We start from the raw sequence: 56,196 nt of genomic DNA on the forward strand, positions 1-56,196 counted from the left end.
TCACATTCGCAAGCTCGACGCCTGTGCCATCGCCCTTCACGCGGATCTTCACGTTGTAATCAACCACCCGCTTTACGGGGACGAGAATTTTCATGGGGTCCTTCCTTCAACTCTTTCGCCAAGAAAATGCGCGTTTCGGCGCTGCTCCGATTGTCGAATGGCGACATGGATACGCGTTTTTCCTCCAAACACAACGCTTCCACGACGCAGACAGGCAAATTGAGCTCGTCAATATATGACGTTTACGTTCACGTCAATATTGCGGTTATTCCCTGTTCCAGGGAAGGCGCGGGCGTAACTGCTGGCCGGGCGCCACGGCCATTGCCGGGTTAGCTGTTCGCCGGTCTCTGACGGCCCGCGGTGTAACGACTTCCCGATCGAACAGAGGGACGCCGCGGCGGCGCATGAGAAGGACCAACAGGCCGCCGGCGAGGATGCCGCCCACATGGGCACCCCAGGAGATGCTGCCATCGGGTTCCAAGACCAGCATCACGAATTGCTGGCCGATCCAGAGAAGGAGCGGGACGAAGGCGGGCAACGGCAATGGCACGCGCATCAGCACGAGTACCCAGACCTTTACGCGAGGATGCAAGACGACGTAGGCCGTAACTACGCCCGAGATCGCACCGGAGGCGCCCACAAGCGGTGCTTCCGATGTCGTCCCCACGAGGCCATGAACGAGAGCGCCGGCCGCCGCGCAGAGCAGATAGAAGACAAGAAAGCGTAGGTGACCCATCGCGTCTTCGACATTGTCGCCGAAGACCCAAAGGAAGAGCATGTTGGGAGCCAGGTGCCAGAAACCCGAATGCACGAAGGAGTAGGTGATGTAGGTCAGCGGTTCCGGGATGAAGGCCAGCGCCGGCTCCAACCTTGCGTGGTGAAAGGCAACCGCGGGAATGTAACCCAGGCCCACAATCGTCGCCTGCGACACGGATTGGCTGGCGACAACCCCAGTGAATAGCCAAACCACGAGGTCCACCGCAATCAGCCCCATGGTGACCCATTGGACCTTGATATGCTTCAGCGTATTGGCATCGTGCAACGGTATGAACATGAAGCCTGCCCCCGGCGTTCGCGTCATGTGGTCGAGGGCGAGGTTACCTGTTTTTTCCCGGAACCCAAAGCACATCCGCATTGCCACGGTCATTGGCGTGACGGGCGGCGACGAAGAGGAAGTCCGAAACCCGATTGACATATTTCAATGCGGCGTCGCTGACGACCTCGCCATCCGTGCGGGCAAGTTCGACCATCAGCCGCTCCGCGCGACGTGCGATCGTGCGGGCGAGATGAAGATGAGCGGCAGCCGAGTGCCCGCCCGGCAACACGAAGGATTTCAAGGGCTGCAGGTCGGCGTTCAATTCGTCGATGTCGCTCTCGATGCGCGCGACCTGGCTATCGACAATGCGCAGCGGCTCGTGTGCGGGCGGCTTGCCATCATCTGGCGTCGCAAGGTCGGCGCCAAGGTCGAAGAGGTCGTTCTGGATCAGCGTCAGCATCCTCTCCAGGACGGGCATGCCCTGCATGTGGAGCCGCGCCACGCCGATGGCGGAGTTGGCCTCGTCGATGGTGCCGTAGGCCTCGACGCGCAGATCGTATTTCAGACGGCGCGGCCCGGAAACGAGTGCGGTGGTGCCGTCGTCGCCGGTCTTCGTGTAGATCTTGTTGAGTCTGACCATGCCTACCCCTCCCTTTCCTGACTTAGCTAGGGCGGCCGCCACCGGTCAGCCAGAGCGTCAGCATGATCAGGAGCACGGCGATCGCCTGCAGTAGCACGCGCAACTGCATCAGCTTGTTGGAGAGGTTCGGATTGCCGCCCTTCATCATGTTGAAAAGGCCGCGAATCAGCACCAGGGCGACGATGCCCATGACGATGATCGCGAGAATGTAGGTGACCGTGGACATGCTGGCTTTGGCTTTCCTGATTAGTCCACCCAGCGCATCAGGCGGTAGAACAGGTCTGCAGGCAGCAGCCTCTTCAGCACCATACCCTGCTTGGCCGGCGTGGTTACGGGGTAATGTGGTTTCGGATTGTTCGAGTTCAATGCGTGCTTCAGCACGGCATAGACTGCGTCCGGACCGAGCTTATGTCGATTGGGAGGGCCCGATCCGTCAAGCCGTGCAAGCTGACGGCGGTAATCTGCCGCATGCACCGAGTTTTTCACGTCGATGTGCTCATTGATCTTTGCGAGCGCGTTTGCCGTGAAACGGGAGGCGATCGGGCCCGGCTCGATCAGGCTTACGTGAATGCCACTGCCTTGCAACTCCATGCGAAGGCTGATGCTCAGACCTTCGAGAGCGAATTTGGAGGCGGTATAGGCGCCGCGGAAACGATACGGCACGACGCCGAGGATCGACGAGCACTGAACGATCCGGCCCTGGCCGCGCTTGCGCATCAGCGGCACGATCTGACGCGTCAACTCATGCCAGCCGAAGACGTTCGTTTCGAATTGAGCGCGCAGGGCGTCCGTCGGAAGGTCCTCGACGGCGCCGGGCTGTCCGTAGGCACCGTTGTTGAACAGCGCGTCGATGCGTCCGCCGGTCAGCGCCGTCACATCGCGCACGAAATCCGAAATCGTGTCGATGCGCGTATAGTCCATGCGGAAGGCCTCGATGCCGTGGGCTTCCAGCGGCGCCAGATCATCGCATTTGCGCACCGTGGCAAAGACCCGCCAGCCATCGGCCTTCAGCGCCCGGGCGCAGTATGCGCCGATCCCGGAAGAGCATCCGGTCACGATGATGGTGCGCTGGTCCGACATGGAATGATTCCTGTACAAAATGGGAGTGGTTTCCCATATTCGAACGGGCGACACAACGACCAAAGCCGGGACACCGAATGCCGAAGATAATGCGCATCTTCTATGATGTGGTCTACGATGCTATCTGCCACCTTATTGAAGACGACGGCTTCGCGATGGCGAGCCATGTCGCATTGTCTACGCTTCTGGCTGTCTTTCCGTTTCTCATTTTCGGCACGACGCTCGCGACCTTTCTGGGCGCTGACCAATTCTCAGACCGGGCGATACATCTGATCTTCGATACCTGGCCGGAGGCGATCGCCAAGCCGTTGGTCGACCAGGTAATCCAGGTCCTAACCGTGCCGCGCGGCGGCCTGCTGACTGTGTCCGTCTTGGCGGCGGCTTACTTCGCCTCGAACGGGGTCGAGGCGCTGCGGATATCGCTCAACCGCGCCTACCGTGTTCAGGAAACGCGGCCATGGTACATCACCCGCCTTGCAAGTCTTGGCTATGTCATCATCGCCGTAATCATCTTTGCGGCTGTCAGCATCCTGCTTGTGGCCGTGCCGCTTGCCCTCGATTATGCGCGCCAGTGGTTCCCTCTCTTTGCCGATACGCTCGAAGTCGTCTTCAGCTGGCGCGTCTACGGAACGCTGTTCATGCTGACCGTCGGCCTCTTCGTCGTTCACCTGTGGCTGCCGGCCGGGCGACGCCGTGTGTTCGATGTCGTGCCGGGCGTGCTGGTGACGCTGTTGCTTTGGTTGGCGGGAGCCCTGATTTTCGCCTATTACCTGGCGACGTTCGCCAACTACACCGCGACCTATGCGGGTCTGGCATCGGTGATGATCGTTCTGATCTTTCTTTATATGGTCGGTGTCATCTTCATTATCGGCGCCGAGCTCAATGCCGCCCTCCTGAAGTTTCGCGTGCGTGCGATCTTCAAGAACAACTTCCTCGGCGGGAGGCAGAATAAGACGTCAAAGCCCCACAAGGCGGCGGATGTCGGTCGGTGAAAGACCGCGCCCGCGGAGTTCGGCGAGCCCTGTGTCGCTTTCGCTCTTGGAAAGCTTGCGGCCGCCCTCATCGGTGATCAGGCGATGGTGGTGATAGACCGGCGCCGGCAAGCCGAGCAGGGTCTGCAGCAGTCGATGCACCGAAGTCGAATGAAAGAGATCGAGCCCGCGAACCACATGGGTAACGTCCTGCAGGGCGTCGTCAAGGACGACCGAGAGATGATAGCTCGACGGCGCATCCGACCGCGACAGGATGACATCTCCCCAGGCGCCGGGATTTGCGGCGATCAGGCCACGGTCGGCGTCTCCGGTTTCCTCCCAGGAAAGGGCCTCGCCCAATGCCTCCAAAGTCTTGCCCATGTCGAGCCGCCAGGCGTGCTTGAGGCCCGATGCGAGCAGTTGCCGCCGGTCGACATCGGACCGCTCGCGATCGTCAGGCGGATAGAGCGGCGAGCCGTCTGGGTCTCGCGGCCAGAGCTTACCATCTGCTTCGGCGGCTGCGACCAACGTCCTGGTCTCGCCCCGGGTCATGAATGCGGGGTAGGCGAGGCCGAGGTCGATCAACCGTTCAAGGGCTGATTGATATTCTGCGAAATGCTCCGACTGCCGCCGCACCGGTCGTTCCCAGTCTATGCCGAGCCATTCGAGGTCGGCATAGATGCCCGCCTCCAATTCGGGTGTACAGCGCGTCAGATCGATGTCTTCTATGCGTAACAGGAAGCGTCCTCCGGCCGATATCGCCATGTCTCGGTTCAGAAAGGCAGAGAGTGCGTGACCAAGATGAAGCGGGCCATTTGGGCTCGGCGCAAAACGAAAAACAGGCTTTTGACGAGGATTCGCGGTCATGCTTTCTTCTGCCATGGATTCGATAGGATCGCGAGGAAGCGTGTTGATCATTCGCAGCGATGATGATGTGAGGGAGGGGCTGGAGAACCTGCTTCGTCTTGATCCGCGGCTTGCAGCCGTTGCGGCCGAGGCCGGGCCCCTCCCTTTGCGGTTGCGCGAACCGGGTTTCGAGGGTCTCGCGCACGTCATCGTCTCGCAAATGGTGTCGCGAGCCAGCGCCGAAGCGATCTGGAGACGGATGCGACCGGTCGAAGGCGTGCTGACGACGGACAACTACGTGCTTCTCCATCCCGACGCGTGGCGCGAGTTCGGCCTCTCGCGCGCCAAGGCGGAAACGCTATCGCGCGTTGCCGACGCGGTCGCCTCCGGGCGCCTCGATCTCCTCGCGCTCTCCGCCTTGCCTCCTGACGAAGCGCTGGTTGAGCTTACGGCTCTCAGGGGAATCGGTCCCTGGACCGCCGAGGTTTACTTGATGTTCTGCGGCGGCCACGCGGACGTCTTTCCCTCCGGCGACGTTGCCCTGCAGAACGCGGTGGCTGCGGCATTCGGTCTCGGCGCTCGCCCGCCTGCCCGCGAGCTGGCGTCGTTGGCCCGTGCGTGGTCGCCATGGCGGTCGGTCGCAGCAAGGCTTTTCTGGGCCTATTATGCCATCAAGCTCGGCCGTGGCATGTTGCCGATCGACTGAGCGACAGCGCTTTGCATCGCGGCATTGATGCTTGAATTTATTAGACTTCACAATGCCGTCACAACCGGCCTAATATAAGAGGGCAGATGCCGAATCGATCAGGAGAGTCCCTTGACGATTGCAGTTTCCCCACAGGCCCTGCCGGCGCTCGTCCTGAACGCTGACTACAGGCCCCTGAGTTATTACCCCTTGTCGCTTTGGTCCTGGCAGGACGCGATCAAGGCGGTATTTCTCGACCGTGTGAATATCATTGCAGAATACGAACATTCGGTATCGTCGCCGAGCTTTTCGATGCGGCTTCCAAGCGTCGTCTGCCTCAAGACCTATGTCCAGCCTTCCCGCAATCCGGCCTTTACCCGCTTCAACGTGTTCCTGCGCGACAAGTTCGAATGCCAGTATTGCGGCGAGCATGACGACCTGACCTTCGACCATGTCATCCCGCGTGCCCATGGCGGGGAGACGACGTGGCAAAATGTCGTTGCGGCCTGCTCCCCCTGCAATCTCAGAAAAGGCAGCAAGCTGCCGAAACAGGCTGGCATGTTCCCGAATCAGAAGCCTTACCAGCCGACGGTACAGGATCTGCACAACAACGGCCGGCTCTTCCCGCCAAACTACCTGCATGACAGCTGGCTCGACTATCTCTACTGGGACAGCGAACTGCAGCCCTGATCAGTCTCCCATCCGTCAGGCTCAGGCCGTCTTTCGGACGCCAATAAAGGCGAAGGCCGCCAGGATGAGGCTCGCAATCACGTTCCAGCCTGCGAAGGACAGGCCAAGGACGCGTAGCGCGGCGTCGGTGCACGACGGACCCTTGATGCTGTTCAATTCACCCAACAGGTCGCCGGCGTTCTGTGTCATGCTGCCCGCCGTCGTGGAGCAGGTTGCCGGCCCTTGCCAGAACTGCCACTCGACACCGGCGTGATAGACGCCCATGCCGGCGCCGACGATCATCAGGATGCCGGCGGCGAGCAGAAATGCGCGGCCGATCCAGCTGGGAAGACCGACTGCGGAAGCAATCGCGCCAAGGATCGCGATCGGAATGCCGTAGTAATAGGGCTGCCGCTGCAGCAGGCAAAGGGCACAGGGAATGTAGCCGCCAAGATACTGAAAGCCGAGCGCGGTGCCGACAACCACCGCCATGCCGAGTGCGAGCACCATCGAGTAGCCGACGACCGGGCGAGCAAGGGAATACGAGGCAGGCATGAACGGACTCCGCGCAAATGGCTCAGTGGGCAAGTAATTTATAGGCGATCCCGAGGGCAATGGCGACGGCGGCAGCAACGCCCGCAACCTGCCCGAGGCGCTTTTCGATGAAGTGGCGGATCGGCTCGCCGTAGCGGCGCAGCAGCCACGCGAGGAAGAAGAAGCGCGCGCCGCGTGCGACGATCGCCGAGATGATAAAGAAGCCGAGATTCATGTGAATGACGCCGGCGAGGATCGTCACGACTTTGATCGGCGGTAGATGGGCCAAGCCTGAGGTCACGAGCAGCAGCAGCAGGATTTCCCACTCGTCGTGGATATAGAGTCGCAGCTGCTCGAAGGCGTCGAGCTTTCCGTAAAATTCTAGAACCGGGCGGGCGATCGCGTCATAGGCGTAGTAGCCGAGCATCCAGCCGGCGATGCCGCCGAGGACGGAGGCGGCGGTCGCGACCAGCGCGTAGCGATAGGCGCGCTCCGGCTTAGCGAGCGCCATCGGCAGGTAAAGAACGTCGGCAGGAACCAGGAAGACAGAGCTTTCGACGAAGGCGATAACGGCGAGCCAGACTTCGGCCGATTTCCGAGCTGCGAGAGACATGGTCCAGTCGTAGAGTCTGCGGAGCATTCCAATCCTTTCGCTTCGAGCGCATGAGCTTTATGGGGCGTCGGTGCGGCTGTAAATGCTTGCTGTGTCGTTCGTAGGGTGACGTGCCAAAAAATCTTCGTGATCGCACTGAGCACGGAGCTCACGAGTCGACGCGGGAGGGCTGATCGTGCTTCTGCCGCATGACGTTCATTTCCGTTCGTTCGCGGGCCATTTCGCTGACGGCCTGGCGCAAAACGGGATGCTTTGCCGTGAACATGTTGAAATCGCGCCTTTCCAGCACAAAGAACTGGCAGAAATCCACGGCGACGACGTCTGCGGTGCGGCGACCGCCGCTGAGCAGCGCCATCTCGCCAAAGAACGCGCCAGGGTCCAGTCGGATCGGCTCACCCGGCAGTTGAACTTCCACCGCGCCCGACGACAGGAAGTACATACCATCGCCTCGGTCGCCCTTGCGCATCACGCGCTCGCCTGGCAAGGCCGATTTCGGCCGAAAGAGGAGCAGTAATTCCTCCTGCGAATCCTCGTCTACTTTGGCAAAGAGTGGAAAGGTTTCGATAAGCTCCTGCATCTCGAGCTGATGCTTGTGCTCGCGGGCTTCGTTGATCGCTCGGATCTTTTCAAGTTCGCGGCCGAGTGCCTCATGCCGACGGCGGCCGAAGTGATTGCTGAGCGCCGGCCATCTGGCGTGGATTTGGGTGTGCAGCGCTTCGGCGCCCACGCATACGAGCGGATTGAGCGTGATCGAAATGATGGCGGACGCGAGGATGATGTCCTGCCCGTCATTCGGCAGCAATCCGAGAGAAACGCCGAGGCTAGCAAGAATAAACGAGAATTCACCGATCTGCGCCAGTCCGCCTGATACGGTCAACGCCATTCCGATCGGATAGCGAAGCATGACCACGATGAGGAAGGAGATGACGGTCTTGCCGATGATGATCAGCGCCAGGGCGCTGATTACGGCCATCGGCTGGCGCACCAGGATCGAAGGATCAAACAGCATGCCGACCGATACGAAGAACAGCACCGAGAAGGCGTTCTGAAGCGGCAGCGAATCGGCAGCGGCGCGATGGCTGAGGTTGGATTCGCTCATGACCACGCCGGCGAAAAAAGCACCGAGCGCGAATGAGACGCCGAAGATTTGCGCGGAGCCGAATGCGATGCCCAGCGCTATGGCGAGGACCGTCAGCGTGAAGAGTTCGCGTGAACCGGTTCTGGCGACGAGCGTCAGGAGCCAAGGGACGATCTTCGGGCCGAGAAAGATCGCCATGACCGCAAAAGCGCCGACTTTCAACAGTGTCAGCGCAATCGTCAGCGGAAGAGGCAACCCCGCACTTTGTGCAAGGCTGCCGCTGTCGGCATGGCCACCGAGCAATTCGGCGACGGCGGGCAGAAGCACCAATGCCAGAACCGTGGCAAGGTCTTCGACGATCAGCCAACCAACGGCAACGCGGCCGCTGGCCGAATTGAGCAGATTGCGCTCCTCCAAGGCCTTCAGCAGCACAACCGTGCTTGCTACCGACAGGCTGAGGCCGAAGACGATCCCCGCGCCCAGGCCCCAACCCCACCATTTGACGAGGGCGACACCGAGCAGCGTAACGATAACGATGCGCGCGATTGCGCCCGGCACGGCGATGCCGCGTACCGCGAGGAGATCGGCGGTGGAAAAATGTAGGCCAACGCCGAACATCAGCAGGATGACGCCCATTTCTGCCAATTGACTGGCAAGCCCGGCGTCGGCGACGAAGCCGGGCGTCATCGGCCCCATGGCGATACCGGCCAACAAGTATCCGACAAGCGGCGGCAGACGCACTCGATCGGCGATATAGCCGAGTATCGCCGCACAGACGAAACTCACAGCAACTGTGGCAATAAGCGATACTTCCTGATGCACGCGTGCACTTTCCCTCTTGGCGGGCGCAGTTTGGCCGAAACGCCCGAGAAATTAAACAGTTGATTTGCCACGTCCGACCAATTGCTGGGTAGAGCGCAATTGAGGCAGCAATGCTGCGAGCGCTGGTGGCGCAGGCGTTGCAGTGAGGCAACACACTTTGTCGGAACGGCGCTGGCAAGTGCCTTAAATGGCGGGTGAACCGCTATACAGTGCATCAGAAGAATTGCATGTTCCTGTCAGTGAAGATCCGATCAAGCCGATCGTGGGGCCGAATTGACTGATACTGCTGATGGTTCATACGTTTCCGCGCCACGCGCTGCGCGGCTGGACGCGCTTTTGCCTGTCCTACTATTGGCGACGTACTTCACGGCAAGCTTTGCCCTTAGGCTCCTTCGCGGTGGCGATCTCGGGTCCGACGAGGCAGAACAGATCAGGCTCGCGCATGCCTTGCAACTGGGATACGGCGATCAGCCGCCGCTCTACAACTGGCTGTTTTACTGTTTTGGCAAGGTCTTCGGCGTGTCGGTCGACACACTCGCCTTCTTGAAAAATGCCACGCTGCTGGTGAGCTGCATCTTTCTCGGCTTGGCGGCCCGCAAAGTGGTGGGGGCGCGCGACACTGCTTGGATCTCCGTCCTCGGCCTGCTCAGCCTGCCCGCGATCTTTCTGCTCTCGCAGCGGGATTTGACTCATAGCGTTGGCGCCTTCGCTGCCGTTGCATTCTTCCTGTACGTGCTGGCGCTAATGGCGGAACGGCCGTCAACCGGCAACTATGCGCTTCTCGGCGCGGCTGCCGGTGTTGGATTGCTTGCGAAGTACAACTTTGCGATCATCCCCGTCGCGACCGTCGTCGCGCTCCTACTTGAACCCGGTATGCGGCGATTGGTCCTCAACTGGCGCCTGGCGGTGACCATCGCGATTGGTCTCGCCGTCGCCGGGCCGCATGTCTACTGGGTTATGACCCATCTCGATACGGCAACCGGCGACACGCTGACGAAGATGCGGGGAGTAGCAACCCACGAGGCTCCCGTCCAACTGGTGGCCGCGTGGCAGCTGCTGGCATCGATTGTCAAATGCTCTGCGTTGACGCTGGCTATCCTTGCCGTCGTCTATCGTGGTCATATCCGCACGATCTTAACCGCGAGCAGCGAATGGACGCGGGTGATCGGCCGTATGCTTCTCATCTGCATGTTTCTGGTCTTCGTGATCATGCTTGCCGTCGACGCGACGATGATGCGTCCGAAGTGGATCACAATCTTCTTCGTGGCTTTCCCGCTCTATCTGGCATTTAAGGTCGATGCGGCAGGCATTCAGGTTCCTGGTGCAACCCGGAAGCTTGTGGCGCTTGTGGGGGCTGTGATTTTTATCTCCCTCGGCGTCGTTTTCGCTGAGAGTTTCCACTGAAGCCTGCCACGCCTGCGGCCGAAAAGCACGGGAGCGGATCGCACGATGACACTTTCGTGGATTGTCGGTGGTGCCCCATGCCGGGGTCGAACCAGCACTTCTTTCGAAACTCGATTTTGAGTCGAGCGCGTCTACCAATTCCGCCAATGGGGCAACGGATACCGACGAGGCGGCTGTCTAGCATGCGTTCGCCCGCGCGCGCAAGACGGCGGGCGAAGTTCTCGGCTTGATTTATTGGAGTTCCCGGCCTGCCACCTGCGGCCGGAAACAGCATCAATGCGCGCCAGCGGCGGCGGGCTGGTGGAGACCGGACTTCTTCAACGTGATCGCAAGGATCGAGGCGAGCAGGCAGAAGGCGCCGGCGATGAAGAAGGCGGGCAGATAGCTCTGCAGTTCGGTGCGCGACCAGCCGGCGCCGTAGGCGGCGGTTGCCGCTCCCAGCTGATGTCCGGCGAAGACCCAGCCAAAGACGAGTCCAGCCTTTTCGCGGCCGAAGCGGTCGGCGGCGATCTTGACCGTGGGTGGGACGGTGGCGATCCAGTCGAGGCCGTAAAAGACAGCAAAAATCGACAGGCCGTAGAAGCTGAAATCGCTGAAGGGCAGGAAGAGCAGCGAGAGGCCCCGCAGACCGTAGTACCAGAAGAGCAGCCAGCGATTGTCGAAGCGGTCGGAGAGCCAGCCGGAGCCGATGGTGCCGAAGAAATCGAAGATGCCCATGACGGCGAGGACGCTCGCGGCAGCGACCGGCACGATGCCGAAGTCACCGCAGAGCGTGACGAAATGCGTCTGGATCAGGCCGTTGGTGCTGAGGCCGCAGATGAAGAAGGTGGCAAACAGAATCCAGAAGGTCGACGTGCCGGAGATTTCCTTGAGAACCGTGATCGGAGTTGCCAGCATCGCCAGCAGGCCGGACTGCGTCGGCGGCGGCTGGGTGACGTGTTCTTCACCGAAGGCGGGCAGGTTGAGGTCGGAGGGGCGGTCGCGCATGAAGGCCAGCACGATGAGGGCGGCGAACATGATCATGCCGCAGACCAGAAAGACCGTTGCGCGCCAGCCGTAGCGCTCCGTCAGCTCGGCCATCAGCGGCAGGAAGACCAGCTGCCCGGTCGCCGAGCTTGCCGACAGCATGCCGACCACGAGGCCGCGATGCTTGGTGAACCAGCGGGCAGATACGGTTGCTGCGAGCACCATTGCGGTCAGTCCCGTGCCGAAGCCAACGACGACGCCCCAGAGCAGAAGCAGCTGCCAGAGCTCAGTCATGAAGAGCGAGCCGACGAAGCCACCGCCGATCAGGGCCATGGCGAAGACGATGACCTTACGGACGCCGAAGTAGTTCATGAAGGCGGCGGAGAACGGTCCCATGAGCCCGAACAGGATCAGGCGGACGGCGAGTGCGGAGGATATCTGCGAGGTCTCCCAGCCGAACTCGTCCTGAAGCGGCTTGATGAGGACGCCGGGGGCGCCCATCGCGCCGGCGGTCACCAGCATGGTGAGGAAGGTTGCCGCGACAACCACCCATCCATAGTGGATGTTGCGTCGCGCCAGCGATGAGGCAAGTGCAGTCGATACCATGTGGCCGTCCCGTCTTGAGGTTGTCGGAGACTATCGGAAGCTTTTAGATGATGGTCATCATAATTGTTGCGTATTGATGATGGACGTCATATAAATTGTCAAGCTGCCAATTGCGGAGAAGCGAATGCGGGTCAGCCGAGAGAAATTTGCCGAAAATCGCGAGAAGATCCTGCAGGTCGCAGGCGTGCTGTTTCGCGAAAAGGGCTTCGACGGCATCGGCGTTGCCGACATCATGAAGGCCGCCGGAATGACGCATGGCGGATTCTACGGTCATTTCGAATCCAAGGAAGAGCTGGCGCTGGAAGTCAGCCGCGCGCTGATCGAGAAGGTGAAGATCCGCTGGAATGAGATCATCGCTTCGGCGCCGGGGCGGCCGCTCGATGCGCTGCTCAATCACTATTTGTCGCGTTGCAGCGTCGACGATCCGGGCGGCAGCTGCGTCTTCGCCTCGCTTGCCCAGGAGGTTAGCCGCAGCCGCGGGGCGGTGCGCGAAACCTTTAACGATGGGCTTTCAATGCTCGTCGACGTTCTGTCCGAGATCGTTCCCGGCGAGACCTCGGAGGAGCGACGCGAGAGGGGGTTTACAACGCTTTCCGCGATGATGGGGGCGGTAATTCTGGCGCGCGCCGTCGAGAGCCGCGAACTCTCCGATAGTTTTCTTTATACGACGCGCGACGCACTTTCCCTAGCAAGCAGGACCGACGGTTAGCCTCGGCGCGCGATCAGACCGCCGATTTCCACCACCTCCGCGAACGTGCCCTCGGGCGAAAGTTTGAGAAGGGTGGCGCGAAGTTCGGTCTCGAAGGCTGCAGTCCTTTCGCCGAGCGCCTGTGGCGACGTCACCGAGGTCGAGAAGGCCCGGCCGACGACATCGTCGAGGCTGAGCCTGCGTTCCCTGACAACGGAGATTCGTTCCAGATCGTTAAAGGTGGAACGGAGCAGGATGCTCTCATGCTCGATCCAATCCGGTCCCTTTCGCCGTTCGCGATCGGCATTGCGCTCCGGCGCGAAGGTTTTCGCCAGTTTATTTACGGACTGCCGCCAGTCCGGCGTTGAGGAGATGTGACGGCCGCCGAACAAGACGACACAGCCGTCGGCAAGGGTGATCGCGTCGAGAGCCTTTAGCGTCGCCGGGCGGTCCATCCAATGAAAGGAGCGTCCCATGACCGTCATCTTGAGAGGCGCGAAGCGCGAATCAAGATCGTAGGAAGAGCCCTTGACGAAGGTGACATCGACACCGGCGGCGGTTGCATCGGTGCGCGCCGCATCCAGCATTTCCGGTTCGGGATCGAGGCCGGTCACGGCGGCTTTGGCAAGTCGCGCGAAGGCGATGCCGAGTTGAGCGGGGCCGCAGCCGAGGTCAAGCACGCGCTCGCCGGCTGCGAGTCCGGCACGGGCCGCGACCCGATCGATGAGTTCATCCGGATAAGGAACGCGATAGCGCGTATAGTAGGCGGCCGTGGACTGAAAGCGGCGCGCCTCGAAGGGAATGGTCGTCATGGCAATATCCTTGAGCGGAACGGCCGGTCGCCGGCTCAATATAAGCGACCGGGCATTCTCCAAACGATCTCGTTATTTGAAGCCTTCGACCCTGTGAGGAACGTACGGTTCTTCCAGCGCCGCAATGTCCTCGGTCGTCAGCTTGACGGACAAGGCGGCAACCGCGTCGGCCAGATGATTGGCTTTCGACGCGCCGATGATCGGCGCCGTAACAGCACCTTTCTGCAGGATCCAGGCGGTAGCGATCCGGGCGCGGGAGACGCCATGTTTCTCGGCCAGCTTGCCGACGATGCCGATGATGGCGCGATCGGCCTCTTCCGCCTGCTTGTAGAGTGTCTTGCCGAATTCGTCGGTCTCGCTGCGGACCGTCTTCTCATCCCAGTCGCGCGTCAGCCGGCCGCGGGCGAGCGGGCTCCACGGGATCACCGCGATCTTCTGATCCTGGCAGAAGGGCAGCATTTCGCGTTCCTCCTCGCGGTAGAGCAGGTTCAGGTGGTCCTGCATGCTGACGAAGGACGCCCAGCCGTTGGCGCGCGACGTGTAAAGCATCTTGGCAAATTGCCAGGCATACATGGAGGAGGCGCCGATATAGCGTGCCTTGCCTGCCTTCACGACATCATGCAGGGCTTCCAGCGTTTCCTCGATCGGCGTCGTGTGATCGAAACGATGGATCTGATAGAGGTCGACATAGTCGGTGCCGAGGCGACGCAAGCTTTTGTCGATCTCGTCAAAGATGGCTTTCCGTGAGAGGCCGGCGCCGTTCGGGCCGGGTCGCATGCGATTGAAAACCTTGGTCGCGAGCACGATGTCGTCCCGCCTGGAGAAGTCCCTTATCGCCCTGCCGACGATCTCCTCCGAGGAGCCATCCGAATAGGTGTTGGCGGTGTCGAGAAAGTTGATGCCGAGGTCGAGCGCCTGCTTGATCAGTGCCCGGCTGTCTTCTTCACCGAGCGTCCAGCTGTGGTTGCCGCGGCCAGGCTCGCCGAAGGTCATGCAGCCCAGGCAGATTCTCGACACTTCCAGCCCAGTGCCGCCAAATTTGATGTAGTCCATGAGATTGCTCCAAACATCAGATCGCTACCCAGCGCGTCCTTTGATCTAGCGCGGCAAGCGCGAAAGTGTCGGCCACTCACACAAAAGTTTTGTGACCGATCCAAGGATGTCCGGCCGATCTCGCGCTTGCGTCGGCCGGGTTCTGGGTGTTAGCTGCTGCAGCATCTGACTGGATTTCTGCCGATGAGACTGCCGCAGCGCGATCGCTACGAAGACCTTTACCGCGATTTTGCGTGGGACATACCGCAGGATTTCAATATCGGCCGTGCGGTCAGCGACGACTGGGCCGCGCGGGCGCCGGATCGCGTCTGCCTCGAGCATTTCAGCCCTGGTGGCAGTCACCTTTCCATGACCTACCGGGAGTTGGCAGATCGATCATCATCGCTCGCCAATGCGCTTGTGTCACTGGGGTTGAAGAAGGGCGATCGGGTCGCGCTGCTGCTGCCGCAGTCTTTCGAGACGGTCGTCGCGCATGTCGCGATCTACAAGATGGGCGCGATCGCATTGCCGCTGGCTTTGCTCTTCGGCGTCGAAGCCTTGGAGTACCGGCTGCGGACGGCGGGTGTTTCCGCCGTCATCACCAATGCATTCGGACTTGAGCGCATCAGCCTGATCCGGGAACGACTGCCTGACTTGGCCGAGGTCATCAGTGTTGACGGCGATAAGCCCGGCGCACGATCCTTCGCGGCGCTGGTGGAAGGCCATCCGCTAGTCTTCGAGGTCGCGAAGACGGCGCCACATGATCCGGCATTGATGATCTTCACGTCGGGAACGACGGGTCCGCCGAAGGGAGCCCTTCACGGCCACCAGGTGCTTGCCGGGCATCTACCGGGGATGCAGTTTGCCCATGAGGGCTTCCCGCAGCCGGGCGACAAGGTCTGGACGCCGTCCGACTGGGCCTGGGCTGGCGGCTTGCTGAATGCGCTCCTGCCCAGCCTGCTGCTCGGCGTTCCCGTCGTCTCGTCGCCGGCGCAGAAGTTCGATGCGGACATGGCTTATCGCATCATGGCCGAGATGAGGGTGCGCAACGGCTTCATCCCGCCGACGGCACTCCGGCTACTGAAGTCGGTGCCCGATCCGCGCTCGAAGTATGACCTCGTGCTGCGTACGATTGGCTCGGCGGGCGAGTCGCTCGGCGCCGAAACGCTGGAATGGGCCAAACGCACGCTCGGGATCACCGTCAACGAGTTCTACGGCCAGACGGAGTGCAATTTCGTGCTCTCGTCGAATGCCGCAATCGGTGTCAGCCGTCCCGGTGCGATCGGTCGGTCGGTGCCGGGGCATTGCGTAGCGATTATCAGCGAGACAGGCGAAGTGCTGCCGGCTGGCGAAGCCGGGCAGATCGCGATCCGTCGGCCGGATCCGGTGATGTTCCTCGGCTATTGGAACGATGGCGCGGCGACCGAACGGAAGTTTGTCGGCGACTGGCTGCTGACGGGCGATATCGGGCGCCAAGATGCGGACGGCTATGTCACCTTCTTCGGGCGGGACGACGATGTCATCACGTCCTCAGGTTATCGCATCGGACCGGCGGAAATCGAGGATTGTCTTATCGGCCATCCGGCTGTGCAACTCGCTGCCGCCGTTGGTAAGCCCGATCCCGTGCGCACCGAGATCGTCAAGGCCTATGTCGTACTGGCGCCCGGCTTCGAGCCAAGTGGCCGATTGGCCTGCGATATCAGGGAGTGGGTGAAGATGCGGCTCTCGATGCATGAGTATCCGCGCGAAGTGGAATTCGTCTCGGAACTGCCATTGACGACGACAGGCAAGGTGATCCGCCGCATACTTCGCGAGCGCGCCAGCGCTAGCTGAGACCGTTTGGCGTGACTACTGAGGAGACTTGCCGCGCCTGGCAAGCGACATGATCTTTTGGCGCAGCATCTTCGCAACATTGCGGGTGCTGCTGTACATATGAAGTTGCGCGGCCACCTGGCGAACGTCGCGGTCACCGTTCTGGTGAAGCCCGATCACCATGGTGCCCATCTCCTCCCGCTCCTGCCAGAAGCGGTTGATCATCGGATGATCGGGAATAGCGCAGGAGTCGGAGCGCACGATGTTGGCGTCGTCGAGGTGCCATTCCGTCAACTCGCCCATCAGCAGCTTGCCTGGCGAATAGCGCGCGTAGGCTTCGTCGTAGGCCGTCTTCCACGTATAAGCCTCGCTGCCCATCATCAAGACCACCATCGAGGCGATCGCCTTGCCATTGAGGTCGATCGTGTGGATACGTACCGCATCGACCGCGGCGAGATTGGAAACGGCCTCGCGGGCAAAGGCGGTGTGGTAGCGGTCGGTGACCAGGGCGGTGCGCTTCTTGCCCTTCCAGCCGCCTGCTTCAAGCGCGAGGAATTCCTCGAAGCGCATATGGATGTCACGGGGCTGGCGGGCGACGCTGTAGACCACTGTGCCCTGCTCCTCGAGCAGACGCCATTGCCGGCGCATCTCCTTCAGATGCGATGAAGAAATCGCATCGCGCAGATAGGTGGCTGCGTCCTCGTCGCTCTGCAGTATGGCACGTTGATAGGGATTCGTTATGGTGATCGGCAGGTTGCGGCTAATGGCGACTGCCCTTGCCATGCGCGCAAAGATGCCGTTCAGCCTGACATCCGGCAGCACGAGAATTGGCGGCAGGCGCAGGTCGCGATGGGTCAGACCGTCATAGAGATTGTCCAGCGTCTCGCCTGCATCCTCGGCATCGATGAGTGGCGTGCCGAGCGGCGCAAAGCTGTTCGACCAGACACGCACGATCGAGGGGCCGACGGCGAAGCCGGGCTTTTCCACGGAGAACGGCATCAGGAAGCGCATCCGGCTTCGCGTGTCGCTCTGGTCCCGCAGCAGGGCGAAGTTCACCTGTCTGTCGTCCAGCCTCGGCATGGCCGGCGCGAGAAAGCGCCCAGTGAAGAAGACATTCGGCTCCATCGCGCGGTTGGACAGGAAATCAAGCTCTTCCTGCAACTCGTAGCCCAGCTTGCCGGAGTAGAGGCAGAGCTCGCGGCCCGTGCGGCCGACTTCCACGCGGGCATCCGCCTGCGGCGTGTCGAAATCGAGAGCTGCGAGCTCGTGAACCATGCGGTTCGTTGTGAGATCGGTCGTTTCGCTGGCTGGGGGATTGCGCACCATTCTATCGGGCTTCCATGTCTGTTTTGGCCGGAGGCGTGGCAAATGCGAAGAGCGCGATGCCAAGCGCGCGCCGGACGGCAAAATGCAGGAGGATGGCTTCCACGCCCATGGCCGAGGCCGTGGCGATGGCGGCGCCCTTGATACCCAGTCCGGGAATGAGGAGCACGTTGAGGCTGATATTCGCGATCAGGGCTCCGGCATAGAGCAGAACGCAGATGTTCTGCTTGCCGGCCATCATCAGCAGCGTTTCTGCCGGTCCGACCAGCGCCTTGGCGAGAATACCGGCCAGCAGGATCGCCATCACGACATAGCCGGCCGTGAAAGCGCCGCCAAACAGGGAGAGCAGAAAGTGACCGGTGGCGACGACGGCAAGGCCGATGGCCAGCGCAGGCCAGAACGTCCACCTGGCGGCGTCGATGGCGGCGGCCGCGAGCTGCTGGCGTGTCCCCTCGGCGATGAGGCTTGAGAAGCGTGGACCGGATGCCGCCTTTACCGAGAAATTGATAAAGTGGACCAGCGCCATGGTCTTGGCGGCGGCAAAGTAGATGGCGACGTCGTGTGGTTCGAGAAAGATGCCGACCACGACGACGTCCGAATTGGTCAGGAGGAAGCTGACACCCTCGATGAGGAAGATCGGGAAGGCTACGCCAAGCCAGCCGAGAAAATCGACCGCGCGCGGACCTTCCTGGTAGTGCCGACGCAGGCGCAGGAGGGTTGCCACGTATTGCCCGACGGCGGTGACATAGGTAGCCGCGAGCGCTGCTTGCATCGCCGTCACCGCCGTATGCGGGGCGCCGAGGCCGATCGCGGTCAGCATGAAGAGGATGATGAGGATCGGCCGGACGATGTAAGCGGGGCTCAACGCCATGACCGGCCAGTGGTTGGCACGCGACGTGCCTTCCAGAATATCGCCGAGGGCGATCATCGGCATGGCGATCAGTCCGAGGAAGATCGGCACGACGTAGTAGTTCTCGATCCTGTCGCGGAAGACTTGCAGAGCGATCATGCCGATGGCAAGCGCGGCCGTGCCCGAAAGCAATCCGAAGATGCGGGCGGTGCCCGTCAGCCCGCGGATCTTCTCAAGAGCGCCTGCTGCCTTGTATTGCGGCAGGAAGCGGACGATCGCGGTGTGGAAGCCGAGGCAGGAAAGATCGCCGAAGAGGACGATCAGCACCCAGATGAATACGAAGATTCCGTACTCGTATTCGCCCATCAGGCGCGCCAGGACGATCTGCGACAGAAAGGCGAGGGCGGCGCTGGCAATGCGGATGGAGAAGGCGATCAGCGCCATGCGCTGGGCGGCGGCCTTCTCGCCCCGCGCGGTGAGAACGGCAGCGAGGGAGCGCAGCATACGACTCCCCGCCGGGCGCAGACCCGCAGGCAGCATCTTTTCCGCCGTCTCAATGACCGCCATCACAAACACGCAAAACTCTTCAGGCAAATCCTAGCGGAAGTCTTGCCAGAACAGCGTTAAGAAACGGTTGTGACAGCGTCATTCGGCCGAACCGCTGGAGCGGCTGATATCAGCGATCTGGCCGGGAAAGCGCACGTTCGATCAACCGGTCGAGAACCTCGGCATAGCTGACGCCGCTCGCCGCCATGGCCTTGGCATACATGCTGATATTGGTGAAGCCAGGTATGGTGTTGAGTTCGTTGACGACGAAGGACATGTCGGGCGTTAAAAAGAAATCGACCCTCGCCATTCCATCGCAGCCGAGCGCCTTGAAAGCATTGGCTGCGGTGCGGCGCAGCTCGTCCTCGATCTCTTTCGGCAGTTGTGCTGGGACCCTGAGCGCTGCGCCGTTCTGGTCGATATATTTGGCCTCGTAGCTGTAAAAGCCGTGGGCTTCGGCTGGCGCTATCTCGCCCGGCAGTGACACGAAGAGCGAGCCATCGGCATGTTCCAGCACGCTGAATTCGATCTCGCGGCCGGCGATGAATTCCTCGGCGAGCAGCTTGCTGTCGTGCCGGAAGCCTTCGGCCAGGGCGGCTGCGAAGCTTTCGGCGCTCGTTACCTTGCTGACGCCGACGGAGGAGCCCTGACGCGCCGGCTTGATGAACAGCGGTAGACCGAGTTCCTTTACGACATCGTCGAAGGACGGCTGCGCGTCTTCTTCGATGCAGACGGCCTTCGCCACCGGTAGACCGGCCTCCTTCAGCAGGCGTTTGGCGATGTTCTTGTCGATGGCGGTTGCCGAGCCGAGGATGCCACAGCCGGCGAGCGGCATGCGGGCGACGGCGGCCAGCCCCTGGACCGACCCATCTTCTCCGTGCATGCCGTGCAGGACCGGAAACAGGATATCGATCGGTGGCACTTCGTAGGGGGCTGCATTCTGAGGAATGGCGAGCAAGCGACCGCGACCGCCAGGCAGCAGTGCGAGTTCCGGGGCGTCGCTAGCAACCGCCGCGGTCGCCAGTTCCGTCTGCCGTGCCGTCAGCAACCACTGACCTTCCTTCGTCACGAAGACAGGAAGAACGTCGTAGCGGTCGGGATCGAGGGCATTGACGACATTGGTTGCCGACAGGATCGAGACATCATGCTCGGGCGAGCGCCCGCCGAACAGGACAGCTACCCGCAAGCGCGAGGATCGGGGCCGGTCACTTTCGACAGAACGCGTGGTCGGCATGATGATTGTTCCCTGTTGATGTTGTCAGAGCGTGATGGCCACGCCGCGATTAGCGAAGAAGCGGTCGAAGGTCGAGAGCGACAGCACGATGTCTGCCTGGCTTTGAACGTCATGGCCGGATGGATTGTGGAAGCGGATGGTCTCGGGCGTTGCCGCCGCCACCAGTACGAGATGGCCGCCGCGCGAGGGCGGCTCGCGATCCGGCCACCGGATCTGGCTCTTGACCGAGGCGATGAAGAATGTGCCTCCGGAGCAGATCGGGAATATCAGTGGTCGGCAGATTGGTGATCGTTTCGGCCTTGAGGCCGAAGCTCTGTCCGACGAAGGTGACGAACGGCGCGTAGATCAGCCCCTTGATCGATTGGTCCGCCTCGTTGACGACGTATCCGCCAAAGGCAGTGCAGGCCCGCGCCAGATCGATTGTCCGGTGTGTCTCACCGCGTGCGGCAAGTGCCATCTTCAGGCATGCCATGCCGCAGATATTAACGGCCCAGCGGGCATATTCCTCGGTGGTCTCGGCGCCTGACTGGCGCCAGAGCGGGTCTTTCATCAGTGCAGACGCCCCGCTTTCAAGTACGGGCAGCGTCATCGACGCCGTTTCCCATTGACTGAAATAGGGAGCCGTCAGGGCACCAATGTTCATCACGTTCTCGGCAATCTGGTTGAATATGGCGCCAAGCTCGATGAACAAAGCGACGGTTATGTGGCTGAAATTCGCGCGGATTATAAAATCAAGAGTTGTGCATGGGCCGGAGCGGGCATCCGGAAGTGAGAAAGCCCTCGCGACGTTCCCATCGCAAGGGCCTTGTACTCAGCGTGCCGGCCAGGCTCAAGCCTGTGCGAAGGCGCCGTGGCAGTGTTTGAACTTCTTGCCGGAGCCGCAGGGGCAGGCTTCGTTGCGGCCAACATGGCCCCAGGTTGACGGGTCGGCCGGATTGCGGTTTTCCGGGGCGACAACCACTTCCGAGGCCAGGTAGGCGGGCGCGAAATCATCTTCGCCGGTATTCGGATCGAGGTGGTGCGCCTGCATGAATGGTGGTTCCGGCTCGGCCGGCGCCTGCTGCACGAGCTCGACGCGCATCATCTGTGCGGTTACGGCTTCGCGCAGGTTGTTGAGCAGCGAGGTGAAGAGCTCGAACGCTTCCGACTTGTATTCCTGCAGCGGATCGCGCTGCGCGTAGCCGCGGAAGCCGATGACGGAGCGCAGGTGGTCGAGGTTGACGATATGCTCGCGCCACAGGTGGTCGAGCGTCTGCATCACGATCGAGCGCTCGACATAGTGCATGATATCGGGACCGAAGCGCTCGGCCTTCTCGGTGAAGGCCGCATTCGACGCTTCCGTCAGGCGCTCGCGAATGTTGTCCTCGCCAATACCTTCTTCCTTCACCCAGTCCTCGATCGGCATATCGAGATTGAGCAGAGCGGCGGTCCGTTCCTTCAGGCCGGCGACATCCCACTGCTCGGCATAGGCGCGTTCTGGAATATGCTTCTCGACAAGGTCTTCGATGACCTCACGGCGCATATCGGAAACGGTCTCGGAGATGTTCGGCGATTCCATCAGCTCAAGGCGCTGCTCGAAGATCACCTTGCGCTGATCGTTCAGAACGTCGTCGTACTTCAGGAGATTTTTACGGATATCGAAGTTGCGGGCTTCGACCTTCTTCTGCGCGCGCTCCAGAGCCTTGTTGATCCAGGGATGGACGATGGCTTCGCCTTCCTTGAGACCGAGCTTCTGCAGCATGCTGTCCATGCGGTCAGAGCCGAAGATGCGCATCAGGTCATCCTGAAGCGACAGGTAGAACTTCGAGCGGCCGGGGTCACCCTGACGGCCGGAACGGCCGCGCAGCTGGTTGTCGATGCGGCGGCTTTCGTGGCGCTCGGTGGCGATCACGTAAAGGCCACCGGCGGCAAGCGCCTTTTCCTTGAGCTGCTTGATCTCTTCGCGGATCGCTTCGGCTTTGGCGTCGCGTTCGGGACCGGGCTCAACGTCGCCAAGCTCGCGCTCGACACGCATTTCAAGGTTGCCGCCGAGCTGGATGTCGGTACCGCGGCCTGCCATGTTGGTGGCGATCGTGACCGCACCCGGCACGCCGGCCTGCGCGACGATATAGGCTTCCTGCTCATGGTAGCGGGCGTTCAGGACCTGAAAGTCCTTGAAGCCCTGCTTGCGCATCAGGTCGGCCAAGTATTCGGACTTTTCGATCGAGGTCGTGCCGACAAGAACCGGCTGGCCGCGCTTCTGCGCGTCGGCGATCTCGGCGATGATCGCCTTGTACTTCTCCTCGAAGGTCCGGTAGACCTCGTCGTCCTCGTCGCTACGCTGGATCGGCAGGTTGGTCGGCACCTCGATGACGTCGAGGCCGTAGATGTTGCCGAACTCCTCCGCTTCGGTCTGCGCTGTACCGGTCATACCGGCCAGCTTGTCGTACATGCGGAAATAGTTCTGGAAGGTGATCTGGGCCAGCGTCTGGTTTTCCGGCTGGATCTGCACCTTTTCCTTGGCTTCCAGCGCCTGGTGCTGGCCTTCCGAATAACGGCGGCCCGGCATCATGCGGCCGGTGAATTCGTCGATGATGACGATCTCGTCGTTGCGGACGATGTAGTCCTTGTCGCGCTGGAACAGCTTGTGAGCCTTGAGCGCGTTGTTGACGTGATGGACGATCGCCACGTTCTCGATATCGTAGAGCGAAGCGCCCTTCAGCAGGCCAGCCTGGCGTAGCAGGTTCTCCAGCTTTTCCGTGCCTTCCTCGGAGAAGTTGGCGGAGCGTTGCTTCTCGTCGATCTCGTAATCGCCTTCCGACAAAAGCGGGATGAAGGCGTCGATCGTGTTGTAGAGATCGGAGCGGTCGTCGAGCGGTCCCGAGATGATCAGCGGCGTGCGCGCTTCGTCGACGAGGATCGAGTCCACTTCGTCGACGATCGCGAAGTTATGGCCGCGCTGGACCATCTGGCTCTTCTCGTACTTCATGTTATCGCGCAGATAATCAAAGCCGAGTTCGTTGTTGGTCGCGTAGGTGATGTCGCAGTTATAGGCTGCTGCGCGCTCTTCGTCCGAGAGGCCGTGGACGATGACGCCCGTGGTCAAGCCGAGGAAGCCGTAGATCTTGCCCATGGTGGCGGCGTCGCGCCGGGCGAGGTAGTCGTTTACGGTGACGACGTGCACGCCCTTGCCGGCGAGCGCGTTCAGGTAGACCGGGAGCGTAGCGACGAGGGTCTTACCTTCGCCGGTCTTCATCTCGGCGATGGCGCCGTCATTGAGGATCATGCCGCCAATCAGCTGTACGTCAAAGGGTCGCATGCCGAGAACGCGGCGCGACGCCTCGCGCACGACCGCAAAGGCCGGAACGAGGATGTCGTCCAGCGTCTTGCCGTCTGCAAGCATCTTGCGGAACTCGACCGTCTGCGCAGCCAGCTGCTCGTCGCTCAAGGCCTTCGTCTTTTCTTCGATGGCATTGATGGCTGCGACGTTCGGCTGGAAGGACCGCACGCGGCGATCATTGGCAGAGCCAAATATTTTGCGGGCTATACCGCCAAAGCTGACCATATGACTGGTCCTTTCTCAATATTCTTCCCCGGCTTTTCTTATCCGTAGCCCGGCCGAATTTCAGGCACACGTCTCGAAACGCCAGGAAACTTTTCTGGACGCGAGGTTGCGTGACAGATAAGAGGGGGGTCGAATGATGTCAACGGATTTGGCTGATATAGAAAGGCCACATTCCGGTGTTGATGGCTGTTTCAGGCTGGATTCACGACGTTGAAGCCGGTGGGTTTAACTGTGAAGGGTTATTTGATGTTGAACTACAACAAAATCGCTGTGATGGCGTTCGCAACGTTCGTTGCGTTTCATGCGCCGGTCCATGCGGAAGACAAGCCAGATGCCGTCGTTGCCAAGGTCGGCGATGTCGAGATTCATCAGTCGGATCTCGATCTGGCCGTCGCCAATCTCGACCCGCAACTCGCACAGCTTCCGGACGACCAGAAAAAGGTCGCCGCCCTGTCCGCTGCCATCGACGTCAAGCTGCTGGCGCAGGACGCGATTGCCGAAAAGCTCGACCAGACAGCCGAATTCAAGAAGCGCATGCAGTATCTCGCCGATCGCGAACTGCACAACGCTTATTTCAAGAAGCACGTCGTCGATACGGTCACCGATGAGGAAGTCAAAGCGCGCTACGACAAGGAAGTTGCAGCACTCCCGAAGCAGGAAGAAGTGCACGCCCGCCATATCCTGGTGAAGACCGAGGATGAGGCCAAGGACGTCATTAAGCAGCTCGACGCCGGCAAGAACTTCGCGGACCTGGCGAAGGAAAAGTCCACCGATCCGAACAAGGCTGACGGCGGCGATCTCGGCTATTTCACCAAGGGCCGCATGGTCAAGGAATTCGAAGTGGCTGCCTTCGCACTTGAGAAGGGTACCTATACCAAGACCCCTGTGAAAACCGATTTTGGCTATCACGTGATCCTCGTCGAGGATAAGCGCGACGCCCCTCCGCCGGCCTTCGATCAGGTCAAGGACCAGGTTCGCCAGCTCGTCATGCGTGACAAGTATCTCGCGCTTCTCGCTGCCGCCAAGGAAAAGTCCAAGGTCGAGATCACCGACGAGCCGCTGCGCAAGGGCTACGAGGATGCCAACAAGCAGCCGCAGCCGGGTGATGAGCCCGCCGCGCAGCCGCAACAGTAATCTAGAATGCAGGGCCCGGTTCTTCCGGGCCCTTCACCATAACAGTTGTCGTATTTCCGCAGGGCGAGCCGGCTTATACTTCGCCCGGAAAATCCTTCCAGCCACCAGGTCGATCGCCATGTCCGGTTCCGTTTCTCCGCTCGCTCCGAAATCCTATGCCACCGTGCCGGCCTTGCGTGGCGTGCGCATGGCCACTGCATCAGCCGGCATCAAGTACAAGAACCGCACCGACGTGCTGATGATGGTGTTCGACAAGCCGGCCGCGGTCGCCGGCGTTTTTACCCGCTCGAAGTGCCCGTCGGCACCTGTCGACTTCTGCCGCGCAAACCTGCCGCATGGCGCTGCACGCGCCGTCGTCGTCAATTCCGGCAATGCCAATGCATTTACCGGACTTAAGGGCCGCGAGGCGACGGCGCTGACGGCAAAGTCCGCTGCTGCCGCTGTCGGCTGCGGCGAGGACGAAGTTTACCTCGCTTCCACTGGCGTCATCGGCGAACCGCTGGACGCGACGAAATTCTCCGGCGTTCTTGACCAGATGTACAAGGATGCGACCGGCGACTTCTGGTTCGAGGCAGCCAAGGCGATCATGACGACCGACACCTATCCGAAGGTCGCCACCCGCAGCGCGGAGATCGGCGGCGTGAAGGTGACGATCAACGGGATCGCAAAGGGCGCCGGCATGATTGCGCCTGATATGGCGACCATGCTCTCTTTCGTCGTCACCGACGCTGATATTGCCCCCGCCGCGCTGCAGTCGCTCCTGTCTGCCGGTGTCGATCCGACGTTCAATTCGATGACGGTCGATAGCGATACCTCGACATCGGACACGCTGATGCTGTTTGCAACGGGTGCGGCCGCCGAAGACGGTCAGGCTCGTGTTGAGAACGCCGGTGACGCGCGCCTTGCCTCCTTCCGCGCTGCCCTTAACGATCTTCTCAAGGATCTTGCGTTGCAGGTCGTTCGCGACGGCGAAGGCGCGACCAAGATGCTCGAGATTACCGTGACAGGCGCCGAAAGCCATGCCGCGGCCAAGAAGATCGCTCTCTCGATCGCCAATTCGCCACTCGTCAAGACCGCAGCCGCCGGCGAGGATGCCAACTGGGGCCGCATCGTCATGGCCGTCGGCAAGTCGGGCGAAATGGCCGACCGCGACCGGCTGGCGATCTGGTTCGGTGATGTGCGTGTTGCCGTCAACGGCGAGCGCGACGCCGGCTATTCCGAGGAAGCTGCAACCAACGTGATGAGAAAGCAGGATATCCCTGTGAAGGTGGACATTGGTCTCGGAAACGGGACCGCCACGGTCTGGACGTGCGACCTTACAAAGGAGTATGTCGCCATCAACGGTGACTACCGGAGCTGATCTTTCATTGACTGAAACATTACCCAAGAAGGCGAATCTGCCGCTCGTGCGCAGGCTGGAGGCCGTCGGCTTCCGGGCCTGGCCTGCCTCATCCGTGCAGTATGACGGCAGTTGGCAGGTACGGCTAACCGCGGGGCATCCGTCCAATCGGCTGAACTCGATCGTGCCGCTCGATCCTTCGGATCACCGCGACGTCGAGATTCGGCTTGCCAAGGCAAGCCGCAAGTTCGAAGCTTATGGTCGCCCGGCGGTCCTGCGGCAGACGCCGCTCGCCTCGTCGGTGCTGATCGACCTCGTGCGGGAGCAGCAGTGGACCTCGTTCGACGAGACGATCGTCATGACCTGCGATCTCGCGCACGCAGACCTGCCGGACACGCTCGATCACCTGCCAACGCACGATATCGGCCGTTTCGTGGATGCCAATCTGGCCACCGACGGCGTCTCGTCCAAGCTCAAGCCGGCGCTTGCGGAGATCATCAACGCGATCAAGCCGCCCTCGGGCCTGTTCATGATCGAGGATCCGCAGACGGGGCCGCTTGCGACCGTGCTTTGCGTCCAGGACAATGATCTTGCCGGCATCATGTCGCTTTCCGTCGCCAAGGAGCGACGCCGCGAAGGGCTTGGCCTGGAAATCCTGACGTCCGCCCTGCGCTGGGCGAGGATGCGCAGCGCCCGTTCCGCCTGGTTGCAGGTGAAGGCGACGAACGCTCCGGCTTTGGCGCTCTACGAACGGCTCGGCTTCCACGAGGCTTACCGCTATTCCTATTGGCGGCAGGAACCGTCGCGATGAGCGACGCCGCCCGAAGCATCCTTCTTGTTGCTGCCTGCGCGCTGATCGATTCCGACGGGCGCATTTTGCTGGCGCAGCGCCCCGCGGGAAAGTCGCTTGCCGGACTTTGGGAGTTTCCGGGCGGCAAGGTCGAGCCGGGCGAGACGCCGGAGGAATCGCTGGTGCGCGAGCTTCACGAAGAGCTTGGGATCACGACCAAGGTCGCATGTCTGGCGCCGCTCAGTTTTGCCAGCCATACCTATGAGAAGTTCCATCTTCTGATGCCGCTCTATGTCTGCCGGCGCTATGAAGGAATTCCGCACGGGAAAGAAGGGCAAGCGTTGAAATGGGTGAAGCCGCAGGCTCTACGCGACTACCCGATGCCACCCGCTGACGAGCCGCTTATTCCGATTTTGCAGGATCTACTTTAGAAGCTTCTGATTATTATCCTGCGCGCGTCCAATTTGCGTGTGGATATTAATGGATCGTTTAACACCTTCTGCCAAATATCGGCCTCAATCAAGCAACTGGCGTGTGTGTAGAAGGCTTGACGCATGGACGACGATTTCTGGAAAGCTGTGAGAGAGAAAGAACAGGCCTCGACTGCCTCGAGCAGAACGGGAGTGCTGAACATCGCGCTGCTGTTTGGTACGGCTGTTGTGGCCTTGACTTTGATCTTGACGCCGATGCTTGCCGACAAGTCCAAGTCGAGCGTCTTCGCGAGTGCGCCGTCCGAATTCGATACAATTACGACGGGCTCAATTCCGAAGACCGAGAGCGGCAAGCGCTATACGATCCGCCGGAGCGTCCTTCAGGAGACGCCAGGTTCCGTTTGCGTGGTGCAGGGTTACGGAAGCGGGGCTGGCTGCTGAGACTGGCGTTGCTGCAGCGGCAGCCGCAACGTGATAGATGACTGCCGCTTAGCGCCGAGGTGGGTATGCGAGTAGTAAGGGCATTTCTGGCAGACATCCGTGGCGCAACCGCGATCGAATACGGCCTGATTGCGGCCCTCATATCCGTCGCTCTCATTGGTGGGGCGCAGGTGCTTGGTGGTGATATCAACAGCATCTTGAGCTATATCGCCAACCAGTTCCCCAACTAAGCCGATTTCTATTGCTTCAGCTTATGCTCCTCGACCTTCAGCGCGTCGGCGAGCCTCACCTTTGCCGAGCCAGGGCGAAGCGGCTTTTGCTGGCTTTCGTGCGGCGCCCATCCCGAGACATAGATAATTGAGAAGGTCGCTCTGATCCGGCCGTCCGAATCGGCATAGCGTTCGGCATAGATTTCAGCCGCCCGCATGAAAAAGGCGCGCGTCAAAGGCTTGCGACTGCGCGCGACGAGCGGGTTGGTCATGCCCATTGCCCGCAGGTCCCTCATCAGCGGAAAGATCGAATCGTAGCGAACCGTATAGGTCTCGGCGTCGATCACCGGCAGGGCAAAGCCGGCGCGCTGCATCAGACCGCCGACATCGCGGACGTCAGCGAAGGGGATCACCCGCGGGCTCGCACCACCCGTCATCTCTATCTCGGTTGCGAGCAGCACCTCGCGCAATTCCTGCAACGTGCCCGACCCGGGAACCGCGGCAAGAAAGAGCCCATCTGGCTTGAGGGCGCGACGAATTTGGATGAAGACGCCGGGGGTGTCGTTGGTTAGGTGAAGGCTGAGCGGCGCCAGCACAAGGTTGACCGACTGCGGCTCCAGGGGAACCTCCTCCAGCGCGGCTTCGATGAAGGCCTCTTGCGCCTCAGCATAAGCTCGTTCGCTCTCGACGCGCGTCAGTTGTCCGATCTTGCCGGTCGCGATCGCAGCGCGGGCCGCAGCACCCGTGGCGCCATGTAGTTCGACCGCGTGCTCGAAGGTCCGTTCGACCACGGCGAGGCGCTCGCCGAGTTCTTCTGCGGCGATATCGAGGAGGAAGGTCGCCTTCGGGTCGTGGTTGAAAAGCGCGCGATGCCGGTTCGTGGCGATCCGGGCCTGGTCGAAGATGATATCCATGGCGCGTTGCATAGTCCCGCGGAACCAGTGCCGCAAGGCGATTTTCCTCAGAGGCGAAACGCGCTAGTCTTTCCCGACAGGGTTGAGGGGGCAATGGGACCTAGGAGATTGCCATTGCCCATGCAGCTGAAAGGGCTGCTTCTGATGCGTTCCTTCGGGCTGCTGGTTGACCTCGTCTATCCGCCGGGATGCGTGGTTTGCGGGACCGCCACCGGCCGCCACAACGGCCTTTGTCCGACGTGCTGGTCCAAAATGCGCTTCATTGAACGGCCGTATTGCGAAGTCCTTGGCATACCGTTCTCGCATGATCTTGGGTCTGGCATCCTCATGCTGAGGCGATTGCCAATCTGCCGCCTTTCGAGCGGCTGCGGTCTGCCGCTTTTCCTGACGAGCCGGTGCGCCAGCTGGTGCGTGGTCTGATATGTCGCGACCGAACAGATCTCGCGCCGATGATGGCCGAGTGGATGCTCAGGGCGAGTGACGGGATGGTCGAGTGCTGTGACGCCATCTTGCCGATACCGCTGCATCGAAGCCGCATGTTTTCGCGCAAATTCAACCAGGCGGCCGAGCTGGCGCGTCATCTCGCGCAGCAATCCGGCAAGACGCTTTGCCTGCAACATTGATGCGTATCAAACGCACCCGCCCTCAGGTGGGCCTCGGCGCAAAGGCGCGCGAAGAAAATGTTGGCAGTGTCTTTGCCATCGCCAAGGCGCGGGACAACGACGCCTTCGGCAAACGGCTTATCCTTGTCGACGATGTCTACACGACCGGTGCCACGGTTCCCGCGGCAGCGAAGGTATTGCGCAAGGCAGGAGCGGCGGACATCATGGTTTTGACCTTTGCAAGGGCTCTTTCAGAAACTATATGACGAAAAGATAACCTGTATTGTCTGGAGTCCTCATGGCACCCGTCACCATCTATACGCGCCAAGCCTGCGGTTATTGCGCGCGCGCCAAAACGCTGCTGTCCGAAAAGGGCGTCGATTTCGTCGAGCACGATGCAACCTCTGCGCCGGAGCTTCGCCAGGAGATGATCGGCAAGTCCAACGGTCGCACGACCTTCCCGCAGATTTTTATTGGCGAGCAGCATGTCGGCGGATGTGATGATCTCTATGCGTTGGATCGTGCCGGTGGGCTTGATCCTCTGCTTGCTGCGTAAGGAAGAGCGATGACGTTTACGGCGGCCGCCATCCAGATGTGTTCCGGCGTCGATCCCGAGAGGAACGCGGCGGCGATGGCGCGCCTCGTCCGCGAGGCTGCGGGCCTGGGCGCGACGTATGTGCAGACACCTGAGATGACAGGCATGCTGCAGCGCGACCGGGCGGCTGCCAAGGCCCTCCTGCGCGACGAAACCACTGATGTCATCGTCCGGACCGGTTCGGAGCTAGCACGGGATCTGGGCATCTTCATGCACGTGGGATCTACCGCAATCGCGCTGGATGACGGGAAGCTCGCCAACCGCGGCTATCTCTTCGGCCCTGATGGCAGGATCCTCAATCGTTATGACAAGATCCACATGTTCGACGTCGATCTCGACAACGGCGAAAGCTGGCGCGAGAGCGCGGCCTACCGCCCGGGGTCCGAGGTGCGCGTATTGTCGCTTCCCTTCGCCGAAATGGGCTTTGCGATCTGCTACGATGTTCGCTTCCCCGCACTTTTCCGCGCCCAGGCCGTTGCGGGCGCTGAAGTGATGACGGTGCCTGCCGCCTTCACGAAGCAGACCGGCGAAGCGCATTGGGAAATCCTGCTGCGCGCGCGCGCAATCGAGAACGGCGTTTTTGTGATTGCCGCTGCTCAGGCGGGTCGTCACGAGGACGGACGAGAGACTTTTGGTCATTCGATGATCATCGATCCGTGGGGCCGTGTACTGGCTTCGGCCGGCCCAACCGAGGAGGCCGTCATCATCGCCGACATTGACACCGCTGCCGTCAAGGCCGCCCATGACAAGATTCCGAACCTGAAAAATGGCCGTGATTTTTCCATCGAGAGGGCTACAGGGGCAGCTGCAGGAGGTGTGGCCGCTTGATCCGTTATTCCCTGCGTTGTGAAAATACCCATGAATTCGAAGGCTGGTTTTCCGAAAGCGCCGATTTCGATCGCCAGGTCGCATCAGGATTTCTAACCTGTCCCGTCTGCAATTCCGCGTCCATCTCCAAGCTCCTGATGGCGCCGTCCGTTTCGACGGCGCGCAAGAAGGACGAAATGCAGACGCTCGCGATGGATACGATGCGTCGGGACGCGTTCCAGAAGCTAAAAGAGGCTGTTGCGACGATCAAGGCGAATTCCGAGGATGTCGGAACACGGTTTCCCGAGGAAGCGCGCAAGATCCACTATGGAGAGAGCGACGCCCGCGGGATCATCGGGCAGACCACTATGGATGAAGCCCAAGCACTCCTTGAGGAGGGCATCGAGATTGCCGCCCTGCCTGTTCTGCCCGACGATGTGAATTAAGCTAGTGCGCGCTGTATGCTCCGTCCACGAGATGGTAGCTGCCGGTGATGAAGCTTGCTTGCTCTGACAATAGGAAGCAGACGAGCGCTGCCACTTCCTCCGGCGTGCCGCGCCGGCCCATCGGCTGCAGTGCCTCCATGCGGCGACTGCTCGCAATATCGCGATGTTCTGACGAAAGCGGTGTTTCAATCCAGCCGGGGCCGACCGCATTGATGCGGATGCCCAAGCGCGCATATTCGATAGCCGCGGCCTTTGTCAGCCCGACGACGCCGTGCTTGGCCGCCGTATAGGCACATGCAATTGGCAATGCGACGGCACCGAGCACGGACGACACGTTGACGATCGCCCCGCCACCGCCGGCCAGCATGGCCGCGATCTCGTACTTCATGCAGTAGAAAACGCTGTTGAGGTTGACGTCCATCAGTTTGTGCCAGTTGTCGAGCGGGTAGTCGCCCGTCGCCCTGCGCACGCCGTCGACGCCGGCATTGTTGACTGCAAGATGCGGGCCTCCGCACATTTCGGCGACCGTTGCAATCAGCTTTTCAACCGCCGCCGCATCGGTGACATCGACGACAAAATGGCGAGATTTGCCCCCCTTTCCGCGAATCTCCGCGGCAACGCGCTCTGCTGCTTCGGCATTGATATCCGCGACAACAACCTCCGCACCCTCCTCGGCCAATTGCCGGGAGATGGCCGCGCCGATGCCAGAGCCCGCGCCGGTGACAATCGCTACTTTTCCTTCGAAACCAAGATTCATCGTTTCTTGCTACCGCTCCCTGCAGCCAGACCAATTCAAACGCGAACAGTTGCAACCTGCCTGAAAGCCCGTGTAGGGCACCGGCGCTACGGCGCGAACCGTTCCAACCTAGCTTTGCGGCACCTGTTGCCGCAAGAGGCGCCCTCTGACGGGACGACATTATGAAGGACTTATACAACGATAGGGAGGTTTCTGCACAGAAGAGCGCTGCAGCGGTCCGCCGATGACTTGGCCAGAAAACAACGGGATGCTAAAGGAAAACGATAGGGCTCACCATTATCAGCAGGTAACGATGGATAACGACCATATTACGCGCCGTAGCCTAATCTTGGGCTGTGTGGCTTTGATGGCCTCTGGATGCACGACGGCGAGTTGGCCGATAGAGAATCCCTTTTCTTCGACGAGTTCCCGTATCCGGCGACGGGAGGTTGCATATTCGGGCAGCGAGCAGCCGGGCAGTATCGTTGTCAACACCTACGAACGCTACCTTTACTACGTCGAGCCAGAGGGCCGCGCGACACGCTATGGCGTCGCAGTCGGCGAGGAAGGTCTTACTCTGAAGGGCAATGCCGTTGTCGGGCGAAAGGCCGAGTGGCCATCGTGGACGCCGACTGCTAGCATGATCGAACGCAAGCCGCGGTTGGCGCAGTATGCCGGCGGGGTTCCCGGAGGGGAAAACAATCCTCTCGGTGCGGCGGCACTTTATCTCTACCGCGGCGGGCAGGATACCTACTTCCGAATCCATGGAACGAACGAGCCGTGGCTGATCGGACAGGCGGTGTCGAATGGTTGCATCCGTATGACCAATGAAGACATCGTTCACCTCTACGGTCGGGCGCCCGTGGGGACCAGCGTTTTGGTCATATGATACTTACATTTTGTATCGATATTGCCACCGTCTGTTAGCACTGCGGGTCGCTTGCGCGACGCGACGGGCGCACTGTGCCCTTTCTGCACTTGGCTTGGGGCTATTTTACCGCTATTAGTAGAATCGTTGCCTTCGATAACCTATTCCATGCTAACGGAGAGGACTACTTGATGAGCAGAATCCTAATAATGTGCCTTGTTGCGTTGTTTTCCGTTTCGAGCCTGACGGCTTGCGGATCAGTTGGTAAAGGCAAGGGCAAAGCCCCGCCGCCAGTGGCAGAGGCCGCACCAATCACCAAGTAACATCTGACCTTTGAGGAAGGGGGAGGGACTTCGTGGCCCCTCCCCCAAATCGTTGTCGGAGCCGGGCTGCCTGCGGGCAAATGCACAACCTTAGGCTGGCACTTTTGCGTGGTAGTCTGTGCTCATTCGATCTCGGAGATGAAGCGTAGTTATGACGCTTGCAAAAGGCCACCAATCCCTCCTGTTTCTCATCGCCCTCGCGCTCACATCTTGCCAATCGGACGACAAGCCGCCACAACCGAGGTTCACCTCGAACGCAAGTGGCGCGCAGGTCAGCAAAGCCTCCCAGCGGGAGGGCCAGTATTTCATCGAATTCCGTTCACGCTACGCGCTGACCTATGGCCATACCTATGCGGTCTTCGGGCGCCTGAACAAGTCCGGCGGGATGATCAATCCGCAGGTCGCCGGGCTTGCGCCTGCTTCTGAAGACGCCGCGCCTTACGTTCTCGGGCACTTCATTCCCGTTCCCGCGTCGACCGGAGCGACAGATGGAGACCTTGAAGAAGCCTATCGTTCGGCAAGTTGGCGCATATTGTTGACGGAAGCCGAGTACAACAAGACCGTCGCCTTCATTCGCCAACTGCAGGCAAAATCGAAGCTGTGGCAGGCCACGGTCGACAATTGCAACAATTTCGTCGGCGAGATCGCACGTTCCATGGGATACAAGACACCCAGCATCTGGCTTCGTCCGCAAGAGTTCATTACAAAGCTTCGAGAGATGAATACGTGACTGCGGAGCGAGCCCATCGGGTCATCGCGTCCGCATGATCGACGAAGGGCTCCGGTGATCTGAATTGAGTGTTGCTCTCATTGGTAAAATTGTGTGGGTACTTGGCATTATCGCCTGGTACGCAATTCGCTATCCTTCGGAACGTCGCGCGAGGCGAACGAGGGTCGTCAGCGACCGTCGTTCGGGAGTTGAATCGGTAGGTCTTTCGGCCGCGCTCCTGGGGCTTGCCTTCGTTCCCGGCTTCTATGTCGCGACGGGGAGGCCGGAGGCTGCCGACTATACGGCGCATTCATGGGCGGTGATCCTTGGCGCAATATTGTTTTGCACAGCCATGTGGGTCTTCCGCAGGACGCATAAGGCGCTCGGCCGCAACTGGTCGATCACCCTGCAGATTCGCGAGAAGCACGAGCTGATTTCCCACGGTCCCTACGCATTTGTGCGCCACCCCATGTACACGTCCTTTCTGCTGATGGCGCTCGGCCAGGTATTTCTGCTGGCAAATTGGGTGGTTGGGCTGGCGGGCGTGATCGGCTTCGCAGTCCTCTACTTTTTGCGGGTGGACAAGGAGGAGCGCATGATGCTGGAGATTTTTGGCCCTGAGTATCGTGCCTACATGGACCGGACAAAGCGAATTATCCCCTACATCTACTAGAGGACGCATGATGCGGGGACGTGCCATCAAGCTTTCGCCATCACGACGTCTGGTCGGAGACCTCATGCGGTTCTCGATCGGCGTGCCGCGCGTCACGGTGCAGCGGCAGATGAACCTCGGGCCATTACAGCAAGCGAGGATGGCGCAACAGAGCAAGACATCCTGGACCGTGTTGTTCCTGAAGGGTTATGCGCTTCTCAGCCAGGACGTGCCGGAACTGCGGCGCGCTTATGTCAAGCTGCCCCGGCCCCAGCTCTACGAATATCCGGTCAGTATTGCCTCCGTCGCTCACGAGCGCGAGCACGAGGGCGAGCGGATCGTGCTATTGAGCACGATCCAAGATCCGGAGCATCGGTCAATAGGGGAGATCGAGGAACTGTTTCTGGCCGCCAGGTCAAAGCCTGTTCAGGAGATCAAGCAGTTCCGCAAGGCTCTGAAATTTGCGCGCGCGCCTGGCCCGATTCGTTGGCTGCTGATGTGGCTGGGGCTCAACCTCGGGCGGCAGCGTGGACGCCGCTTCGGTACATTCCAGCTGTCGGTCTATTCGGGCCTGGGCGCAGAATCGCTGAACCCGCTGACGCCGCTGACCACCATTTTCAATTATGGCCCGATTTCCGAAGACGGAACGGTCACCGTCCGCATCCACTATGACCATCGGGTGATGGATGGCGCCAATGTAGCCCGCGCCCTGATTCGCTTCGAAAACATTTTGAACGGAGCCATCACGGATGAAGTCCGAGACATGGCTTCAAGTGGAGCGATCCCCGGCGAGGCGGCGTCGGGAAAGGCATCATGACTGACAAACAACGTGAAACATTGCGCCCCGCCGTCGTCGTGGTCGGCGCGTCCCGCGGCATTGGCCGGGCGATCGCTAAGGTCGCCGCATGCGAAGGTGCGATTGTCGTCCTCGTTGCGCGGTCGTTGGACGGGCTGGCTGCCGCCGCAGACGATGTGAAAGCGGCCGGTGGCGAAGCATCCACCTTCTCGCTCGACCTTCTCGCGGTCGACGCCTCGACGCGACTGAAGGACTTCCTCACGGCCAACGGCTTGGTCTGCGACGTTTTGGTGAACAGTGCCGGCTATGGTTTGCGCGGTCCGGCGACAGCGCTTCCGATTGCAGACCAGCTCGGCATGGTCGACGTCAACATTCGCGCGCTGACCGATATGACGCTGCATTTCCTGCCGGGAATGGTGGCCCGTGGGCGCGGCGGCGTACTCAACCTCGGTTCCATTGCCGGCTTCACCCCGGGTCCGAACATGGCGCTGTACTACGCCAGCAAGGCCTTCGTTCGCTCCTTTTCGGAGGCGTTGCATCAGGAGGTCAAATCGACCGGCGTGACGGTGACCTGTGTCGCGCCCGGACCTGTTGCGACGGAGTTCCTGGAGCGGTCAGGCGCGGGCCGGGCTGCACTGTTCAAGATCCTGCCCAAGCTCAGCTCCGACTATGTGGCCGAGCGCGCGTGGCGCGGGTTCAAATCCGGCCGTCGCCTGGTGGTGCCAGGTCTTTCGGCAAAGTTGGCGGCTTTCGTGGCATCGTCGCTGCCGTCGGCGGCGAAGGTGCGCTTGATCGGTCGTCTGCAACGACGCAGTCGCGACCTGTGCCCATGCGGCTCCGGCAAACCCTTCAAAGAATGCTGTGGCTCACGGTAGGCACGCCGAGGGGCATCTGCCCCCCGCAAACTCTATACGGTACGTTTCGCCAGCATCATGTAGTTTACGTCCATGTCCTTCGACAGATTCCACTGATTTGACAGCGGATTGAAGAAGACGCCCGTGCGATCGATGATCGAGAGGCCGTTTGCCGTCACGGGCTTTTCGATCTCTTCCGGACGGACCAGCTTCTCATACTGATGCGTGCCACGCGGCAGCCACCGCAGGATATTTTCTGCGGCAAAAATGGCGAGTGCGGCTGCCTTCATCGTCCGATTGATAGTCGCGACGAACATCAGGCCACCCGGGCGAACCATCCCGGCGCAGGTGGTCAGGAAAAAATCGACGTCGGCGACGTGTTCCACGACTTCCATGTTGAGGACGATGTCGAAAGTTTCGCCGGCCTCCGCAAGTTGTTCGGCCGTCACCGCCCGATAATCGACAGGCACACCGGAGGCCTTCGCATGCGTCGAGGCAATGCCGATGTTCTTCTCCGATGGATCCGCACCAACGACGCTGGCGCCCATCCGCGCAACCGGCTCCGACAGCAAGCCGCCACCGCAGCCGATATCGAGGACGCGAAGACCGTCCAGCGGCTTCGCGCTACGGATGTCGCGTCCGAAGTTTTCCGCTGCTCTGTCGCGGATGTAGGCGAGCCGTACGGGATTGAACTTGTGCAGCGGCTTGAACTTGCCGGTAGGGCTCCACCATTCCGCCGCCATCGCCGAGAAGCGGTCCACCTCTTCCTGATCGATCGTGCTTTTTGCCGCTTCGCTCATGTTTCCGTCCTCGCATTTCGTTTCGAGTGAAGTCGGACGAAGCTGTGAGGAAGTCAAGAGCTGACCGCGGACGCAGTGTCGCAAGCAACTTTCAAATGAGGCGAACTGCAGCGCAGCCTACACCAAGAAGATGAGGAGACGTTAAAGTTAACAATATGCTAATATACTGACAGTTTGTTGGGGATCGACCATGTCACGCTTCTGTGGTGCTGTCGCTGCAGGTATCCTTTTTGCTTTGTTTGGCCCGATGCAGGCCTTTTCCGCCGAGCCGGTGGGGCAGGCGACACTGATCCGCACCGAGGTGACGGGTGAAACCGGTCCGCTCGTCGTTCGATCGCCGGTTCACCGCGACGAGCGCATCCGAACCTCTAAATCGGGCCTCGGGCAGTTCATATTCAAGGACGGTACGAAGCTCGCTGTCGGCGCTGGCTCGACGGTTGTGATCGACAAGTTCGTCTATGACGATTCCGCCTCTGTGAAGCGCCTTTCGATCAAGGCGGCGAAGGGGACGTTCCGATGGATCAGCGGCAATTCTGCCTCCTCGGCCTATTCGATCGTGACGCCGGCCGGGACAATCGGGGTACGTGGCACGGCCTTCGATTTCTACGTCGGAGCCAACGGCACGACCGCCATCGTATTGCTCAACGGAGCGGCGAGCTTCTGCGGCCCGGGCGGCTGCAGACAGTTGCGTCAGCAGTGCGATTGCGTGATTGCAACACGCGGCGGCAGGATGACCGATCCCAGCCAGGTCGACCGCCGTACACTCCAGACACTCAGCAATCCGCGAGCACTGCCATTCCTTTCGGGGGATCAGCAGCTTTCCGGGGCGCTTGGCGGCATCCGCACCAGTTGTGGGTTGGCATCGCTGCGCCAGGACCGCCAGGATCGGCCGCAGCCACAACAACGGCAGGAGCGACCTGCGCCACAGGCACCACAGCAAGCACCGCAGGCTCCACAGCAGACGCCGCAACAGCCACAGCAACAGGCACCGGACACGCCAGATCCGCCAGATAAACCGGACAAGCCTGATCATCATCATGACCGGGATCACCACGGTCGAGACCACCATGATCGCGATCATCGCGGACATGGCGGGGACGACAACGATCACGATCGCGACGGTCGTCGTGGTCGCGAAGGCCGAAGCGGTAATTATTAAGGTTCAAGATGCACCTTGGGTTCGCGCGGCAAGCCCGCATGAGTGCTGTCATCGTCGTTGCCGGGACTGTCACGGAAGTGTGCGGCCCGGCGCCCAAGGCGGCTGTAAAACTGAGGTAGAGTTGCTGTTAGTTCCGCCGCCTTGAGCTTGGCGACGCTGAGCATTTTCCGGCTCTCCGCCGAATGGGCGCGCAGTGCCGTGACAAGCTCGGTGTGAATGCGCTGCATGTCAGCAAAGGCGCTGGAGCTTCGAACCTGTTCGCCGCCGATAACTGCATAAAGGTGCGCTCTGCTGCTCTTGCCCTTCAGTCCAAGTAGGCCGGCGTCGAGGAGCGCAAAATGCAACAACTCGCCAGCCGTGTTCTCGGAGACGAGAATGTCGAAACCAACCTCCTTGCAGGCGGACTCGATGCGTGCCGCGACGTTGACGGCATCGCCGACAGCGGAATAGTTGAAGCGCGTCTCGGCCCCCATGTTGCCGACGCAGGCAAGGCCTGTATGAATGCCGATACCGATGCCAACTTGGTACTCCTTGCCGAAGCCGAAGGCATCCGATGCGTTAAGTGTGGCGAGCGTCTCACGCATCGCAAGGGCTGCTCGGACCGCCTTGGCAGGATGGTTCAGGACATCCACCGGAGCGTTCCAGAAGGCCATGATCGAGTCGCCGATAAACTTGTCGAGCGTGCCTTCATTGGCGGTCACGTGGCGGCTCAGCGCATCGAGCAACGTGTTCAAGAAGCGGACGACTTCGGCCGGCTGCAGCCGCTCGCTGAGTTCGGTGAAACCGCGAACGTCGACGAACATCACGGTCAGTTGGCGGTCGTCGCCTCCGAGGCGCATCGCATCGCGGGTGTGCTCGATCCGATAAAGCAGTGAGGGTGAAAGATATTGCCCGAAGGCGCGGCGGACTTCGCGCCGTTCGCGGTCGATGACGAGAATGCGAAAGGAGGTCGCGGCGAAATGGATGATCGAGCCGGCGATGATTGGTGCGAGCGGATCCAAAAGCAGGCCCCAGGCAGAAAAGGCAAACCATGAGGCAGCAAGCGCCAGCGCCGTAATGCAGAGGCCACAGGCGAGCGCTACGGCCGGGCTGACGAAGGTGGTCAGCACAACCAGGATCGTGCCCAGCACGGCAATCGCAAGGATTTCCATTCCATCCGCCCAGTCGGGCCGGGAGAGAAAATGACCGGTCAGGATCTGCTCGACGGTCTGGGCATGCATGGAAACACCAGGGACGTTCTGGCCGAGAGCCGTCGTCCGGATATCCTGCAGACCGGCCGAGGACGTCCCGACAAAGACGATGCTTCCTTCGATGGCGGCAGCGATTTGCGGATCGACGCCCTGCGGGGCCAGGATCTTGCCGGCGGAGATATAGCGTTCTGCAACATCGGGACTGGTATACAGCCACAGTTCGCCGCTGGCCGTCACCGGCACGATGAACTCGCCGATCTTGGCCGATGTCAGTGTGTCGGGAGCTTCGGGGGCGGCCGCCAGCACATAGGTTGAAGCGCCTTGGGCAACGCGCAGAGCCTCGATCGCCAGATTCGGATAGAGTTGCTCGCCGTCCGTCAAAAAGAGCGGCACCTTGCGTACGACAGCGGAGGGATTGCCGGGATTGAGGCTGATATGGCCGAGGCCCGCGGCATTGATCTGCAATTGTGGGCGTATCGGGGTCGCTGCATCGAGGCGGGGAGGAGCGTTAACTGGGCTTTCGCCGGTAAAGGCAAAGCCCGCCTTGACCGGTGGTCGGTAGCTACCCTCGGTCGTCAGGCCGAAGCCGAGCACGACGGGGCGTCCGGCGATCGCCTCGGCGAAAAACTCGTCATTGTCAGGCAGGCGGTTTAGCAACGTTGGGTCAACGCCGGCAACATCGCGCATGACGGTGCGCGGCGAGAGGCGGTCAGGCTCGGCGAACAGGACGTCGAAGGCGATCGCAGCAGCACCCAGATCCGATAGCCGTTCTACGAGAACGGCCAGCCGGTCGCGCGGCCAGGGCCACTGGCCGAACTCCTTGAGCGATGCCTCGTCGATGTCGATAATGCGGACCGGCGTTGGCTCGAAAGCGCGTGGTGAAATGCGCTGATATTCGTCGAAGGTGATGTCGCGGATCTGCCGCAAGAGTGGCGGATCGCTTGCCCGCAGCACCGTGAAGGCCGCGACAATGGCGAGGCCAATGATTACGCCGATTTGCTGCGCACGCGTCATATGCGATCGAAGCCCTTGCGTCGGAGCCGATGGACGCAGATGGACGGCCGGCGTCTTCTCGGCGCAGTCAGGCTGCCTGTTTCCGTGGCGTGATGCAACTGCGCCTTTCGGGCGGTTGGAGCTCCGACATATAGTCCCGGCTGAATGCTTACGGGGCCGGTGCGCGCCGTCAGGTCATGAACAGCGATTTGAACTGCGGAGGCTGGCAGCGGAGATATTGATTGGCGGCCTTCACCTTGCCGCCGAGTTTTGCTGCAGCGTGCCAGGGCCAACGAGGATCGTAGAGCACCGCGCGGGCGAGAGCGATCAGATCGGCATCGCCGGTAGCGACAATAGCCTCGGCCTGTATAGGCTCGGTGATCAGGCCAACTGCGACAATAGGTATATCGACGGCAGATTTGATCGCACGTGCAAGCGGCACTTGGTAGTTGGGCGCGACAAGAATCTGCTGGGCCGAATGCAACCCTCCGCTCGATACGTGGATTGCATCGCACCCCCTTGATTTGAGATTCTGGGCAAAGGTTATGACTTGGTCGATGTCCAGGCCGCCCTCCACCCAGTCTGTCGCTGAGACCCGCATCGTGACAGTTCTGTCGGACGGCAAGGCCGCTCTGACGGCATCGAAGACTTCAAGCGGAAACCGCATGCGGTTTTCGAGCGAGCCGCCATACTCGTCGGAACGGTGATTGGATAGCGGCGATAGGAACTGATGCAGCAAATAGCCGTGCGCGCCATGAATTTGAACGGCATCGATGCCGATCCTTGCTGCGCGTACGGCCGCGGCAGCGAAGGCGTCCCGCACGCGCTTCAGGCCTTCCTGGTTCAGCGCCGTCGGCGGCACATAGTTGGGATTGAAAGCGATCGCCGATGGTGCCTGGGTCTGCCAGCCATGCGAATGATCGGGTGGGAACTGCGCGCCACCGCGCCACGGAACCTCCGTGGATGCCTTGCGGCCTGCATGGGCAAGCTGAACGGCAATTGGTATATCGGACCAGCGGCGGATGGCTTCGAGAGTGCGGGCCATCGCCGCTTCGGTGGCATCGTCGTAGAGCCCGACATCCGCAAATGTGATCCGCCCTTCGGGAACGACAGCCGTCGCCTCAATGGTCAGCAACGCCGCGCCCGACAAAGCCAGCTGGCCGAGATGGATCATATGCCAATCGGTCATGCAGCCATTTTCGGCAGAGTACTGGCACATCGGCGCAATCACGATCCGATTTGCAAGCTCAACATTGCGGACGCGAAACGGGGTGAACAGTACGGGTTGTGACAAGCTTGATCCCCTCTAAAATACGGACGCAAGGCGGGACGGGCGCCGGTTCTTCTGTCGTCCTGATATGCTAATGAACGGTGCCGGAACGGAGGCCCATCGTCAGCCTGAATTCGATCTCTGCGACGATTTGAACGGCTTCCTCGACAATTTCATCGGCGACCGGATTGGCTGCTTCGGCCACATCGTCAAGACTGTCTCGCAAAAGTGCCTGCACCCGCGTCATCGCCACGCAGAGCTTCGTGTTCTCGTTCGCATTGGCAAGAGGTTTCAGGATTGCCATCAGTCCTTCTAGGTGCACCAAGCTCCGCCGGCGCTCAGCGTGGTTCATTTCGCGCAAAACAAATCGCTCCCTATGCTGTCCTGTCTGCGTCAAAGGTGAAGGCCGGTGGGGGAATTAGCGCCGCGCCCACCCACTTCAAGGATAGCCATCCGCCTTCGGCGCCAGCACGCCGCCATTCTCCGTTCCACACCTTGCCACCCCCCCACAAACTCGCTAAGAGACGCGGCAACTTGGGCCCTTGGGGCGCAAGGCTTTAGAAGGGTTCCAGAAACTCCCAATTCCTGGCTCTTCGGCCGTGCGGTTCCGTGTGGGGCTCGTGATGCCGGGTCTGGCTTTGGTCTCTCTCGGCACTAGGTCGTGGTAGAGGCATATGGCACGCATCGTAATGAAATTCGGCGGAACCTCCGTCGCTGACCTGGACCGCATCAAGAACGTTGCCCGCCATGTGAAACGTGAAGTCGATGCCGGCCATGAAGTGGCGGTCGTCGTATCCGCCATGTCCGGCAAGACCAACGAACTGGTCGGCTGGGTGCAGGGAACGCCGAAGGTCGTTGGCGCCAATTCGCCGTTCTACGATGCGCGCGAATATGATGCGGTCGTCGCGTCGGGCGAGCAGGTGACCTCCGGATTGCTCGCGATCGCGCTGCAGGCGATGGATATCAACGCCCGCTCCTGGCAGGGCTGGCAGATCCCGATCCGCACTGACAATGCCCATGGCGCCGCGCGCATTCTCGATATCGATGGCTCCGACATCATCAAGCGCATGAGCGAGGGGCAGGTGGCCGTTGTCGCCGGCTTCCAGGGCCTCGGCCCCGACAACCGCATCGCGACGCTTGGCCGCGGTGGCTCCGATACGTCGGCGGTGGCGATCGCCGCTGCGGTCAAGGCCGATCGCTGCGATATCTATACCGATGTCGACGGCGTCTATACGACGGACCCGCGCATCGTGCCGCAGGCACGCCGCCTGAAGAAGATCGCCTTCGAGGAAATGCTCGAAATGGCTTCGCTTGGCGCTAAGGTTCTGCAGGTGCGTTCCGTGGAACTCGCTATGGTGCACAAGGTTCGTACCTTCGTGCGCTCCTCTTTCGAAGATCCCGATGCTCCGGGCATGGGTGATTTCCTGAATCCGCCCGGAACGCTGATTTGTGACGAGGATGAAATCGTGGAACAGGAAGTAGTCACCGGCATCGCCTATGCCAAGGATGAGGCTCAGATCTCGCTTCGCCGTCTTGCCGACCGGCCGGGTGTTTCCGCGGCGATCTTCGGACCGCTGGCCGAAAGCCACATCAACGTCGACATGATCGTCCAGAACATTTCCGAAGACGGCTCGAAGACCGACATGACCTTCACGGTTCCGTCGGGCGATGTCGAAAAGGCGATCAAGGTTCTCGGCGAGAACAAGGAAAAGATCGGCTACGACGTCGTTCAGAACGAATCGGGCCTGGTGAAGGTGTCGGTCATCGGCATCGGCATGCGCAGCCATGCGGGCGTCGCCGCCACCGCGTTCAAGGCACTGGCCGACAAGGGCATCAATATCAAGGCCATTACCACGTCGGAGATCAAAATTTCGATCCTGATCGACGGTCCTTATGCGGAACTCGCTGTCAGGACTTTGCATTCCTGCTACGGTCTGGATAAGAACTGATTCTGAACAGGCTTGCCGCGCGTTCAAGTTGAAAAGTCACGCGGCTGTTGGCTGTGGGACTTTGATGTTTGTTTTGGAGCTTGAGACGCAATGAGAGACCTTTCGGGCGGTCCGCGCGTGCTGCTCAAGCGGCTGCGCGAGTTGATGGCGGAGCCGCTGGAGCCGCAGGAGCGTCTCGATCGGATCGTTCGCCAGATTGCAGCTAACATGGTGGCGGAGGTGTGCTCCGTCTACGTGTTGCGCGCCGACGGCGTTCTCGAGCTCTATGCAACCGAAGGTCTGAAGAAGGAAGCGGTCCACCTGTCCCAGCTCAAGATGGGCCAGGGTCTGGTCGGCACGATCGCCGCATCGGCGCAGCCGCTCAATCTCTCCGACGCGCAATCGCATCCGGCCTTCCGCTACCTGCCTGAAACCGGCGAAGAGATCTATCATTCCTTCCTCGGCGTGCCGATCCTGCGCACCGGCCGTTCGCTCGGCGTTCTGGTCGTGCAGAACAAGGCAAGCCGCACCTATCGCGAAGAAGAGCTCGAAGCGCTCGAGACGACCGCGATGGTGCTTGCCGAGATGATCGCCACCGGCGAGCTCAAGAAGATCACCAAGCCCGGCCTCGAACTCGACCTGACACGTTCGGTGACCATCGACGGCGACACCTATAACGAAGGTATCGGCTTGGGTTACGTCGTGCTGCACGAGCCGCGTATCGTCGTCACCAACCTGCTGAACGAGGATTCCGAGAAGGAAATCCGCCGTCTCAGCGAGGCGCTCGGATCGCTGCGCATCTCGATTGATGACCTTTTGTCGCAGCGTGACGTTTCGATGGAGGGCGAGCACCGTGAGGTTCTCGAAACCTACCGCATGTTCGCCTATGACCAGGGCTGGGTGCGCAAGCTCGAGGAAGCGATCCGCAACGGCCTGACGGCGGAAGCCGCGGTCGAGAAGGTGCAGAGCGACACCAAGGCGCGCATGATCCGCATGACCGATCCCTATTTGCGGGAGCGGATGCACGATTTCGAAGATCTCGCCAACCGGCTGCTGCGGCAGTTGACCGGCTATACGGGCCGCACCGCGGGGGATGGTTTCCCGAGCGACGCCATTATCCTGGCGCGTGCGATGGGCGCGGCCGAGCTACTGGATTATCCGCGCGCCAATGTGCGCGGCCTGGTGTTGGAAGAAGGCGCGGTGACGAGCCATGTGGTGATCGTCGCGCGTGCCATGGGCATTCCCGTTATCGGCCAGGCGGCGGGCGTGGTGGCGCTTGCCGAAAACGGCGATGCCGTCATCATCGATGGCGATGGCGGGCATGTGCATCTTCGCCCCATGCCGGAGCATCAGCGTTCCTACGAGGAAAAAGTACGGTTCCGCGCCCGTCGGCAGGAGCAGTTCCGGGCGCTGCGCTCCGTCGAGCCGCGCACCAAGGACGGGCAGCGCGTGTCGTTGATGATGAATGCCGGGCTGCTGGTCGATTTGCCGCAGCTTTCGGACTCGGGCGCCGAAGGCATCGGGCTGTTCCGCACCGAGCTGCAGTTCATGATCGCCTCCACGATGCCGAAGGCGGAAGAGCAGGAGCTGTTCTATCGCAACGTGCTGAAGCAGGCGGCCGGACGGGTCGTGACGTTCCGCACGCTTGATATCGGCGGCGACAAGGTCGTTCCCTATTTCCGCGGCCATGAAGAAGAAAATCCGGCTCTCGGCTGGCGGGCGATCCGCCTGTCGCTCGATCGTCCGGGTCTGTTGCGCACGCAGCTGCGCGCCATGCTGAAGGCGGCGGCCGGCATCGAGCTGAAGCTGATGGTGCCGATGGTGACCGAGGTTTCCGAGATCGCTGCGGTGCGTGAGCTTCTGCAGAAGGAAGTGCAGCATCTCTCCCGCTTTGGCCATGGCCTGCCGCGCAAGCTGCAGTTCGGCGCGATGCTGGAGGTGCCGGCACTGCTCTGGCAGCTCGACGAACTGATGTCGGCGGTCGATTTCGTCTCGGTCGGCTCGAACGACCTGTTCCAGTTTTCGATGGCGGTCGATCGCGGCAATGCGCGCGTTTCCGACCGCTTCGATCCGCTTGGCAAGCCGTTCCTCAGGATCCTGCGCGACATCGTGCGGGCGGGCGAGCGCAACAACACGCCGGTGACGCTGTGTGGCGAGCTTGCCGGCAAGCCGATCTCGGCAATGGCACTGCTCGGCATCGGCTTCCGTTCGGTATCGATGTCGCCGGCGTCAATCGGTCCGGTGAAGGCGATGTTGCTCGGTCTCGACGCCGAGGCGCTGGCAAAGGTGATGAACGAGGCGCTTGACGATACCAAGTCAGCGACCCCGATGCGTGACGTGCTTGCCCACTTCGCCGATGCTCACAATATTCCTCTTTAGTTCAAGACAAGCAGAATCGGAGTGAAGGGTGGCGAAGCTTCCCGTTGAAAAGATGCGCGAGCTGGAACGCCGTTTTGGCGAGATCGAAGCGCGCATGTCGGCTGGCCCCTCGGCCGATGTCTACGTCAAGCTCGCCTCCGAATATTCAGAGCTGCAGCCCGTCGTTACGAAGATCCGCGCCTACGAGAAGGCAATTGCGGAGCTTGCGGACCTCGAAACCCTGCTGAATGACAAATCAGTCGACCGCGAGATGCGCGATCTGGCCGAGCTGGAGCTGCCTGAGGTGAAGGAGCGGCTGGAAGCGCTGGAGCAGGAAATCCAGATCCTGTTGCTGCCGAAGGACGCGGCCGACGAAAAGAGCGCGATTTTGGAAATCCGCGCCGGAACCGGTGGTTCGGAAGCCGCACTCTTTGCCGGCGACCTGTTCCGGATGTATGAGCGCTATGCCGCCGCTCACGGCTGGAAGGTGGAAGTGCTGTCGTCGAGCGAAGGCGAAGCTGGCGGTTTCAAGGAAATCATCGCGACGATCACCGGCAAGGGCGTGTTCGCCAAGCTGAAGTTCGAATCCGGTGTCCATCGCGTCCAGCGCGTGCCGGAAACGGAAGCGGGGGGCCGCATCCATACCTCGGCCGCGACGGTGGCGGTTTTGCCGGAGGCGGAGGAGATCGACATCGAGATCCGGCCGGAAGACATCCGCATCGATACGATGCGCTCCTCCGGTGCTGGCGGTCAGCACGTCAACACCACCGACTCCGCGGTGCGCATCACCCACCTGCCGACCGGCATCGTCGTCACCAGCTCGGAGAAGTCTCAGCACCAGAACCGCGCCAAGGCGATGCAGGTTCTGCGCTCGCGGCTCTATGACGCCGAGCGTCAACGCGCCGACAGTGAGCGTTCTGCCGACCGCAAGAGCCAGGTCGGCTCCGGTGACCGTTCCGAGCGCATCCGCACCTACAACTTCCCGCAGGGGCGGGTGACGGACCACCGCATCAACCTGACGCTCTACAAGCTCGACCGGATGATGGTCGGCGAGATCGACGAGGTGGTTGACGCGCTGATGGCCGACTATCAGGCGAGCCAGTTGGCTCAACTCGGCGAGCAGCAATGAGCATGAGCGGGAAACAGGCCGAGCCTACGGTTTCCCAAATGCTGGCTGAGGCTCGGCGTCGCTTCACCGAAGCCGGCATAGAGAGCGCTGCCGCGGATGCTCGTGTGCTGGTCGCAGGGCTGCTTGGACTCTCGACGACTGCTATCGTGACGCGCGGTGGCGAGACCGTCGCCACGGAGCAGGCGGCCTTGCTCGAGCAAGCGATCGAGCGCCGGCTGGCGCATGAGCCGGTTCATCGCATTCTTGGCGAACGCGAGTTCTATGGCCTGCCACTATCTTTGTCGGCGGAAACCCTTGAGCCCAGGCCCGATACGGAAATTCTCGTCGATACGATGCTTCCTTATCTGCGCGATCTTGCAAATACCGAGGGCCGTATCCATATCCTTGATCTAGGAACCGGAACCGGGGCGATATGCCTGGCGCTATTGAGCGAATGTCCGGAAGCGTCAGGCGTCGGCAGCGATATATCGACCGATGCGTTGAGGACGGCGAAATCAAACGCGGAAAGAAACGGATTACAGGATCGCTTCGAAGCCATTCGGTCCAGCTGGTTTGAAAACATCCACGGCGCGTTTCATGCGATTGTCTCAAATCCGCCCTATATCGCTTCTAAGGTTGTTCACACTCTCGCTCCCGAAGTGACGAAATTTGATCCACCTGCCGCACTGGATGGCGGCGCGGATGGGCTTGACGCCTACAGAACCATCGCCAAGGATGCGGCAAGGTTCATGCAGCCGAATGGCGTTGTGGGACTTGAGATCGGCTACGACCAGCGAAGCGACGTGACAGACGTTTTCGAGGCTGAAGGCTTCAAGCTTCTGGAATCCGTAAAGGATTACGGCCAGAATGACCGGGCGCTTGTGTTCGCGCTCAAGTGATGCGCGGCAACCCAAAGCATTGAACAGGACATTGGTGTCATTGCGAAGAAAAGGCTTGGATTTCCACGGGAAGCAATATAGGTTGACCCCACGCGTTGGAGAGATAGGACAGAACGACGAGTCGTTCGATACTAGCTCGGCCTAGGGGGTCCGCTCTTTTAAACGAGAGCTTCAAAGGTTGAACACGACCCAACGCGTGAATCAGTCAAACTGACTTGAGAACAAGCGGCAGGTTGGCGCGAAGGCGCAGTATGCTTGCGGCACGAGGGCCCTGAGCCGGTGAACCGGCCACGGCGGTTGGTGCCATAACTCCACAACAAACAGAGAATTCAGGTGAACGATCTATGAGGCCAGGACAGCAGAACAAGCGCGGTCGCGGGCGTGGCAACAACGGCGGCGGCGGTGGTGGAAATAACAATAACAACAACTTCAACCGCAAGGGCGGCAATCCGCTGACGCGGACTTATGACAGCTCCGGCCCAGACGTTAAGATCCGTGGTACCGCGCAGCATATCGCTGAAAAGTATGCGCAGCTCGCTCGCGACGCGCAGAGCTCGGGTGACCGTGTCATCGCCGAAAACTACCTGCAACACGCCGAACACTACAATCGCATCATTGCCGCCGCACAGGCGCAGATGCAGGAGCGCTTTCAGCGCGACGACCGTAATGAATTCAGTGAAGGCGCCGAGCGCGAAGGAGACGACGTCGAGGGCATCGACAACGACGACGTCGTCATCGTCCAGCCGCCGCGTCAGCAGCACGAGCATCAGCAGCGCCGTTCGGACGAGCAGTCGCAGCGTCGCCGCGATGAACAGCCGCGTCGCAACGACGAGCAACCTCGCCAGCCGCGGCGTCAGGAACAGCAGCCAGCTCCGGTTGAAGCCGTTGCTGTAGCGCCGCAACCCGAAGTCATCGATGGCAGCGGTCCGCAGCCGGAGATCGAAGGTATCCCGGTGGAGGTTTCGATGGACGAGGAAAGCGCCGCAGGCCAGCCGCGCGAACGTCAGCCACGTCGCCGCACTGCCGGCAGCCGCCCGCGTCGTTCGCGTCGCGCTGCGGAAGGCGAGGCTCAGGATGAGGGAGAAGCCACTTCCGGCGAACCGCCCGTCCTGGTAGACGTCACCTCGGATTAATGGATTGCACTTGCCCTTAGGAAGACGTGGGGCCCTCCAGGAGAAGTGGGGAGTGAATGAGAGGCCGTCCTGGGACGGCCTCTTTTTTGATGTCTAACGGCCTTTACGGTCTTGGCATCTCGTCTGGCATTGTCGCCGGATCCTGACCGCTGCCGCTTTGCTTGCCGGTCAGCTGGCAGCCCGCATCTCCGTCTCCGGCTTCACATTCTGGTTCATCCTAAAAAGGTTCTGCGGATCGTAGTGCTGCTTGATCGCCGCTAGGCGCCTGTAATTGGCACCATAGGCCGCTTCAACACGATCGGCTTCATCCTCCGGCATGAAGTTGATGTAGGCAGTGCCGATGGCATTCTTCTTTGTCGCCTCAAAAAGCGCGCGCGCCCAACCGATGCAAGTGTCATCCATCGACTTCTCACGCCAGCGTGCATGAACGTTCATGACGAAATGCGAGTTTCGCTGCGGGAAGGCCGTGGCCTCCACGGGGATGCGGCCTGCCGCGCCGCCTACATGGCCAATGAAGATTTCGCACTCCGGACCGGGAAGCTTGCGTACGGCGTCGAGAAGTATCGCGATCGTCGCGTCCGAAAGCTCGGCGAAGTCCTGGCTCTTCCAGTAGTTGCGCGCACCCGGTGTCAGCAGCGGATCGAAAGCCTGCTGCCAGGCGGCGAAGGGCATCGGAGCGACGACGTCGGCGATCGGACGACCGATGGCGCGAAGCTCGGCGGTCGCTGCCTTTCCCTTTTCGACGTCGCCGCAATAGCACATGGCAAGCACTACGATTTCCTTGCCATGCCATTCTGCCGGCAGGAAGGGAAGCGGTGGTGCTCTGCGCATGACGACCCAGCACGTCAGTTCGTCAGGCGCGGTTTCGAGTGCCTGGCGATATTGCTTGAGCACAGTATCTGCATCGGCGAAGGGATGAACGACCAGACCCGCGAGGACATCTCCAGGCAGGTCGTGAAGCCGGAATTCGAAGGAGGTCACCACACCGAAGTTGCCGCCACCGCCGCGCAAGGCCCAAAAAAGGTCCGGCTCCTCGCGTTCACTGGCGCGCATGAACTTCCCTTCCGCTGTCACGACGTCCATCGAAATGAGGTTGTCGATCGTCAGTCCAAATTTGCGGGTTAGCCATCCAAAGCCGCCACCGAGTGTCAATCCCGCGATGCCGGTCGTGGAGTTGATGCCGGTGGGCAGGGCAAGCCCGAAAGCTTGCGTCTCTCCGTCCACGTCGGCGAGTGTCGCGCCCGGCTCAACGCGCAGGCGTCTCGTGCCTGGGTCAACCCTTACCGATTTCATCGGCGACAGGTCTATAACGACGCCGCCTTCGCAGACGGCATTGCCGGCGATGTTATGCCCCCCGCCGCGAACAGCCAGCAAGAGTCCATTGTCGCGCGCAAACCGAACTGCTCTCATGACATCGGCTGCGCCAGCGCAGCGCGCGATAAGGCCGGGGCGCCGGTCGACCATGGCATTCCATATAGCCCGCGCCGCGTCGTAATCTGCATCCTTTCCACTCAGCAACTTGCCGCGCAACCCTGCCGCAAGGCCTTCGATGACTACGTCTTTCACTAACGCTTGACCCTTTTTGAGGGTCGTGAGGTTCAGGTCGTCCATGATTTCCTCCCCAAGGCGAGATAGCGCGTTTCCGCCGCGGCATCTTGCGCTCCGCGCCCGCCATTCACAAGCGGTAGCTAATATGCGGTAGGCCGAGAAGCGCGGCGACAGCTTCCATCAGGTCCTGGCGTTTGATGTCGTGGTTTTTCGCCTGGTAGCCTCTTTAAACTGTTAAAATCCTCCACCATATCCAGCCAAAGTTCGTCGGCCGCAAATCCCGACCGCGGCGGAACAATGGGCTTGCCATTTAAGGGAGCTCAATCTCAGTCATCGGCCTGTGCCTTATGAGGGCAGGGCGATTCATGGAGGTACAGTATGAATATTGAAAAATACTCCGAGCGGGTGCGCGGTTTCATTCAATCCGCCCAGACCCATGCGCTTGCGCAGGGGCACCAGCAGTTCACCCCCGAACATGTTCTGAAGGTGCTGCTTGACGACGATCAGGGCATGGCCGCTTCGCTGATCGAGCGCGCAGGCGGTGACCCGAAGGCTGCGCGTCTTGCCAACGATGCCGCACTTGCTAAGCTGCCGAAGGTTTCCGGCGGCAACGGGCAGATCTATCTTGCTCAGCCGCTTGCCAAGGTTCTTTCGACTGCTGAAGAGGCAGCGAAAAAGGCTGGCGACAGCTTCGTCACCGTCGAGCGTCTGCTGCAGGCATTGGCGATCGAGTCTTCGGCGTCGACGTCTAGCACGCTGAAGAACGCTGGCGTGACTGCGCTTGCGCTCAATCAGGTGATCAACGAGATCCGCAAGGGCCGCACGGCCGACAGCTCGAATGCCGAACAGGGCTTCGACTCCTTGAAGAAGTACGCACGCGATCTGACTGGCGAGGCTCGCGAGGGCAAGCTTGATCCCGTCATCGGCCGCGACGACGAAATCCGCCGCACGATCCAGGTTCTCTCGCGCCGCACCAAGAACAACCCGGTGCTGATCGGCGAGCCCGGCGTCGGCAAGACCGCCATCGTCGAAGGTCTTGCGCTGCGTATCGTCAACGGCGACGTGCCGGAATCGCTCAAGGACAAGAAGCTGATGGCGCTCGACATGGGCGCGCTGATTGCCGGCGCAAAGTATCGTGGCGAGTTCGAGGAGCGGCTGAAGGCCGTACTCAACGAGGTGCAGGCCGAGAACGGCGAGATCATCCTGTTCATTGACGAAATGCACACGCTGGTCGGTGCCGGCAAGGCGGATGGGGCGATGGACGCCTCCAACCTGCTGAAGCCTGCGCTTGCCCGCGGCGAGCTGCACTGCGTCGGTGCGACCACACTCGACGAATACCGCAAGCATGTCGAGAAGGACCCGGCCCTTGCCCGCCGCTTCCAGCCAGTCATGGTCGAGGAGCCGACGGTCGAGGACACGATCTCGATCCTGCGCGGCCTCAAGGAAAAATACGAGCAACACCACAAGGTCCGCATCTCGGATTCGGCCCTGGTCGCGGCTGCGACGCTTTCCAATCGCTACATCACCGACCGCTTCCTGCCCGACAAGGCAATCGACCTGATGGACGAAGCTGCTGCGCGGCTGCGCATGCAGGTGGATTCCAAGCCTGAGGAGCTGGACGAACTCGATCGGCGCATCATGCAGCTGAAGATCGAGCGCGAGGCGCTGAAGAAGGAAACCGACACGGCATCCGCCGACCGGCTGGTGCGGCTTGAAACCGAGTTGACGGGTCTTGAGGAAGAGGCCGATGCCCTCACGGCCCGCTGGCAGGCGGAAAAGCAGAAGCTTGGCCTTGCCGCGGACCTAAAGAAGCAGCTGGACGAAGCACGCAACGAACTCGCGATCGCACAGCGCAAGGGCGAGTTCCAGCGTGCCGGCGAGCTGACGTATGGCGTCATTCCGGAACTGGAAAAGAAGCTTGGTGAGGCCGAACAGCAGGATAGCGATCGCAGCGCCATGGTGCAGGAGGTCGTGATCCCCGACAACATTGCGCATGTCGTCTCTCGCTGGACCGGCATCCCGGTTGATAAGATGCTGGAAGGCGAGCGCGACAAGCTGCTTCGGATGGAAGACGAACTGGCGAAATCGGTGATCGGTCAGGGTGACGCGGTTCAGGCCGTTTCGCGTGCGGTGCGCCGTGCGCGTGCCGGCTTACAGGATCCGAACCGACCGATCGGCTCGTTCATCTTCCTCGGCCCGACCGGTGTCGGCAAGACGGAGCTCACCAAGGCGCTTGCCCGCTTCCTCTTCGACGACGAGACGGCAATGGTGCGCATGGATATGTCCGAGTATATGGAGAAGCACTCCGTGGCCCGGCTGATCGGCGCCCCTCCCGGCTATGTCGGCTATGATGAAGGTGGTGCGCTGACGGAAGCCGTTCGCCGCCGGCCGTATCAGGTCGTGCTGTTCGACGAGATCGAGAAGGCGCACCCTGATGTCTTCAACATCCTGCTGCAGGTTCTGGACGATGGCCGCTTGACGGATGGTCAGGGCCGGACGGTCGATTTCCGCAACACGATGATCATCATGACGTCGAACCTCGGCGCCGAATACCTGACCCAGCTCAAGGAAGGCGACGACAGCGAGGTGGTTCGCGAGCAGGTGATGGAGGTCGTGCGCAGTCACTTCCGGCCGGAGTTCCTGAATCGCATCGACGAGATCATCCTGTTCCATCGCCTGAAGCGCGAGGAAATGGGCGCGATCGTCGACATTCAGCTGAAGCGTCTGGTGGCGCTGCTTGCCGAGCGCAAGATCACGCTCGAGCTCGACGACGATGCGCGGACCTGGCTCGCCAACAAGGGCTACGATCCGGTCTATGGCGCGCGGCCGCTGAAGCGGGTGATCCAGAAGTATGTTCAGGATCCGCTGGCCGAACAGATCCTCTCCGGCCAGGTGCCGGATGGATCGACGGTGAAGATCACCAGCGGTACCGACCGGTTGTTGTTCCGCACCCGGAATACCGCGGTCAACGAAGCGGCCTAAGATCCTTCGATCTCAGTAAGAAAATGGCGGCCTCGGCCGCCATTTTTGTGGATGCTATTTGCTTGCCACCTGCGGCGGCGGCTGGTTGCCGAGAAGGGTGTCGATACGCTGCCGCTCGTCTTCGAACTTTGCCAGCGCTTCACCCTTCAACGACTTGCCACCCGGAAGGCGCACGCGCAGGGGATCGACCTTGGTGCCGTTGACGATCATCTCGTAGTGCAGATGCGGGCCAGTGGATTCGCCTGTCGTACCGACCCAGCCGATCACCTGGCCCTGGCGCACCTTGGCGCCGGGAATGATGCCCTTGGCGATGGCGCTCTGGTGATTGTAGGAGGATTCGTAGCCATTGGCGTGGCGGATGATGGTCTGGTTGCCGTAGCCGCCAGAATCCCAGCCCGCCTTTTCGACGGTACCGTTGCCGACGGCGATGATCGCCGTGCCGCGCGGAGCGGCCCAATCGACGCCGGTGTGCATGCGGGCAAAACCCAGGATCGGGTGCCGGCGCATGCCGAAGCCCGACTTGAAAATGCCGTTCGGCACGGGATTGCGCAGCAGGAATTGCCGAATGCTCTTACCGTCCTGATCGAAGTAGTCGATCGAACCATCTTCCGGATCCTGGAAGCGGTAGAAGCGGGTCTGCGTGTCGCCGAAGCGCGCATTCACGTAGAGAAGCTCGGAATCGGCCGTTGCCTGTCCGCTGGAATCGGTGACCGAAAAGAAAGCCTCCAGAGTATCGGTCGGGCGCAATTCCGCCTGGAAATCAACGCTGCTCGCCAGCAGCTTGATAATCAGCGCGGTCATGTCCTTGGTCATGCCGTAGGAGAGCGCAGCACGATAGATGCCGTCATAAACGCGCGGCAGGTTCTGGTTGGACGGGATCGATGTCGAGCTGTCGTCGAAGGCGGTCGTGACCGCATCGATTTGCGGCGGCTCGTGCCCGGCGACGAACCGGTCGTGGTCGTCGAGCGCCACGGTGACAAGATGGCGGGTGCCGCGATAAACGCTGGCGCGGATGATCTTGGCCTGCTCGCCTCTTTGCAGGATGCCGATCCGCAACACATCGCCCTTCGAGAGATCGTCCGATCCGATCATGGGCGACAGATAGGCAGACAGGCCCTTGGCCTGCGGCTCCGGATAGCCCGACTCCGTCATTGTTTTGATGATCGAGGTGTCCTGGCGTACCGGGATGATGTCGTCGGCAAACTCTTCCGTTTGCGGCGTGATCGATTCCGGTGCGGAGACCGTCATGTTCTGCTCGAGGACACGGGCCGTCAGGCCAGCCGTCAGGTCAACGTCATTGTCATCGTTGGAGAAGCGGCGCGGGTCCACATAGTAGAGTGCTGCGACCTGGGCCGCACCGTCGGTCAGGACGGAGCCGTTGGAGCGCACGTTCTCCTCGATCTCGTCGAGGGTCATACCGGCTGCTACCGGGAGATCGGATTTTGCCGTGGGGTAGGCTACCGTTTTCAGACTGACCTCAGACTCCACGTCCGAACCGTAGATCTGTCCGGTGCGAACGTTTGGCTGTGCATCGGGCTCGTCCGCCGAGAAGATCGTCAGCGGGTTGAAGCTTGGATAGTCCTCGGTCGCGACGTGGTTGGCGGCAAGCGTTATCTTCACACGTGCAAAGGGCTGGCGGCGGACAACCTCCTTGTCGCCCTCGTGGACGACGGTCGAGACCTCCATGATCTTGCGGTCCGACGGCTTGGCTGCAATCGCGGAGGCAATCAGGCGGCTGCCGCGCGTCACGTCGGTATCGGCATGCGCCTCGGCATTGATATTGGCGTAAGCCTCGGCAGGGATCGCCAGCTGCTGGCGACCGTCGAGTGCGGCGAAGAGCGCCACGCCCATCAGCACGCTCGATGTTATGCCGGTGAGGAACGTACCCGAAAGCCAGCGCAATGAAACCTCGCGGCGGTCCGGCGCACGTCTGCCATCGGCGAGAAGCGGCGGCTCGTTGCCGAACGAGCGGATCATCATCTTCTCCGTCATCATGGCAGGTGGATCCGCGTCCTTTCGGTGGGCGTCTTCGGGCAAGCTGTGGCTGGCGCCGAAAAGTGCATAGTTTGGCAATAGAAGTCAAATGGGCCGGGTGCGCACACCCAAATCATTCGCCCTTGAGACCATCTGAATGTGAAGATGTGAGGGCGAAGTACCTCGCCATTGCGTTTTGGGACCCTATTTTCTTAGAAATGATCCGGCTGGCCGCGCAATCGCGGAGCCGAGAAGCTGGCCTCGGGAAATCCGCGTTAAAATTCAATGTCATGCAAGAAATCTGGTTTTTTTTGAAAACCGCTGTTGACTTAGAAAAGGGGCAGGGTCTATAAGCCCGATCACTGACGAGGGCGGCGGCGCTGCTGGCGACGAAGTCCTTCGCTCTGAAGTTTCTTT

52 protein-coding genes, 1 tRNA gene and 3 pseudogenes are annotated in these 56,196 nt (G+C 61.0%); 29 read left to right on the top strand and 27 right to left on the bottom strand.

Going from position 1 to position 56,196, the window contains the following annotated elements:
• The 5 genes and pseudogenes from FHT71_RS28075 to FHT71_RS28095 form a co-directional block, all read right to left on the bottom strand.
• Positions 1-94, bottom strand: a pseudogene (locus FHT71_RS28075) (electron transfer flavoprotein subunit beta/FixA family protein); the annotation flags it as partial.
• A gap of 171 nt (positions 95-265) precedes the next feature.
• Positions 266-1,054, bottom strand: coding sequence for a rhomboid family intramembrane serine protease (locus FHT71_RS28080; RefSeq protein WP_007790739.1), 789 nt, complete (start codon positions 1,052-1,054; stop codon positions 266-268).
• Between the two features lie 43 nt (positions 1,055-1,097).
• Positions 1,098-1,676, bottom strand: a complete 579-nt coding sequence (locus FHT71_RS28085) for a cob(I)yrinic acid a,c-diamide adenosyltransferase (RefSeq protein ID WP_007790737.1) — start codon at positions 1,674-1,676, stop codon at positions 1,098-1,100.
• Positions 1,677-1,698: 22 nt separating this feature from the next.
• Positions 1,699-1,902: a twin transmembrane helix small protein gene (locus FHT71_RS28090; RefSeq protein WP_007790735.1), complete on the bottom strand. Its 204-nt coding sequence runs from the start codon at positions 1,900-1,902 to the stop codon at positions 1,699-1,701.
• 20 nt (positions 1,903-1,922) lie between these two features.
• Positions 1,923-2,756, bottom strand: coding sequence for an SDR family oxidoreductase (locus FHT71_RS28095; RefSeq protein WP_132594006.1), 834 nt, complete (start codon positions 2,754-2,756; stop codon positions 1,923-1,925).
• A gap of 77 nt (positions 2,757-2,833) precedes the next feature.
• Between FHT71_RS28095 and FHT71_RS28100 the strand changes: the two genes are divergently transcribed.
• Positions 2,834-3,748 (top strand): YihY/virulence factor BrkB family protein, encoded by a 915-nt coding sequence (locus FHT71_RS28100; protein WP_007790729.1) that lies wholly within the window; start codon positions 2,834-2,836, stop codon positions 3,746-3,748.
• On the opposite strand, the gene gluQRS is transcribed toward FHT71_RS28100, so the two are convergent.
• Positions 3,713-4,594 (bottom strand): tRNA glutamyl-Q(34) synthetase GluQRS, encoded by an 882-nt coding sequence (gluQRS, locus tag FHT71_RS28105; RefSeq protein WP_165933190.1) that lies wholly within the window; start codon positions 4,592-4,594, stop codon positions 3,713-3,715. The genes FHT71_RS28100 and gluQRS overlap by 36 nt on opposite strands.
• Here gluQRS and FHT71_RS28110 point away from each other — a divergent pair.
• Together FHT71_RS28110 and FHT71_RS28115 are read left to right on the top strand one after the other, a co-directional pair.
• The gene (locus FHT71_RS28110; protein WP_183722947.1) at positions 4,593-5,279 is read left to right on the top strand and encodes a DNA-3-methyladenine glycosylase; all 687 of its coding nucleotides are present in this window, start codon (positions 4,593-4,595) and stop codon (positions 5,277-5,279) included. The genes gluQRS and FHT71_RS28110 overlap by 2 nt on opposite strands.
• 111 nt (positions 5,280-5,390) lie before the next feature.
• On the top strand, positions 5,391-5,948 hold the full coding sequence (locus FHT71_RS28115; RefSeq protein WP_007790722.1) for an HNH endonuclease: 558 nt from the start codon (positions 5,391-5,393) through the stop codon (positions 5,946-5,948).
• Between the two features lie 21 nt (positions 5,949-5,969).
• On the opposite strand, the gene FHT71_RS28120 is transcribed toward FHT71_RS28115, so the two are convergent.
• From FHT71_RS28120 to FHT71_RS28130, 3 genes are all read right to left on the bottom strand, one after another.
• A complete protein-coding gene (locus FHT71_RS28120; RefSeq protein WP_132594012.1) occupies positions 5,970-6,482 on the bottom strand; it encodes a disulfide bond formation protein B in 513 nt (170 codons plus the stop codon).
• Between the two features lie 22 nt (positions 6,483-6,504).
• On the bottom strand, positions 6,505-7,101 hold the full coding sequence (locus tag FHT71_RS28125) for a YqaA family protein (RefSeq protein WP_132594014.1): 597 nt from the start codon (positions 7,099-7,101) through the stop codon (positions 6,505-6,507).
• Positions 7,102-7,222: 121 nt separating this feature from the next.
• Positions 7,223-8,974: a cation:proton antiporter gene (locus tag FHT71_RS28130; RefSeq protein ID WP_007790714.1), complete on the bottom strand. Its 1,752-nt coding sequence runs from the start codon at positions 8,972-8,974 to the stop codon at positions 7,223-7,225.
• Positions 8,975-9,247: 273 nt separating this feature from the next.
• Between FHT71_RS28130 and FHT71_RS28135 the strand changes: the two genes are divergently transcribed.
• Positions 9,248-10,378, top strand: a complete 1,131-nt coding sequence (locus tag FHT71_RS28135) for a glycosyltransferase family 39 protein (RefSeq protein WP_245505560.1) — start codon at positions 9,248-9,250, stop codon at positions 10,376-10,378.
• 68 nt (positions 10,379-10,446) lie between these two features.
• Here FHT71_RS28135 and FHT71_RS28140 read toward each other — a convergent pair.
• Positions 10,447-10,531, bottom strand: a tRNA-Leu gene (locus tag FHT71_RS28140).
• 120 nt (positions 10,532-10,651) lie between these two features.
• Positions 10,652-11,950 carry an MFS transporter gene (locus tag FHT71_RS28145; protein ID WP_183722949.1) on the bottom strand — a complete coding sequence of 433 codons (1,299 nt, stop codon included), beginning with the start codon at positions 11,948-11,950 and terminating at the stop codon, positions 10,652-10,654.
• Between the two features lie 124 nt (positions 11,951-12,074).
• On the opposite strand from FHT71_RS28145, the gene FHT71_RS28150 reads away from it, so the two are divergent.
• Entirely contained in the window at positions 12,075-12,659 is a 585-nt protein-coding gene (locus tag FHT71_RS28150) for a TetR/AcrR family transcriptional regulator (RefSeq protein ID WP_007790708.1), read from the top strand.
• Here FHT71_RS28150 and FHT71_RS28155 read toward each other — a convergent pair.
• The gene (locus FHT71_RS28155; RefSeq protein ID WP_132594016.1) at positions 12,656-13,450 is read right to left on the bottom strand and encodes a class I SAM-dependent methyltransferase; all 795 of its coding nucleotides are present in this window, start codon (positions 13,448-13,450) and stop codon (positions 12,656-12,658) included. The two genes, FHT71_RS28150 and FHT71_RS28155, sit on opposite strands and share 4 nt — an antisense overlap.
• 72 nt (positions 13,451-13,522) lie before the next feature.
• The gene (locus tag FHT71_RS28160) at positions 13,523-14,503 is read right to left on the bottom strand and encodes an aldo/keto reductase (RefSeq protein ID WP_183722951.1); all 981 of its coding nucleotides are present in this window, start codon (positions 14,501-14,503) and stop codon (positions 13,523-13,525) included.
• A gap of 183 nt (positions 14,504-14,686) precedes the next feature.
• On the opposite strand from FHT71_RS28160, the gene FHT71_RS28165 reads away from it, so the two are divergent.
• Positions 14,687-16,315 (top strand): AMP-binding protein, encoded by a 1,629-nt coding sequence (locus FHT71_RS28165; RefSeq protein ID WP_132594018.1) that lies wholly within the window; start codon positions 14,687-14,689, stop codon positions 16,313-16,315.
• Between the two features lie 15 nt (positions 16,316-16,330).
• Here the strand turns inward: FHT71_RS28165 and FHT71_RS28170 are convergent, their stop codons facing one another.
• From FHT71_RS28170 to secA, 5 genes and pseudogenes are all read right to left on the bottom strand, one after another.
• On the bottom strand, positions 16,331-17,620 hold the full coding sequence (locus FHT71_RS28170; protein ID WP_132594020.1) for a GNAT family N-acetyltransferase: 1,290 nt from the start codon (positions 17,618-17,620) through the stop codon (positions 16,331-16,333).
• A 1-nt stretch (position 17,621) separates the two neighbouring features.
• Complete coding sequence (locus FHT71_RS28175) at positions 17,622-19,034, bottom strand: oligosaccharide flippase family protein (protein ID WP_132594066.1); 1,413 nt, start codon at positions 19,032-19,034, stop codon at positions 17,622-17,624.
• A gap of 109 nt (positions 19,035-19,143) precedes the next feature.
• Positions 19,144-20,247, bottom strand: a complete 1,104-nt coding sequence (locus FHT71_RS28180; RefSeq protein WP_183722953.1) for a D-alanine--D-alanine ligase family protein — start codon at positions 20,245-20,247, stop codon at positions 19,144-19,146.
• Between the two features lie 24 nt (positions 20,248-20,271).
• A pseudogene (locus FHT71_RS28185) lies at positions 20,272-20,890 on the bottom strand (C39 family peptidase).
• Between the two features lie 186 nt (positions 20,891-21,076).
• Complete coding sequence (gene secA / locus FHT71_RS28190; RefSeq protein ID WP_132594024.1) at positions 21,077-23,791, bottom strand: preprotein translocase subunit SecA; 2,715 nt, start codon at positions 23,789-23,791, stop codon at positions 21,077-21,079.
• 246 nt (positions 23,792-24,037) lie between these two features.
• Between secA and FHT71_RS28195 the strand changes: the two genes are divergently transcribed.
• From FHT71_RS28195 to FHT71_RS28220, 6 genes are all read left to right on the top strand, one after another.
• Complete coding sequence (locus tag FHT71_RS28195; protein ID WP_132594026.1) at positions 24,038-24,925, top strand: peptidylprolyl isomerase; 888 nt, start codon at positions 24,038-24,040, stop codon at positions 24,923-24,925.
• Positions 24,926-25,043: 118 nt separating this feature from the next.
• A complete protein-coding gene (gene argJ, locus FHT71_RS28200; RefSeq protein ID WP_132594028.1) occupies positions 25,044-26,285 on the top strand; it encodes a bifunctional glutamate N-acetyltransferase/amino-acid acetyltransferase ArgJ in 1,242 nt (413 codons plus the stop codon).
• A 7-nt stretch (positions 26,286-26,292) separates the two neighbouring features.
• Positions 26,293-27,075: a GNAT family N-acetyltransferase gene (locus FHT71_RS28205; RefSeq protein WP_132594030.1), complete on the top strand. Its 783-nt coding sequence runs from the start codon at positions 26,293-26,295 to the stop codon at positions 27,073-27,075.
• Positions 27,072-27,485 carry an 8-oxo-dGTP diphosphatase MutT gene (gene mutT / locus FHT71_RS28210; RefSeq protein ID WP_007790678.1) on the top strand — a complete coding sequence of 138 codons (414 nt, stop codon included), beginning with the start codon at positions 27,072-27,074 and terminating at the stop codon, positions 27,483-27,485. The genes FHT71_RS28205 and mutT overlap by 4 nt, the downstream gene beginning before the upstream one ends.
• Before the next feature lie 123 nt (positions 27,486-27,608).
• A complete protein-coding gene (locus FHT71_RS28215; RefSeq protein WP_007790674.1) occupies positions 27,609-27,926 on the top strand; it encodes a hypothetical protein in 318 nt (105 codons plus the stop codon).
• 65 nt (positions 27,927-27,991) lie between these two features.
• Positions 27,992-28,156, top strand: coding sequence for a Flp family type IVb pilin (locus FHT71_RS28220; RefSeq protein ID WP_007790671.1), 165 nt, complete (start codon positions 27,992-27,994; stop codon positions 28,154-28,156).
• A gap of 8 nt (positions 28,157-28,164) precedes the next feature.
• Here the strand turns inward: FHT71_RS28220 and FHT71_RS28225 are convergent, their stop codons facing one another.
• The gene (locus tag FHT71_RS28225) at positions 28,165-29,049 is read right to left on the bottom strand and encodes a methyltransferase domain-containing protein (protein WP_037082237.1); all 885 of its coding nucleotides are present in this window, start codon (positions 29,047-29,049) and stop codon (positions 28,165-28,167) included.
• Positions 29,050-29,169: 120 nt separating this feature from the next.
• Between FHT71_RS28225 and FHT71_RS28230 the strand changes: the two are divergent.
• From FHT71_RS28230 to FHT71_RS28245, 4 genes and pseudogenes are all read left to right on the top strand, one after another.
• A pseudogene (locus FHT71_RS28230) lies at positions 29,170-29,917 on the top strand (ComF family protein).
• A gap of 32 nt (positions 29,918-29,949) precedes the next feature.
• On the top strand, positions 29,950-30,207 hold the full coding sequence (gene grxC / locus FHT71_RS28235; protein WP_007790656.1) for a glutaredoxin 3: 258 nt from the start codon (positions 29,950-29,952) through the stop codon (positions 30,205-30,207).
• Positions 30,208-30,216: 9 nt separating this feature from the next.
• The gene (locus FHT71_RS28240; protein ID WP_183722955.1) at positions 30,217-31,074 is read left to right on the top strand and encodes a carbon-nitrogen hydrolase family protein; all 858 of its coding nucleotides are present in this window, start codon (positions 30,217-30,219) and stop codon (positions 31,072-31,074) included.
• Positions 31,071-31,499, top strand: coding sequence for a DUF1178 family protein (locus FHT71_RS28245; protein WP_007790650.1), 429 nt, complete (start codon positions 31,071-31,073; stop codon positions 31,497-31,499). Before FHT71_RS28240 ends, FHT71_RS28245 begins: the two co-directional genes overlap by 4 nt.
• Before the next feature lies 1 nt (position 31,500).
• Here the strand turns inward: FHT71_RS28245 and FHT71_RS28250 are convergent, their stop codons facing one another.
• Complete coding sequence (locus FHT71_RS28250) at positions 31,501-32,256, bottom strand: SDR family NAD(P)-dependent oxidoreductase (protein WP_007790648.1); 756 nt, start codon at positions 32,254-32,256, stop codon at positions 31,501-31,503.
• Positions 32,257-32,548: 292 nt separating this feature from the next.
• On the opposite strand from FHT71_RS28250, the gene FHT71_RS28255 reads away from it, so the two are divergent.
• The 6 genes from FHT71_RS28255 (at position 32,549) to FHT71_RS28275 (ending at position 36,458) form a co-directional block, all read left to right on the top strand.
• Positions 32,549-33,124 (top strand): L,D-transpeptidase, encoded by a 576-nt coding sequence (locus FHT71_RS28255; protein WP_007790646.1) that lies wholly within the window; start codon positions 32,549-32,551, stop codon positions 33,122-33,124.
• Between the two features lie 170 nt (positions 33,125-33,294).
• Positions 33,295-33,426 (top strand): ABC transporter, encoded by a 132-nt coding sequence (locus FHT71_RS31975; protein WP_081499031.1) that lies wholly within the window; start codon positions 33,295-33,297, stop codon positions 33,424-33,426.
• Positions 33,427-33,577: 151 nt separating this feature from the next.
• Positions 33,578-34,156, top strand: a complete 579-nt coding sequence (locus FHT71_RS28260; protein ID WP_183722957.1) for a hypothetical protein — start codon at positions 33,578-33,580, stop codon at positions 34,154-34,156.
• Positions 34,157-34,220: 64 nt separating this feature from the next.
• Complete coding sequence (locus FHT71_RS28265) at positions 34,221-34,808, top strand: protein-S-isoprenylcysteine O-methyltransferase (RefSeq protein ID WP_132594040.1); 588 nt, start codon at positions 34,221-34,223, stop codon at positions 34,806-34,808.
• A 10-nt stretch (positions 34,809-34,818) separates the two neighbouring features.
• The gene (locus tag FHT71_RS28270) at positions 34,819-35,604 is read left to right on the top strand and encodes a hypothetical protein (RefSeq protein ID WP_132594068.1); all 786 of its coding nucleotides are present in this window, start codon (positions 34,819-34,821) and stop codon (positions 35,602-35,604) included.
• Positions 35,601-36,458, top strand: a complete 858-nt coding sequence (locus tag FHT71_RS28275; RefSeq protein ID WP_132594042.1) for an SDR family NAD(P)-dependent oxidoreductase — start codon at positions 35,601-35,603, stop codon at positions 36,456-36,458. Before FHT71_RS28270 ends, FHT71_RS28275 begins: the two co-directional genes overlap by 4 nt.
• A gap of 32 nt (positions 36,459-36,490) precedes the next feature.
• Here FHT71_RS28275 and ubiG read toward each other — a convergent pair whose 3' ends face one another.
• Entirely contained in the window at positions 36,491-37,237 is a 747-nt protein-coding gene (gene ubiG, locus FHT71_RS28280) for a bifunctional 2-polyprenyl-6-hydroxyphenol methylase/3-demethylubiquinol 3-O-methyltransferase UbiG (protein ID WP_132594044.1), read from the bottom strand.
• Positions 37,238-37,427: 190 nt separating this feature from the next.
• Here ubiG and FHT71_RS28285 point away from each other — a divergent pair, with 190 nt between their 5' ends.
• Positions 37,428-38,396 (top strand): FecR domain-containing protein, encoded by a 969-nt coding sequence (locus tag FHT71_RS28285; protein WP_132594046.1) that lies wholly within the window; start codon positions 37,428-37,430, stop codon positions 38,394-38,396.
• Here the strand turns inward: FHT71_RS28285 and FHT71_RS28290 are convergent.
• The 3 genes from FHT71_RS28290 to FHT71_RS28300 all read right to left on the bottom strand — a co-directional run bounded on the left by FHT71_RS28290 (position 38,393) and on the right by FHT71_RS28300 (position 42,153).
• On the bottom strand, positions 38,393-40,600 hold the full coding sequence (locus FHT71_RS28290; RefSeq protein ID WP_183722959.1) for an adenylate/guanylate cyclase domain-containing protein: 2,208 nt from the start codon (positions 40,598-40,600) through the stop codon (positions 38,393-38,395). The genes FHT71_RS28285 and FHT71_RS28290 overlap by 4 nt on opposite strands.
• 169 nt (positions 40,601-40,769) lie before the next feature.
• Positions 40,770-41,873, bottom strand: a complete 1,104-nt coding sequence (locus FHT71_RS28295; protein ID WP_183722961.1) for an NADH:flavin oxidoreductase/NADH oxidase — start codon at positions 41,871-41,873, stop codon at positions 40,770-40,772.
• Positions 41,874-41,940: 67 nt separating this feature from the next.
• Positions 41,941-42,153, bottom strand: a complete 213-nt coding sequence (locus FHT71_RS28300; protein WP_037082229.1) for a hypothetical protein — start codon at positions 42,151-42,153, stop codon at positions 41,941-41,943.
• A 370-nt stretch (positions 42,154-42,523) separates the two neighbouring features.
• Between FHT71_RS28300 and FHT71_RS28305 the strand changes: the two genes are divergently transcribed.
• From FHT71_RS28305 to FHT71_RS28325, 5 genes are all read left to right on the top strand, one after another.
• Complete coding sequence (locus FHT71_RS28305) at positions 42,524-43,798, top strand: aspartate kinase (RefSeq protein WP_007790625.1); 1,275 nt, start codon at positions 42,524-42,526, stop codon at positions 43,796-43,798.
• Positions 43,799-43,888: 90 nt separating this feature from the next.
• Positions 43,889-46,156: a phosphoenolpyruvate--protein phosphotransferase gene (gene ptsP, locus FHT71_RS28310; protein ID WP_007790623.1), complete on the top strand. Its 2,268-nt coding sequence runs from the start codon at positions 43,889-43,891 to the stop codon at positions 46,154-46,156.
• A 28-nt stretch (positions 46,157-46,184) separates the two neighbouring features.
• Positions 46,185-47,264 carry a peptide chain release factor 1 gene (gene prfA / locus FHT71_RS28315; RefSeq protein WP_132594054.1) on the top strand — a complete coding sequence of 360 codons (1,080 nt, stop codon included), beginning with the start codon at positions 46,185-46,187 and terminating at the stop codon, positions 47,262-47,264.
• Positions 47,261-48,142 carry a peptide chain release factor N(5)-glutamine methyltransferase gene (gene prmC / locus FHT71_RS28320; protein ID WP_132594056.1) on the top strand — a complete coding sequence of 294 codons (882 nt, stop codon included), beginning with the start codon at positions 47,261-47,263 and terminating at the stop codon, positions 48,140-48,142. The genes prfA and prmC overlap by 4 nt, the downstream gene beginning before the upstream one ends.
• 344 nt (positions 48,143-48,486) lie before the next feature.
• Positions 48,487-49,275, top strand: coding sequence for a DUF4167 domain-containing protein (locus FHT71_RS28325; RefSeq protein WP_183722963.1), 789 nt, complete (start codon positions 48,487-48,489; stop codon positions 49,273-49,275).
• A gap of 168 nt (positions 49,276-49,443) precedes the next feature.
• On the opposite strand, the gene FHT71_RS28330 is transcribed toward FHT71_RS28325, so the two are convergent.
• The gene (locus FHT71_RS28330) at positions 49,444-50,886 is read right to left on the bottom strand and encodes an FAD-binding oxidoreductase (RefSeq protein ID WP_007790611.1); all 1,443 of its coding nucleotides are present in this window, start codon (positions 50,884-50,886) and stop codon (positions 49,444-49,446) included.
• Positions 50,887-51,201: 315 nt separating this feature from the next.
• Between FHT71_RS28330 and clpB the strand changes: the two genes are divergently transcribed.
• Positions 51,202-53,805 carry an ATP-dependent chaperone ClpB gene (gene clpB / locus FHT71_RS28335; protein WP_183722965.1) on the top strand — a complete coding sequence of 868 codons (2,604 nt, stop codon included), beginning with the start codon at positions 51,202-51,204 and terminating at the stop codon, positions 53,803-53,805.
• 54 nt (positions 53,806-53,859) lie between these two features.
• Here the strand turns inward: clpB and FHT71_RS28340 are convergent, their stop codons facing one another.
• The gene (locus FHT71_RS28340; protein ID WP_132594062.1) at positions 53,860-55,800 is read right to left on the bottom strand and encodes a M23 family metallopeptidase; all 1,941 of its coding nucleotides are present in this window, start codon (positions 55,798-55,800) and stop codon (positions 53,860-53,862) included.
• A 112-nt stretch (positions 55,801-55,912) separates the two neighbouring features.
• Positions 55,913-56,196, bottom strand: a 284-nt coding sequence (locus tag FHT71_RS31245) for a hypothetical protein (protein ID WP_207911689.1), incomplete at its 5' end; no start/stop codon positions are given.

This window comes from Rhizobium sp. BK060 (assembly GCF_014193145.1).
Lineage (GTDB): Bacteria > Pseudomonadota > Alphaproteobacteria > Rhizobiales > Rhizobiaceae > Rhizobium.

Coding starts and splice junctions, on each gene's coding strand:
- secA (WP_132594024.1), bottom strand. CDS start 23,791: ATGGTCAGCTTTGGCGGTATAGCCCGCAAAATATTTGGCTCTGCCAAT.
- FHT71_RS28300 (WP_037082229.1), bottom strand. CDS start 42,153: ATGGCAATCCTGAAACCTCTTGCCAATGCGAACGAGAACACGAAGCTC.
- FHT71_RS28255 (WP_007790646.1), top strand. CDS start 32,549: ATGGATAACGACCATATTACGCGCCGTAGCCTAATCTTGGGCTGTGTG.
- FHT71_RS28165 (WP_132594018.1), top strand. CDS start 14,687: ATGAGACTGCCGCAGCGCGATCGCTACGAAGACCTTTACCGCGATTTT.
- FHT71_RS28090 (WP_007790735.1), bottom strand. CDS start 1,902: ATGTCCACGGTCACCTACATTCTCGCGATCATCGTCATGGGCATCGTC.
- FHT71_RS28325 (WP_183722963.1), top strand. CDS start 48,487: ATGAGGCCAGGACAGCAGAACAAGCGCGGTCGCGGGCGTGGCAACAAC.
- FHT71_RS28150 (WP_007790708.1), top strand. CDS start 12,075: ATGCGGGTCAGCCGAGAGAAATTTGCCGAAAATCGCGAGAAGATCCTG.
- FHT71_RS28175 (WP_132594066.1), bottom strand. CDS start 19,034: ATGGCGGTCATTGAGACGGCGGAAAAGATGCTGCCTGCGGGTCTGCGC.
- FHT71_RS28305 (WP_007790625.1), top strand. CDS start 42,524: ATGGCACGCATCGTAATGAAATTCGGCGGAACCTCCGTCGCTGACCTG.
- ubiG (WP_132594044.1), bottom strand. CDS start 37,237: ATGAGCGAAGCGGCAAAAAGCACGATCGATCAGGAAGAGGTGGACCGC.
- FHT71_RS28160 (WP_183722951.1), bottom strand. CDS start 14,503: ATGGACTACATCAAATTTGGCGGCACTGGGCTGGAAGTGTCGAGAATC.
- FHT71_RS28080 (WP_007790739.1), bottom strand. CDS start 1,054: ATGTTCATACCGTTGCACGATGCCAATACGCTGAAGCATATCAAGGTC.
- FHT71_RS28285 (WP_132594046.1), top strand. CDS start 37,428: ATGTCACGCTTCTGTGGTGCTGTCGCTGCAGGTATCCTTTTTGCTTTG.
- argJ (WP_132594028.1), top strand. CDS start 25,044: ATGTCCGGTTCCGTTTCTCCGCTCGCTCCGAAATCCTATGCCACCGTG.
- FHT71_RS28145 (WP_183722949.1), bottom strand. CDS start 11,950: ATGGTATCGACTGCACTTGCCTCATCGCTGGCGCGACGCAACATCCAC.
- FHT71_RS28275 (WP_132594042.1), top strand. CDS start 35,601: ATGACTGACAAACAACGTGAAACATTGCGCCCCGCCGTCGTCGTGGTC.
- FHT71_RS28110 (WP_183722947.1), top strand. CDS start 4,593: ATGCTTTCTTCTGCCATGGATTCGATAGGATCGCGAGGAAGCGTGTTG.
- FHT71_RS28240 (WP_183722955.1), top strand. CDS start 30,217: ATGACGTTTACGGCGGCCGCCATCCAGATGTGTTCCGGCGTCGATCCC.
- FHT71_RS28290 (WP_183722959.1), bottom strand. CDS start 40,600: ATGACGCGTGCGCAGCAAATCGGCGTAATCATTGGCCTCGCCATTGTC.
- FHT71_RS28220 (WP_007790671.1), top strand. CDS start 27,992: ATGCGAGTAGTAAGGGCATTTCTGGCAGACATCCGTGGCGCAACCGCG.
- FHT71_RS28095 (WP_132594006.1), bottom strand. CDS start 2,756: ATGTCGGACCAGCGCACCATCATCGTGACCGGATGCTCTTCCGGGATC.
- grxC (WP_007790656.1), top strand. CDS start 29,950: ATGGCACCCGTCACCATCTATACGCGCCAAGCCTGCGGTTATTGCGCG.
- ptsP (WP_007790623.1), top strand. CDS start 43,889: ATGAGAGACCTTTCGGGCGGTCCGCGCGTGCTGCTCAAGCGGCTGCGC.
- FHT71_RS28225 (WP_037082237.1), bottom strand. CDS start 29,049: ATGGATATCATCTTCGACCAGGCCCGGATCGCCACGAACCGGCATCGC.
- clpB (WP_183722965.1), top strand. CDS start 51,202: ATGAATATTGAAAAATACTCCGAGCGGGTGCGCGGTTTCATTCAATCC.
- gluQRS (WP_165933190.1), bottom strand. CDS start 4,594: ATGACCGCGAATCCTCGTCAAAAGCCTGTTTTTCGTTTTGCGCCGAGC.
- FHT71_RS28340 (WP_132594062.1), bottom strand. CDS start 55,800: ATGATGACGGAGAAGATGATGATCCGCTCGTTCGGCAACGAGCCGCCG.
- FHT71_RS28120 (WP_132594012.1), bottom strand. CDS start 6,482: ATGCCTGCCTCGTATTCCCTTGCTCGCCCGGTCGTCGGCTACTCGATG.
- prmC (WP_132594056.1), top strand. CDS start 47,261: ATGAGCATGAGCGGGAAACAGGCCGAGCCTACGGTTTCCCAAATGCTG.
- FHT71_RS28085 (WP_007790737.1), bottom strand. CDS start 1,676: ATGGTCAGACTCAACAAGATCTACACGAAGACCGGCGACGACGGCACC.
- FHT71_RS28125 (WP_132594014.1), bottom strand. CDS start 7,101: ATGCTCCGCAGACTCTACGACTGGACCATGTCTCTCGCAGCTCGGAAA.
- FHT71_RS28330 (WP_007790611.1), bottom strand. CDS start 50,886: ATGGACGACCTGAACCTCACGACCCTCAAAAAGGGTCAAGCGTTAGTG.
- FHT71_RS28170 (WP_132594020.1), bottom strand. CDS start 17,620: ATGGTGCGCAATCCCCCAGCCAGCGAAACGACCGATCTCACAACGAAC.
- mutT (WP_007790678.1), top strand. CDS start 27,072: ATGAGCGACGCCGCCCGAAGCATCCTTCTTGTTGCTGCCTGCGCGCTG.
- FHT71_RS28270 (WP_132594068.1), top strand. CDS start 34,819: ATGCGGGGACGTGCCATCAAGCTTTCGCCATCACGACGTCTGGTCGGA.
- FHT71_RS28215 (WP_007790674.1), top strand. CDS start 27,609: ATGGACGACGATTTCTGGAAAGCTGTGAGAGAGAAAGAACAGGCCTCG.
- FHT71_RS28260 (WP_183722957.1), top strand. CDS start 33,578: ATGACGCTTGCAAAAGGCCACCAATCCCTCCTGTTTCTCATCGCCCTC.
- FHT71_RS28180 (WP_183722953.1), bottom strand. CDS start 20,247: ATGCCGACCACGCGTTCTGTCGAAAGTGACCGGCCCCGATCCTCGCGC.
- FHT71_RS28155 (WP_132594016.1), bottom strand. CDS start 13,450: ATGACGACCATTCCCTTCGAGGCGCGCCGCTTTCAGTCCACGGCCGCC.
- FHT71_RS28100 (WP_007790729.1), top strand. CDS start 2,834: ATGCCGAAGATAATGCGCATCTTCTATGATGTGGTCTACGATGCTATC.
- FHT71_RS31975 (WP_081499031.1), top strand. CDS start 33,295: ATGAGCAGAATCCTAATAATGTGCCTTGTTGCGTTGTTTTCCGTTTCG.
- FHT71_RS28250 (WP_007790648.1), bottom strand. CDS start 32,256: ATGAATCTTGGTTTCGAAGGAAAAGTAGCGATTGTCACCGGCGCGGGC.
- FHT71_RS28195 (WP_132594026.1), top strand. CDS start 24,038: ATGTTGAACTACAACAAAATCGCTGTGATGGCGTTCGCAACGTTCGTT.